Below are 41770 nucleotides of genomic sequence, written 5' to 3' on the forward strand. Positions count from 1 at the left end.
TCCGCGTGTGGACGTGCGACTGCGGCACCACACATGACCGCGACGTCAACGCTGCGCGCAACATTCTGGCCGCCGGACTGGCGGTTACAGCCTGTGGAGCGGGTGTAAGACCTCAACGGGAGTCCTCCCGGACGGGGCAACTTGCTGCGAAGCAGGAAACCCTCACTGCGAAGTGAGGAATCCCCCTCGTTCACGAGGGGGAGGATGTCAACCTCGACTGCGACACAGGTTCCGACGACGCGATCCGCCACGCACAGCGCGCCCCTGTCCGAAGCCGACTGCGACGAGTTCGAAAGGATCGGGACTCCCGCCGCCACGGGTGCCGCGAAGCTCGTTCGGCACCGCATCGCACACGATCCGGTGGCCGGCGAGGGGAAGGCGATGTGTCCTCACCCGTCCACGACCCCCTGTGCGTGGCCTGCCTCGTGCGGCCGGACGTCATCACGGAGAGCGTCGAGGCTTTCGTGCACGTGGAGACGACGGGCAGTCGCACTCTCGGTGAGCTCGTCGTGGACACGCGGCCCTGGTGTCGGGAACCGCCGACCGCGACAGTCGCGCTTCGAGCGTCGGCCGGCGTCTACCGCGACTTCCTTCGGACCGCCTTCCGTGCAGGGGCGGACGTTCCCCGGGCTGCGGGCCGGGACCATCCTGTCTGAGCCCGGGCCCCTCGGCGCAGCCGCCGGGTTCGGTCGGAAGAAGCTCAGCCGCGCTCGCGCAACCGGGCGTTCCGGTCTGACGTTTGCTGTGCCGTATCCGCCGGGCAGCCATGAGGAGCGGCGGAGGGAGGCGGCGGCATGGCCGAGCTGAGGGACGAGAAGGACCGCAACCGGGACTACCGGGCGGGGCAGTTGCACGCGGCGGTGGCCGCTCTGCAGAACATGGCGGGGGTCGGCAGCGGCCGGATGATGAGCCCCGGGTTCGTCTCCCTCGCCGCCACGTCGCCCGGCAGGAACGTGAGGGGCGCCCTGTTCGAGGTCGGCCAGTACCTCGTCAAGGCCGCCGAGCACTCGAACGGGCGGGGACAGGCCGCGGACGAGATCTTCGCTACCCTGCCGAAGCTGCTGCGCGGCTGCGGCGGGCTCGTGGACGGGCTCGGCGCGCAGGGGCAGGAGGAGTTCAAGGAGGGTTGCCGGGACCAGTTCGAGGTATACCGCGAGAAGTACGGTTCCGTGGTCGGCTGAGCGCAGCGCTCAACTCGCCTCCGGCGCGAGCCTTCTGGCGTAGCGGACCTCGGGCACCGGGGTGCCGTCGACCTCGTACGGCTCCTCCACCCCGTCCGGCGCGAACCCCGCCCGCTCGTAGAACCGGCGGGCCCGCGCGTTCTCCTCCAGCACCCACAGCCGGAGCGCGGAGTGGCCGAGTCGGGGGGCCTCCTCCAGCACGCGTTCCATCAGGGCCCGCCCGGTGCCCGTGGACAACTGGTCGGGGTGGACGTAGAGCGCGTACAGCTCCCCGTCGCCCGGGCCGGAGTCCTCGTCGCGGCACGGTCCGAACGACGCCCAGCCCACCACGCGCCCGTCCAGCTCGGCGACGAGGTTCACTCCTCGGCCACGGCCGAAGAACTCCCGACGCCGGGCCGCGTCCTCCGCGACGCTCATGGCGTCCAGATGGGGCTGCGGCATCAGACCCGCATAGGCGAACTGCCATCCCCGCACCCGGACGGTGGAGACCGCTTCGATGTCGTTCTCGGTCATGGGGCGTATCCGTGCACGCATGACCGGCAGCGTAGGGCTCGGGGAGACAGGCAGCACCTGGATAAGAAGACGGACAGCAGTGCCTCACATCAGCATCAGCTGGGTGGCCCCGTCCGCTTCCGGCTCCTGTGCGGGCGGTTCGGGAATGCGTCGCGCGGTACCGGAACGAGACGGCCCGATGCCGAACTCCGTCGCGCACTCGTGGACCTGGCGGGTGATCATCCGCTGGTACCAGTGCGGGGCGTACGCGCCGCGGCCGTACATCGTCTCGTAGCGGGACACCAGGTGCGGGTGGTACCGGGCCAGCCAGGACATGAACCACTCGCGGGCCCCCGGCCGCAGATGCAGCACCAGGGGCGTCACCGAAGTCGCCCCGGCCTCGGCGACAGCGCGCACGGTGGCCCGCAGTTGCTCCGGGGAGTCGCTGAGGAACGGGATGACCGGCGCCATCAGGACAGCGCACGGGACGCCGTTCTCGTTGAGGGTGCGGCACACCTCCAGCCGTCGCTCGGGGGACGGGGTGCCGGGTTCGACCGTGCGCCACAGTTCCCGGTCCGTGAAGCCCACCGACACCGAGGTGCCGACCTGTGCCACCTCGGCGGCCTGCCGGAGCAGGTCGAGGTCGCGCAGGATCAGAGTGCCCTTGGTCAGGATCGAGAAAGGGTTGGCGTAGTCGCGCAGCGCCTCGATGATGCCCGGCATCAGCCGGTAGCGGCCCTCGGCCCGCTGGTAGCAGTCGACGTTGGTGCCCATTGCGATGTGCTCGCCGGTCCAGCTGCGGGAGGCCAGGCGTCGGCGGACCAGCTCCGGGGCGTTGATCTTGACGATGATCCGGGAGTCGAAGTCCCGTCCGGTGTCCAGATCGAGGTAGCTGTGGGTCTTGCGCGCGAAGCAGTAGACGCAGGCGTGGGTGCAGCCGCGGTACGGGTTCACCGTCCATTCGAACGGCATCCGGGAGGCGCCCGGCACGCGGTTCACGATCGACCGGGCGCGGATCTCGTGGAACGTGATGCCGCGGAATTCCGGGGTGTCGAACGTGCGGGTGACCGCCTCGGTGTCGAAGAGCGCGGGCTCCCCCGTGGTGGCGGTGTCGTCGCTCAGACCGTCCCAGCGCATGGACGTCTCCTTTCCTCGCACTCCTTTCAAGTTAGAACAGATATTCGAATGACGCCACCGGGTTTCGGCGAGGCGCCCTGACCTCGATTTGGGCGTCTCCGCCGCCGGTGATTGGCTTGCGACCGGCACGCACGCATGCCCGGAGAGCCCGGAGTGCCGTCAGAACACGGAGGAACTTCCATGGCGCAGGTCGAGGCCACGACGGAGCGGATCATCGCGGCGGACCCGGAGGCGGTCTTCGCGGCGCTCGCCGACTACGAGGGGACCCGCGTGTCGCTGCTGCCGGAGCACTTCAGCGAGTACGAGGTGCGCGAGGGCGGCAAGGGCGAGGGCACCGTCGTGCACTGGAAGCTCCAGGCGACCAGCAAGCGCGTGCGCGACTGCCTGCTCGACGTGACCGAGCCGAGCCCCGGCCGCCTCGTCGAGACGGACCGCAACTCCTCGATGGTCACCACCTGGACCGTCACCCCGGCCGGCGAGGGCCGTTCGAACGTCGTCGTCTCCACGGTGTGGAACGGGGCCGGCGGCATCGGAGGCTTCTTCGAGCGCACCTTCGCCCCCAAGGGCCTCGGCCGCATCCACGACGCCGTCCTCGAGCGGCTCGCCGCCGCCACCGAGGCGAAGTAGATCGGATCGGGCGGTCCCGCACGCTGCGGTGACCGTCACCGGATCGAGTGGTTTCACCTCCGGTGCCACGATGCACCGGAGGTGCGCGGCCGGGCGTCGAATGCGCTGATGGGCGCCTGTGAGCGCCCCTCCGGGAAGCCGCCGCTCCGGCTTCCGCCAACTCCCCCGCCCGCCTGCCGAGTTGCTCAGCTCTGTCGCGTAATGCGAGAAATGAGCACGGGTGCAGGCCGGCTGAGGGGAAACGGTTCGTGGGCGGGATCGGCGTAGACCTGACCGGCGCGGCCGGAGCGGAGAGCGCACTCGACGCGCCCGGACACATCCCGCCGGCTCATACCCCCTCCGGACCGTCCGTCACGGAACCGGACCCGGGAACGTCGGCCGACCGCCGCCGCATCCGCCTGGTCTTCGTCGGCCTGATGCTCAGTCTGCTGCTCGCGGCCCTCGACCAGACGATCGTCGCCACCGCACTGCCGAAGATCGTCGGAGAACTCCACGGCCTGGAACGGATGTCCTGGGCGGTCACCTCCTACCTGCTGGCCTCCACCGTCGGACTGCCGCTGTACGGCAAACTCGGCGACCTCCACGGCCGCAAGCGCATCTTCCTGCTCGCCATCGCCGTGTTCGTCATCGGCTCCGCCCTCGCCGGCCAGTCGCGCACGATGAACGAACTCATCGCCTTCCGCGCCGTTCAGGGCATCGGCGGCGGCGGTCTCATGATCGGAATCCAGGCGATCATGGCCGACCTGGTCCCGGCCCGGGAACGCGGCCGCTACATGGGCCTCATCGGCGCGGTCTTCGGGCTGGCCTCCGTCGCCGGTCCGTTGCTCGGGGGCTTCTTCACCGACCACGCGTCCTGGCGCTGGTGCTTCTACATCAACGTGCCCTTCGGCCTGGTCACCTTCGCCGTCGTTGCGCTCGTGCTCAAGCTGCCCCGGCCCGCGGTCCGCGCCCGGCTCGACGTGCTCGGTTCGGTGCTCCTCGCCGCCTGCTCCACCTGCCTCGTGCTGATCACCAGTTGGGGCGGCACGGAGTACGCCTGGGACTCGCGCGTCGTCCTCGGGCTCGGCGCCGGTGCCGGCGGAACCGCGCTGCTCTTCCTCGTCGCCGAACGCTTCGCCCGCGAACCGGTCATCCCCCTCCGGCTGTTCCGGGACTCCGTCTTCACGATCACCGGCCTCGTCGGTGCGGTGGCCGGGGTCGCCCTGTTCGGCGCGGCAGCCTACCTGCCGACGTTCCTGCAGATGGTCGACGGCGCCACCGCCACCGAGTCCGGACTGCTGATGCTCCCCATGATGGGCGGCATCGTCGTCACGTCGATCGTCTCCGGCCGGCTCATCAGCCGGACCGGCCGCTACAAGGTCTATCCGATCGCCGGCTGCGCCGCGGCCGCGGCCGGAATGGGACTGCTCTCCCGGCTCGACGTGGACACCTCGCGTCTCGAGTACAGCGTGTGGATGGCAGTGCTCGGTGCAGGACTGGGACTCGTGATGCCGGTGCTCATCCTCGCCGTGCAGAACTCGGTGCCGCCGGCCGACCTGGGGGTCGCCACCAGCGCCAACAACTACTTCCGCCAAATCGGTGGTTCGGTCGGCGCCGCGGTCTTCGGGACGCTGTTCACCAACCGGCTGGCGGACCGCCTGATCACCGAGGTGCGGCCGCCGCCCGGCGTCGTCCTGCCGGATCCGGAGTCGATCACGCCGCAGCTGGTGCACGCCCTGGACGCCCCGCTCCGCGACGGCTACATCCGCGCGTACGCCGAGTCGATGCCCCGCATCTTCCTCTACCTGGTTCCGGTTCTCGTCGTCGGCTTCCTGCTCGCCTGCCTGCTCAAGGAGAAACCCCTGGTGTCCCACCACTTCCCGGCCGAAGCCGTGCTTCCCGCCGAAGCCGTCGAGCCCGTCACCGTGCCCCCCGCCCGCGAGGCCGCGGCATACCCGCACCCGCGGCGGGAGAGCGCCGCGGCCGCGGGGCTGCCGGTGTGCGGGGCCGTGCGGCACCACGACGGAACGACCGTCCCGCAGGCGGCGTTGACCCTCATCGACGTCGGCGGCCGGCAGATCGGCCGCGGCGCCTCCGGGCAGGACGGACGGTACGCCCTGAGCACGCCGGGTACCGGTTCGTACGTGCTGATCGCCTCCGCCGGCGGACACCAGCCGCACGCGGTGACGGTGACCGTGGGCGACCGGCCCGTCGAACTGGACGTCGTCCTCGGCGGGGCCGGGCGGCTCGCCGGAAGCGTCACCACGGCCGACGGCACGCCCGTGCGGGACGCGGCCGTGACCCTCACCGACGTGCGCGGCGAGGTCGTGGCCTCCACCCGCAGCGGCCGCGAAGGGGCTTATGTCATCGGCGAGTTGGTAGCGGGGGAGTACACCCTCGCAGCGAGCGCTCCCGCCTACCGGCCGGCCGCCCTGCCGGTCACCGTGCAGGCCGCCCGCGAGACCCGCCAGGACATCGAACTCGCGGGCGGCGCAGTGCTCCGCGGGACCGTGCGCTCGCACGGAGGACGAGCCGTGGAGGACGCCCGGGTCACCCTGCTGGACGCGGCCGGCAACGTCGTCGACTCGCTGACCACCGGCGTGGACGGCGCCTTCCGGTTCGTCGACCTGTCGGCGGGGGAGTACACGGTCGTTGCCGCCGGATACCCGCCCGTGGCCACCGTGCTCCAGGTGGCGGGCGGCGGGCGCACCGAACGGGACCTGCAACTCGGCCACAAGGACTGAGAGCGGGGAGTCGCCCCGGGATCCCGCTGCCCGGTGCCGGCCGGCTCCCCGCATGCCGGCGCCGCCGCCGGTCCTGCGGGAGAATCCCGATTCCGCCGCAGACCGGCGTGCCGATGCCCGCTGCGATAGAACTGATGCCATGCCGAAGATCCTCATCTCGGCGGACATGGAAGGCGCCACCGGCGTCACCTGGCCCGCCGACGTACTCCCGGGCAGCGAGCAGTGGCAGCGCTGCCGCCACATGTTCACCTCCGACGTCAACGCGGCCGTCGCCGGGCTCTTCGAGGGCGGCGCGGACGAGGTCCTCGTCAACGAAGCCCACTGGACGATGCGGAACCTGCTGCTCGAGCAGCTGGACGACCGGGCGCAGATGCTCACCGGCCGGCACAAGTCGCTCAGCATGGTCGAGGGCGTGCAGCACGGCGACGTGGACGGCATCGCCTTCGTCGGCTACCACACCGGCGCCGGCACCGAGGGCGTTCTGGCCCACACCTACCTCGCCAACTCCATCACCGGCGTGTGGGTCGACGGCCGCCGGGCGAGCGAGGGCCTGCTCAACGCCCTGGTGGTGGCGGAGTACGGGGTTCCGGTGATCCTGGTGACCGGAGACGACCGCACCGTCCTGGACGCCGGGACCTACGCCCCGCAGGCCCGCGGCGTGGCGGTCAAGGACTACGTCTCCCGTTACGCGGCCGTGTGCCGGACCCCGGCATGCACGGCGGCTGACATCCGCTCCGCCGCCAAGGAGGCGGTCGCGCTGGCCGTCCGGCACGAACCCGCCGAGGACGGGCCCTTCACCGTCGAGATCGAGTTCGACGCGGAGCACCTGGCGGGAGCCGCAACCGTGGTTCCGGGGGTGGAGCACACCGGCGAACGGCGCGTCGCCTACAGTTCGGCCACCATGTACGACGGTATCCGCTGCTTCAAGGCGGTCACCACCGTCGTCTCATCCGCGGTGGAGGAGCAGTATGGCTGAGCGGGTCGACGAGCAGGCGCTGGACGAGGTGGTCCGGTTCACCTCCGACCTCATCCGGATCGACACGACCAACCGCGGCGGTGGGGACTGCGTCGAGCGCCCGGCCGCCGAGTACGTCGCGGAACGGCTCGCCGAAGCGGGCCTGGAGCCGACACTGCTCGAGCGGACGCCCGGCCGCACCAACGTCGTGGCCCGCATCGAGGGCAGTGACCCGTCGGCCGATGCGATGCTCGTGCACGGGCACCTCGACGTGGTCCCCGCCGAACCGGACGACTGGACCGTCCACCCCTTCTCGGGTGAGATCCGCGACGGAGTCGTCTGGGGCCGCGGGGCCATCGACATGAAGAACATGGATGCGATGATCCTCGCCATGGTGCGCGCCTGGGCGCGCGCCGGGGTGCGGCCCCGCAGGGACATCGTCCTGGCGTTCACCGCCGACGAGGAGGACAGCGCCGACGACGGTTCCGGCTTCCTCGCCGACCACCACCCCGCGCTGTTCGAGGGTTGCACCGAGGGCATCAGCGAGTCCGGGGCGTTCACCTTCCACACCGGCTCCGGCCTGCGGCTCTACCCGATCGCCGCGGGGGAGCGGGGCACCGGCTGGCTGAAGCTCACCGCTCACGGCAGGGCCGGTCACGGTTCCAAGGTCAACAAGACCAACGCGGTCAGCCGGCTCGCAGCCGCTGTCACCCGGATCGGGGAACACGAGTGGCCGGTGCGGCTCACCCCGACCGTCCGGGCGGCGATCACCGAACTGGCCGGCCTGCACGACCTCGAGGCCGATCTGTCGGCCACCGACCCGGACGAACTCGCCCGCGAGGTCGACGCGCTGCTCGGCAAGCTCGGTCCGGCCGCCTCCCTGATCGCCCCCACGGTCCGCAACAGCTCCAACCCGACGATGCTGGACGCCGGTTACAAGGTCAATGTCATTCCGGGCAGCGCCACCGCGTTCGTCGACGGCCGGATGCTGCCGGGCGCCGAGGACGAGTTCCAGGAGACGCTGGACCGGCTCACCGGACCCGACGTGGACTGGGAGTTCCACCACCGCGAGGTGGCCTTGGAGGCCCCCGTCGACTCGCCGACGTTCGCGGCCATGCGGGAGGCCGTCGAGCACTTCGACCCGGACGCCCGCGCCGTGCCGTACTGCATGTCCGGCGGCACGGACGCCAAGCAGTTCTCCCGGCTCGGCATCACCGGTTACGGCTTCTCCCCGCTGAAGCTGCCGGAGGGCTTCGACTACCAGGCGCTCTTCCACGGGGTCGACGAGCGGGTCCCGGTCGAGGCCCTGCATTTCGGAGTCCGGGTGCTCGACAGGTTCCTGATGCACGACACGGTCTGAGCGCATCCGGCGCGCCGGCCGCCGGCCCCGACCACACGTCGACAGCAGTTCGCAGGAGGCAGGAAACATGGTGTCCACGGCCCCGTACGGGACCTGGGAGTCGCCGATCACCGCCGAGATCGCCGCGGCCCACGACGGACGGCCCGAGTACGTGGGCGCGGTCGGCGAGGAGGTGTGGTGGACCGAGCCGCGGCCGGCCGAAGGCGGCCGCCGCGCGCTGGTCCGCCGCCGCGCGAACGGCGAGCAGTCGGTGCTCCCCGCACCGTGGAACGCCCGCACCCGGGTCATCGAGTACGGCGGCCGGCCCTGGGACGGCTGCCCCCGCCCGGACGGCGGCCCTCTCGTGGTCTTCACCGACTTCGCCGACCAGCGGCTCTACGCCTGTGAACCGGATCTCCCCGGCTCCCCCGAGCCGCGGCCGCTGACCCCGCTCTCCCCGGTCGGCGGCGGACTGCGCTGGGCCGACCCGCTGATCGTTCCCGGCCGGGGCGAAGTGTGGTGCGTACTCGAGGAGTTCACCGGTCCGGAACCGACCGATGTCCGACGGGGCGTCGCCGCCGTGCCGCTCGACGGCTCCGCCGCCGACGACCGAGCCCTGGTGCGTGAACTCAGCGACGGCGCCCACCGGTTCGTCACCGGGCCGCGGCTCTCCCACGACGGCAGGCGGGCCGCCTGGATCGCCTGGGACCATCCGCGCATGCCGTGGGACGGAACCGAGGTCCAGGTCGCCGAGGTCACGGAGGACGGAGCGTTCACCGGCATTCGCACCCTGGCCGGCGGACCGCGGGAGTCCGTCGCCCAGATCGAGTGGGCGGCCGACGGAACGCTCGTCGCCGCCACCGACCGCTCCGGGTGGTGGAACCTCCACCGCGTCGACCCCGGCACCGGAGCTTCGACCGAACTCTGCCCGCGCGAGGAGGAGTTCGGCGGCCCGATGTGGAAGGTCGGCCTGCGCTGGTTCGCGATACTGCCCACCGGGCTGATCGCCGTCCTGCACGGCCGGGGCGACGCGGTCCTCGGCATTCTCGACCCCGAGACCGGCGAACTCGTCGACGCCCCCGGCCCGTGGACCGCATGGGCCCCCGCCCTGGCCGTCCAGGACACCTGCGTGGTCGGCGTCGCCGCCGGCCACCACCGGGGATACGAGGTCGTCGAACTCGACACGGCCACCGGCCACACCCGCGTCATCGGCTCGCCGCACGTGGACGCCGTCGACCCCGCCTACCAGCCCTCGCCGCAGCTGCGCACCTTCACCGGACCGGACGGCCGCGACATCCACGCCCACATCCACCCGCCGCGCAACCCCGACTGGACCGCCCCGGAGGGTGAACTGCCGCCGTTCGTCGTCTGGGTGCACGGCGGGCCCACCGGCCACAGCCCCTGTGTCCTGGACCTGGAGATCGCGTACTTCACGTCGCGCGGCATCGGCGTCGCCGAGGTCAACTACGGCGGCTCCACCGGCTACGGCCGTGAGTACCGCAACCGGCTGCGCGGCACGTGGGGCGTGGTGGACGTCGAGGACTGCGCGGCAGTCGCCGAAGCCCTCGCCGACGAGGGAACGGCCGACCGCGCCCGGCTCGCCATCCGGGGCGGCAGCGCCGGAGGCTGGACGGCCGCCGCTTCCCTGGCCGGCACCGACCTGTACGCCTGCGGCACCGTCATCTACCCGGTGCTGGACCTCGAGAGCTGGGCCGGCGAGACCCACGACTTCGAATCCCGCTACCTCGAGAGCCTGATCGGCGACCGGGCCGAACACGCCGAACGGTACGCCTCGCGTTCGCCGCTGAGCCGGGCCGAGGGCATCAGCGCTCCGTTCCTGCTGCTCCAGGGGCTCGACGACGTCATCTGCCGGCCCGAGCAGTGCGAACGCCTGCTGTCGAAGGTGGCCGGGCGGGGCGTCCCGCACGCCTACCTCGCCTTCGAGGGCGAGAGCCACGGCTTCCGGAGGAAGGACACCATGGTCCGCGCGCTGGAGGCAGAACTCTCCCTGTACGCACAGGCCATGGGCTTCCGGACGTCCGGCGTTGCGACGCTGGAGCTGACCACATGAGCGCCCCCGCCGTCCCGCTCGGGATCACCCCGCTGACCCGCCCGCGGGCCCTGCGTGCCGGCGACCGCGTCGCCGTCGTCGCCCCGAGCGGACCGGTACCCCGCGAACGCCTCGACGCGGGCCTGGACTTTTTGCGCGGCTGGGGCCTGGTGCCGGTTGCCGCAACCCACACCCTCGACCGGCACCCGCGGTTCGGCTACCTCGCCGGAACCGACGAGGCGCGCGCCCGCGACCTGCAGGACGCCTGGTGCGATCCGTCGGTCGCCGCCGTGCTGTGCGCCCGGGGTGGCTACGGCGCGCAGCGCATCGTCGACCTGCTCGACTGGGACGCCCTGCGTGCCGCGGGCCCCAAGGCCTTCGTCGGCTACAGCGACGTCACCGCCCTGCACGAGGCATGGGCCACCCGCCTGGGCCTCGTGACGCTGCACGGGCCGATGCCCGCGTCCGTCTCCTTCCTCGAGGACACCCCGAGCCGCGAGCAACTGCGGCAGGCCCTCTTCGAACCGTTGGAGCCCCGCGTGCTGACCTCGCCCGAGGCCCGCACAATGGTTCCCGGCCGGGCGAGCGGCATCACCCTCGGCGGATGTCTGAGCCTGCTCGCCGCCGAACTCGGCACCCCGCACGCCCGGCCCGGCGCGGCCGGGGGCATCCTGCTGCTGGAGGACGTCGGGGACCGGCCGTACGCGCTCGACCGCATGCTCACCCAACTGCTGCGCGCCGGCTGGCTGGACGGCGTGGCGGGTGTCGCACTCGGCTCCTGGGAGGACTGCGGCCCCTACGAGGAGGTGCGCTCCGTGCTGCTCGACCGGCTCGGCGGGCTCGGCGTGCCGGTCGTCGAGCAGATCGGGTTCGGGCACTGCGCCTCGACCGCCACCGTGCCGCTCGGCGTCCCGGCGGTCCTGGACGCCGAGGCGGGCACCCTCACCGTCAACGCCCCCGGCGCCTGAGAACGATGAGCCCACGGATGAGCCACGACCTCGCGGGCGGTTCCTTACCGCCGCCGTTCCGGCAACTCCGCGCAGTCGGGGCGCCGTTCCCCGAGCAGCCGCAGCTGTGGGCGCTCAGTGTTTCCGCGTACCCGCTGCGGCCGGTGGACGACGGCATACTCGACCCGGCGGAGCGGCAGCGTGCCGCGCGCTTCGTCCGCCCCGCCGACCGCGACCGCTACCGGGTCGCCCACGTGGGGCTGCGGCGACTGCTCGGCGCGTATCTCGCCGCCGCTCCTGAACGGATCGAGCTGACCCGCGAACCGTGCCCGGGCTGCGGACGGGGGCACGGCCGGCCGGCGGTGGCGGGAGCTCCGCTGCACTTCTCGCTCAGTCACGCCGGGGACCTCGTCGTGTTCGCGGTCGCGGACGCTCCGGTCGGCGTCGACGTGGAGGAAGTTCCGTCCCCCGAGGCCCTGTCCGGGCTCACCGGCGCGCTCCACCCGGTGGAGAGCGCCGAACTCGACGCGCTGCCCGCTGACGCGCGGCCGGGTGCCTTCGCCCGATGCTGGACGCGCAAGGAGGCGTTCCTCAAGGGCACGGGCCTGGGGCTCGGCGGCGAACCGGCCGGGGTGTGCGTCGGCGCGGGCCCGGAGCCGCTGGCGCCCGCGGGCTGGCACCTGACCGACGTCGCCGTCGCGGAGGGTTACGCGGCGGCCTGCGCCGTCCGGCATCCGGATTCCTGACATTCCCCCGACGCCGCCTGGCACTCGGTGCCACACTCGGGGCATGACGCGATCAACAGCCGGCACGACCACCGCCTGGACGGCCCTCGGCGGAGACCCGGAACTGCCGGAGCGGATCGTCCACGACGGGCCGCGGAACGTCCTGCCGAGCCGGCTGCCGGTCGCCGAACTCGCCCGATCGTGCGTGGCCGTGTGCGCGCTGGCCGCCGCGGAGGCGAGTGCCCACCGCACCGGCTGCCCGGTTCCGTCGGTCACCGTGGACGACGGCGCCGTCGCCGCCGCCTTCGTCAGCGAGCGTCTGCTGCGGATCGACGGCCGTGCCCCCGAGACCTTCGCGCCGCTGTCACGTTTCTGGCACACCGCCGACGGCACGCTGCGCACCCACGCCAACTACCCCCACCACCGGGAACGGCTGCTCGCCGCCCTCGGCGTCCCCGACGGCCCGGGCACCGCGGAGCGGGTGGCGGCCGAACTGGCCGCGCTCCCGGTCCGCGAGGCGGAACAGCGGATCCACGCGGCCGACGGGCTGGCCGTCGCCGTCCGCACCCCGCAGCAGTGGTCTGCCTCCGCCGAGGGCCGGGCGGCGGCCTCCGGCCCCCTCGTCCGCATCGAACGCACCGAGGACGGCAGGGCCGGCACCGCACCCGCCCCGGCCGGTGTCGCGGCCGACCCGGGCCGGCCGGCCGCGGGCCTGAGGGTGCTCGACCTCACCCGTGTCCTGGCCGGCCCGGTCGCCACGCGCACCCTCGCGCTGTACGGCGCCGACGTGCTGCGCATCGACAGCCCCCGCCTGCCCGAGTCCGCCGACCTGCACGCCGACACCGGGTTCGGCAAGCGCTCGGCCGTACTCGACCTCGGCAGCCGCTCGGGGCGTGCCACGTTCGACGAACTGCTCGCCGCTGCCGACGTCGTGGTCACCGGCTACCGGCCCGGCGCCCTCGACCGGCACGGCCTGGCACCGCAGGAACTCGCCGAGCGCCGGCCGGGCCTGGTCATCGCTCAGCTCAGCGCCTGGGGCAGCGAGGGCCCCTGGGCCGGGCGACGAGGTTTCGACAGCCTCGTCCAGGCCGCCTGCGGCATCGCGGTGGTCGAGCGGAAACCCGACGGCAGCCCCGGCGCCCTGCCCGCCCAGGCCCTCGACCACGGCACCGGATACCTCATCGCCGCCGCCGTGCTGCGTATGCTCACCGAACGCACTGACTTCGCCGGCACCCTGACCGCGCGCTTCGCCCTGGCCCGTACCGCCGCCTGGCTCACGGACGAACTCGCACCCGGAACCGGACCCGTCGAGGGCGACTCCCCGGATCCCGTGCACTGGACCGCCGAGACCCCCGGTCCGCTCGGCACGGTCCGGCACGCCCTGCCGCCCGCCCGCTTCGACGGATCGCCACAGGACTGGGCCACGCCGCCCGTGCCCTGGGGAACGTCGGAAACGACGTGGAGGAGTTGACGGGGCTTCGCATAGGATCTCGCGGTGTCCGAAACCGAGTACCTGGCCATCGGCAACCGCGTGGCCATCCGGCCCCTCGACCGAGCGGACCGCGAGGAGTACCTCTCCCTGGTGCGCGAGAGCGCGGAGCTGCACCACCCCTGGATCGCGCCGCCGGCCACGCCCGAGGAGTTCGAGGCGTACGCGGCCCGGTTCCACGGGCCCGACCGCGAGGGCTTCGTCGTCTGTGAGCGGACGACCGGCGCCATCGTGGGCGGGATCAACATCAACAACATCGTCCGCGGCGCCTTCCGGTGCGGCGCCCTCGGCTACGCCGCGTTCGGGCCGTCCGCCGGGCGCGGCTACCTGACCGACGGCCTTGCCCTGGTGATCCGCCACGCCTTCGGACCGCTGGGGCTGCACCGCCTCGAGGCCAACATCCAGCCCGGCAACCAGGCGTCCCGCCGCCTCGTCCAGCGACTCGGGTTCCGGCTGGAGGGGCTGTCACCCGACTTCCTGTTCGTCGACGGTGCCTGGCGGGACCACGAACGCTGGGCGTTCACCGCGGAGATGGCCGGCTCACTGCCCTGACGTGAGCCCGACGCCCGCTCGCAGCCGAGCCAAGCTGTGACCATGGGCTCCGCCCTTCCCCCGTGCCTCGGATCGGGCTCCCGGCTCGTGAAGTCGTCCATCGGTGGAACCGGCGACCGATGATCACCATGGGCGGACCGTACGCGGGGACACCGGATGGTGGCAGGGCGAGGCCGCCCCGAGGTTCCCGGACGCCGCACCGGCCGGATCAGCCGCTCATGGGATACGGCCTCGCCCCGGCGGGCCGACGGCCAGCGGGAAAACCGTGGCGCTCCGGACCGGGACGCGGTCCAATGTCCCCATGCGCCGCACCGTAGTCATCGATGCCCCGTCGAACCTCGGCCTGCGCCCGCCCGCCCCCGGGACCGTTCCCGGCTGCTACAAGCTGCCCGGGGCGCTGCGCGACCGGCGGCTGCTGCAGCGCATCGGAGCGCTCGACGGCGGGGTGGTCGTCCCGCCCCGCTACGACCGCGGCGACTGGCAGCCCGGGGAGGGGGTCTTCAACGCCGCCGGGATCGCCGCGTACACCCCCCGACTCGCCGACCGCGTCGAACAGCACGTGCGGTCAGGTGACTTCCCCCTCGTCCTGGGCGGCGACTGCGGCATCGCCCTCGGCTCCGCCCTGGCCTTCCGCCGCACCGGCCGGTACGGGCTCGTCTACCTCGACGGGCACGACGACTTCCGTCACCCGGGCAACGCGCCCCATGTGGGAGCCGCGGGCGGAGAGGCGCTCGCGCTGGTCACCGGACGCGGCCAGGCGGACCTGACCGACGTCGAGGGGCTGCGCCCGTACGTCCGCGACGAGGACGCCTTCGCGTTCGGCATGCGCGACGGGGAGATCGAGCGCGACGAACTCGCCCGGCTGGGCATACGCCACGCATCCGTGTCCGACCTTCGCGGACGCGGCCCCGGCGCGTACGCGCGCGACGTCCTGCGCCACGTCCACGAGGCCCACCTCGACGGATTCTGGATCCACCTGGATGCCGACGTCCTGGACCCGTCCGTCATGCCCGCCGTGGACTGCCCGGACCCCGACGGCCTCACCGTCGCCGAACTCAGCGCCCTCCTGCGGCCCTTGACGGCCTCACCGCGATGCGCCGGCTTCCAGCTCACCATCTACGATCCGGACCTGGACCTCAAAGGCGTCTGCGCCGAGCTCCTCGCCGGTCTGCTCCAGGACCTTTTCGCCCGCGGCTGAAGCACCAGGCGCCCTGTTCAGACGGGCCGCGACCGTGTTCCATGGTCGCCGGGGACGCCGATGAGGGCGGCCCGTGCGAGTGCGAGTGAGCGAGGTTGCCGTGCCCACGACCGTGCGACGGACCGTACTGACCCTGCCGGGCGTGCCCCTCGGGCCCGGCAACCCGCTGCCCGCGCTGCGTCCGCGGGACGAAGCGCACCGGATCGACGACCGTGAACGGGCCGCGCTGCCCTCCGACATGCGGCGCCAGGTCGGCTGGGAACCGCTGCGTTCCCTCCTGCCCGTCCGGATCCGGGACGGCTACGACCGCGACCGCCACCTGACCGACCTCGAAGCCATCGTCATCGAGAACGACCGCCTTCGGGCCACCGTCCTGCCCGGGCTCGGCGGCCGGGTGCACTCCCTGCACCACAAGCCCAGCGGCCGTGAACTCCTCTACCGCAACCCGGTGTTCCAGCCCGCGAACTTCGCCCTCAACGGTGCCTGGTTCTCCGGCGGCATCGAGTGGAACATCGGCGCCACCGGACACACCGTCCTGTCATGCGCCCCGCTGCACGCCGCCCGCGTGCACGCCCCCGACGGCGGCGAGATGCTGCGCCTGTGGGAGTGGGAGCGGCTGCGCGACACCCCGTTCCAGGTCGACCTGTGGCTCCCCGAGGGCTCGGACTTCCTCCATGTCGGAGTCCGGATCCGCAACCCGCACGACCGGCCCGTCCCGGTGTACTGGTGGTCGAACACCGCCGTCCCGGAAGGGCCGTCCTCCCCGGGCACCCGCATCCTGGCCCCCGCCGACGAGGCATGGCAGTTCGGCTACGAGCGCAGTCTGCGTCGGGTCCCGGTGCCCGAGTGGGACGGGGCCGACCGCACGTACCCGCTGCGCAGCGAGTACCCGGCCGACTTCTTCTACGAGGTCGCCGCCGCAGACCGCCGCTGGATCGCCGCGCTGGACGCCGACGGCCAGGGCCTGGTCCAGACGTCCACCGGCCGGCTGCGCGGCCGCAAGCTGTTCGTCTGGGGATCCGGCCGCGGCGGACGCCGGTGGCAGGAGTGGCTGACCGAGCCCGGAACAGGCGGCTACGCGGAGATGCAGGCCGGCCTCGCCCGCACCCAGCTGGAGCACGTACGCCTCGACGCGGAAGCCGAGTTCAGCTGGCTCGAGGCGTACGGCCCGCTGTCCGCCGACCCCGTGGCCGTGCACGGCGACGACTGGGGCACTGCCCGCGCCGCGGCCGGATCGCAGCTCGAAGCGGCCCTGCCCGCACGGGCGGTGGAGGACGCCTACGCTCTCTGGCTGCCGTACGCCGACCACGAGCCGAAGGAGACCCTGGCCACCGGATCGGGCTGGGGCGCACTCGAGGTGGCGCGCGCCGGATACGAGCTGCCCGGCACCCCGTTCGACGCGTCCACGCTCGGCGAGGAGCAGCGCCCCTGGATGGAGTTGCTGCGTACCGGCATCTACCGCGGAGTGCAGGGCGACCTTCCGCCCGCTCCCGGGCCCGTCTCACCGGAGTGGCGCGACATGCTGGAGACGGCCGAGGCCGCCCCCTCGGAGCGGCACGAACTCGAACACCGCCTGGGGGTCGCCCAGTGGGCCGCGGGCGACCGTGCCCAGGCGGTGCTCAGCTGGGAGCGATCGGTCCAGCGCGGCCCGAAGTGGCCGTCCTTGTACTGCCTGGCCGTCGCCGACCAGGAGTCGGACCACACCGAACGAGCCGCGGAGCGCTACCTCTCCGCCTTCGAGGACGCACGGACGGGCGAACCCGACAGCGCAGCCTGGACCGCGGTGACGACGGCGCTGGCCCGCGAGACGGTTCCGCTGCTGCTCGAGGCGGGCCGTCCGGGAGACGCCCGTCGCGTGCTGGAAGCGTTGCGCCCGGCCGTCCGGCACACCGGCCGCTTCCGGCTGCTGGAGGCGCAGACGCTGCTCGCCGAGGGCGATTCCGGAGCTGCCCGTGCCGTCCTCGACGAGGGGTTCGCGGTCCCCGACCTGCGCGAAGGCGAGGAGACGCTGGAGAACACCTGGTGCGCGGTGGCGGAGCGTCTGACGGCCGGTGACGGCCCGGTCACCGAGGAGGCTCGTGCACGCGCCCGGGCGGAGCACCCGCTGCCCGGCCGGTACGACTTCAGGATGCGGCCACACGGCTGAGTCGGAACCGATCCGGGTGACACAGGAATGCGCCGGCCGGGTCCGCTCGTTGTGCGGGGCATGAAGGCAGTGACGATCAACGCATACGGCGAGACGCCGCAGATCACCGAACAGCCCGACCCGAAGGTCGGTCCCGACACCGTGCTCGTGCGCACCCGGGCCGCCGGGGTCAACCCCGTGGACTGGAAGGTCACGGCGGGATACCTCGACCAGATCATGTACGTGCACTTCCCCCTCGTCCCGGGCTGGGACGTCGCGGGCGTGGTGGAGCGGGTCGGTCCGTCCGTCACCGAGTTCGCGCCCGGCGACGAGGTGATCGGTTACAACCGTCAGGACCACGTCCAGAACGGCACCTATGCCGAGCTGGTCCCCGTCCCGGTGCGCGCGCTGGCGCGCAAGCCAGCCTCCCTGAGCTGGCAGCAGGCGGCCGGACTGCCGCTGGCCGGCCTCACCGCCTACCAGTCGCTGCGCGCGGCCGGGGCCGGCAAGGGCGACACGGTACTCGTGCACGCCGCGGCCGGCGGAGTGGGGTCGTTCGCCGTGCAGATCGCGAAGGCGCAGGGCGCCCGCGTCATCGGCACCGCGAGTGAGCGCAACCACGACTACCTGCGCTCGCTGGGGGCGGAGCCGGTGGCCCACGGGGACGGGCTCGTCGAACGGGTGCGCGCCCTGGCGCCCGAAGGCGTCGACGCCGCACTCGACTTCGTCGGCGGGGACGCGATCGCGGCCTCGCTGGACCTGGTGAAGGACCCCGCCGGTGCGGTCTCGATCGTCGACCCCGCCATCGCCTCCTCCGGCGGCCGGTACGTCTTCGTCCGGCCGAGCGCCGAGGACCTCGCAGCACTCGGCGAACTCGCCGACACGGGCCGGCTGACCGTCAACATCGACCGGGAGCTGTCGCTGGCAGAGGCGGCGGAGGCGTTCAGGGTCAGCCAGGAGGGGCGTACCCGCGGCAAGATCGTGCTGACCGTCTCCCCCTGAACCCGAGGGGCGTCAGTCTCCGGGCCCGCCGCGGTCGACGTACTCGAAGATCGAGCCGTCGGGGTGGCGGGCCAGGAGGTTGCGGCCGACCGGGGTGGGCACCGGGCCTGCGATGACCTGCGCGCCCACCTCGGTCAGCACGGTGTACGCCTCGGTCACGTCCTTCACCGCAATGGTGGCCGTGACCTTGCGCAGCACCTCCAGTTCCGCTTCCGGGCCGCTCATGAGCAGGAAGGCGCCCACGGCGGCGACGGACACACCGCCGCGTTCGAACCGCAGCGCCTGCGTACCCGTGAGGCGCTCGTAGACACCGACGTGCGCCTCGAGGTCGTCGACGCACACCCGCAGTGAAGTTCCCAGGATTTCCATGGGACTTGAGACTAGGCGGAGGCAGTCCGCTCCTCCACCGGTACGCGGCAGAGCACTTCGCCGTGCAGGACCGTGAACCAGCCGTCGTCCGACGCGCCCCAGTCCCGCCAGGCGCGGGCGATCCCGTGCAGATCGTCGTCGGTGGCGTGACCGGTGCCGACTGCCCGCTGGGCGTAGCGCGGTTCCTCGGTCCGGTCCGCCCACATGCCGCTCCACCAGGCGCGTTCTCCGGCCGTGGCGAAGCACCAGGTGCCCGCGGAGGCGGTGACGTCGTCGAACCCCGCTTCGTGCGCCCAGGCGAGGAGGCGCCGACCGGCATCCGGCTCGCCACCGTTGGCGCGGGCCACCCGGCGGTAGAGGGCGAGCCATTCGTCCAGTCCGGGGACGGCCGGATACCAGGTCATCGCCGCGTAGTCGCTGTCGCGCGCCGCCACCACACCGCCCGGGCGGCACACCCGGTGCATCTCGCGCAGGGCCCCCACCGGGTCCGCGACGTGCTGGAGCACCTGGTGCGCGTGGACGACGTCGAACGAGTCGTCGGGGAAAAACAGTCCGTGCACATCGCCCACGCCGAAGTGCACGTTCTCCAGGCCCCGTTCGGCTGTGACGGCGCGGGCCTGCTCGACCACCGTGGGTTCCGAGTCGACCGCGGTGACCGTTCCGGGCGCGACCAGGGCGGCGAGGTCGGCGGTGATGGTTCCCGGCCCGCAGCCCACGTCCAGGACGGACATGCCCGGCCGGAGTTCGCCGAGGAGGTACTCGGCCGAGTTGTCGGCGGTGCGCCAACGGTGCGACCTGAGCACCGACTCGTGATGGCCGTGGGTGTAGACAGCGGGTTTCTTCGGCACGGCGGATCTCCCTGGGTGACGGGGCGTCGGGTTTCCGCAGCCTAGACCTCGACTCACATGGTGAGAAGATCTGTCTCGCCATGTGAGTCGACGTGGTCAGTCGAGAACGGGGCGGTAGACCGTCAGCGCCTCCTTCTCCTTGTCGATCAGGAACGAACCCGGCGCCGGCCTGACCTCCCCGTCGAAGGCCATGTGGGCGCCCTCGGGCACCCCGGAGATGTGCACGCGCTCCGGCCGCGCCGCCGCGTAGACCGGCGAGCGTTTGAGCACGCCGGTGAGCGCCGCCGCGAGCAGGCGGATACGGGCGAACCGCCCACCGTGCGCGATCCGCAGGTCGAGCAGCCCGTCGGCCAGGTCGTAACGGCGCACCGGGGCGATGCCGACGCTGCGGTAGGACCCGTTGCCGGCGAACAGCAGCCACATCGCGCGGCGACGCCCGTTGACCTCGGCCTCGACCGGACGAGCGGTGTGCAGGACGTGCAGGACGCCCAGCAGGCTCGCTGCGGGGCCGCCGATCCGTGGCGACCAGCGCTCCCGCAGCCGCACCAGATCGGGGTACGAGCCGATGCTGAAGGTGTTGAGGAAGTACGTCGGCTCGCGCGAGGTGCCGATACCCGCGTCGGGGCGGACCCGCCCCACGTCGACCCGGACGGCGCTCCCGCTCGCCACGGCCGCGCAGGTGTCCTGGACGGTCTCCGCACCCAGGTCCACGGCGAAGTGGTTGAACGTCCCCCCGGGCAGGACGGCCAGCGGCACGCGGTGGTGCAGGGCCGCGGTCGCGGCCGCGTTCACCGTGCCGTCGCCCCCGCAGACCCCCAGGGCCCCGCCGGTCTCGGCCGCGTTGCGGGCGGCCTCCGCGAGCACGTCGGAGAGCGGCCCCGCCTCCGGCTCGTACAGGATGACCTCGGCGTCCGGCAGGATCGCCCTGAGCTGCCGGATCGGGTCGGTCAGCTGCGGCTGGACCCCCGACCCCGGGTTGACCACCACGAACAGGCCCTTGCCGTCCGGAAGAGCCGGGGCGCCCGTCCGCGGCCGGGCCGGCGGCGGCAGTTGGATGCGGGAGGGCACCAGGCCGCGGACCGCATACGCCGCTCCGGCGCCCAGGGCGGCACCCACGAGGACGTCGCTCGGATAGTGGACGCCGGTGTAGACGCGGGAGAACGCAACCGAGGCGGCGACGGGTGCCAGCGCCGCTCCCCAGCGGCGGGACTCGAGCGCGGCGCCGACCGCGAAGGCTGCGGCGGAGGCGGCGTGGCCGGACGGGAACGACGTCGTGATCGGCTGCCGGGCCAACCGTCGCATGACCGGCACGGCGTCGAGGACGGGGCGCTGCCGGCGCACCGACCGCTTGGCCAGCGTGTTGACGGTGGCCGAGGCCAGAGCCAGGGAGGCGACCCCGCGAGCGGCGGCGCGCCGTGCCCGGGGGCTGCCGAGGGCCCACATCCCGGCCGCCGTGCCGAACCAGAGGAGGCCGTGGTTGGCGCTGCGGCTCAGCCGGGGCAGTACCCGGTCGGCGGCGGGCCAGTGGCGCTCGGCCACGCGCAGGAAGAGCAGATGGTCGGGCCGGGTCAGCCGCGACGGGAAGCGGCGGCTCGGTGTCTGTTTCATGTTGGCCCTCATACCCCTTGACGGCCCGAGCACCGGAAAGCGCGGGAAGCACCCACCGGTCGGCGGTGGCCTTCCCGGAGGAACCCCCCGCGGGGAGGAGGGGACGATTCCCCCCCGGGGCCCGAAGGGAGGCCCCCCGAATCGGCGGTGCCGGCCTCCCGGGCCGGTGGGCGCTGCGCGAGGGTCCCGTCGGCAATCGTGTGGTGTAAATCCGGCGAAAGGGGTACTCGGGACGAGGCCCCGAATGTGCCGGGTGCTGTCAGGCGCGTGTCCGAGGAGGGAGTGCCCCATGGAGAACGTGGCCGAATCCGGGCGGCGCGGCATGGGCATCGACCCGTCCGGTCTCGACGAGTCGCAGCTGATCAAGGAGCTGGAGACGATCCACCGGACGCGTCACGAAACGCTCCTGTTCGGATCCGCCGACGCTCTCGACACCCACAACTCCCGCATGGCGCAGCTCGAGGGCGAGTACCTGCGCCGACATCCACGCAGACAGGTCGCGCCCGGGCGGACCAGGGCGGGGGCCCGCGCCCGCGCATGCTGAACGGTCACCGGCCCCGGCCCTGCGCCGGGCCCCGGCCCGCGTGACGGTCGGCCCGGCGGCGGCAGAGGGGGCGAACAGCAGGGGCGAAGAGTGAGAGGCGAACAGAGCAGGGCCCGAGCGCCCGTCAGGGTGCTCCGCGTTCCGGGAGGAGGGACTGGGCCATGGCGGTTCTCGCCGTATTGCTACCCGTGGTCATGCTCGGGTTCGTGCTGGCGCTCGGCCGCTACGAGGACGTGATGCTGCGTCCGCCGTCCGCCCGCCGGACGCCCCAGCCGCCCGGCAGCGCCCCCGTCGCGCCCCGTTCGCAGTCGGGCGACGTGCAGAGCGGCTGTGAGCACTAGGCATGCCCGACGGGCGCCGGCGCGGTACGGGCTCCACCGGTGAACCCGCTCGGGACCGCAGCACCTGGTCCCGGCCCGTACCGGCGACGCGCACCGGTGGCTCCGCCGTCAGCTGCGCCCCGCACAGCGGCCGGAGGTGAGCCATGGAGCGGACCCGACCGGACAGCCGCGGCCCGGCGCCCTTCGGTCCTCCGGTAACCGACGCCGGACTTCCCGTCCTGCCCGAACTCGCCGGCCGGGCGGCCGCTGCCGCCGGGGACGTCCGGGCGCAGCCCGCCGGCGGGGGCGCCGAGGTGCTGGAGGCCGCGTGCGGCTACTGGCGCCGGCGCAGCCTGCCGACCGGCGTCGACCGGGCCGCCGCCGCGCCCGGCGCCCAGCCGCTGCTTCTCGCGCTCCTCGCGGCCATCGGCGGCGAGGTGCTGCTGACCCGGCCGTGCGCCCCCTGGTACCCCTCGCAGGCACGGCTGCTCGGGCTGCCCGCCTACCACGCACCCGCTCCCGCGGAGTGCGGCGGAGTGCCCGACCCGTTCGCCTTCCTGGAGACCGTGCGGCGGGTCCGCGCGGAGGGCGGCGACCCGCGGGTGCTGTTGACGGCGGTGGTCGACGACCCGACGGGCACCTTCGCTCCGCCAGAACTCATGCACGAGGTGTGCGAGGCTGCCGTCGACGAGGGGTTGCTGATCATCAGCGACGAGACCTACCGGGAAACCCTCCACCGGGAGTGGCCCGGGCGCGAGGGCGTTCCCGTCGGCCTCCTGAGTCCGGCCGAGATGCAGCCCGACCACGTCGTGGTACTCGCCGACCTCGGTGCGGATCTCGTACCGGCCGCCTGGCCCGCGGCGATCGCGCGGTTCCCGGACACGCCTCGCGGAGCGCAGCTGCACGCAGCGACCCTCGACGCCCTCTCCACGCTGCACGCCGTGCTGCCCTCGCCGGTCGCTGCCGCGGTCGCGCACGCGCTGACCGAGCCGCAGGCCGTCACCGAGCGCCGGTCCGAGGCCGCCCGCCTCCACGGGGCGATCGCCGCCGCTCTGTACAGCGCCGTCACAGCCGCGGGTGCGTTCTGCCGGCCGCCGCGCGCGGGCGGTCACCTCTATCCCGACCTGGAGCCGCTGCGTCCCGCTCTCGACGCCCGGGGCATCACCGACTCGGTGGATCTGGAGGATCGGCTCAGCGCCGACCTCGGCGTGCCGGTGCCCGGCGGACATCGCTTCGGGGACGCCCCCGATCTCCTGCGGGTCCGGCTGTCCACGGGGCCACTGCTGGGGGCCGACGACGATCAGGGGCTCGAAGTGCTCGTCGCCGACGATCCGCTGACGGTGCCGCATGTCGCTGGTTTCCTGGAGCGGTTCGCCGCCTGGTTCGACGACCTGGCGGGCGGCTGAGCCCGGAGAGGCCGGTTGCTCCGGTTGCCTTTTTCCACGAGCCCCGAACCGCCGCAGCCGGGTGAGGTTTCTGCCCCGGTCGGTCAGTCCTCCGGCCGAAGTCGTCGACGAGTGGCCTCAAGGCGCTGGTCACAGTCGGGTGCGAGCAGTCCGGGAAGCGTCTTGTCCAGCGTTACGTGGTTCCTGTTCTCCCTGTTCTTCGAGGTCACCGAGATGGCCGGGCAGCAGAGGAGCGGGGGAAAGGCACCCACGGCATCCAAGCCCTCGGGGAAGGCCACGGCGGCCGCACGCCGATCCGGCCACGGGCCGTACCTCCGGGACACGTTGCCCCGGGCTGCCGCCGCCGGTGCCGGGATCAGCCCGGCTCCGCCCGGCGGCCCCCGCCCCGCACCCGTTGCCACAGCGCCGGGGCCGTGCTGACGAGCAGTGCCAGCCCCACGGCGGCCACGACGCCCTCCCACGGCTCGGGGAACAACGAACCTCCCAGGACCCCGATCAACTGGTACGCCGCCGCCCACGCCAGGCACGCCAGAAGATCGCCGCGCAGGAAGCGGCGCACCGGCATGCCGCCGAGGAGGCAGGCCAGCATCACCGGGATCCGCCCGGCCGGGACCAGGCGTGACACGACGAGCACGGCCACCCCGTGCTGGTCCAGCCTCTCCCGAGCCCGCTCCAGCCGGTCCGGGGACACACGATCGCGCAGCCGGGACAGCCACCGCGAACCGCCCCGCGAACCGGCACCGCGGCTCCCCAGCCAGTACAGCACCGCGTCCCCGACGAACGCCGCCGACGCCGCCACCACGAAAACGGTCAGCATGGACAACGGTGCCGCCCGGTGCAGCGCGACCACGGCGGCCGAACTCACCAGCGCCCCCGTCGGGACCACGGGAACCAGTGAACCCAACACCACCAGCAGGAACAACGACGGGTATCCGACAGCGTCCTGCGTCGCGTGCGGCGGCACCGAGCCCACGGACCGCACCAGTTCACCGAGCACCTGCGGTGTCATCGGGCGGCCTCCGGGCACACCCGCTGGCCGTGCGCGGGCCGGAACACGGTCACATCCGGGGCGAGACGGGCCGCATGGCGGGCGAACTCGTCGCCCGGGGAATGGAACTCGTGCGGGCGGACCGCGTCCATGCCGAACGGCCAGAACGTCCCGTAGTGCACCGGGAACGCGCAGGCCGGGGCGAGGGAGGCCAGTGCCTGCGCCGCCCGGGCCGCATTCAGGTGCCCCGGGCCCAGGTAGGGACCCCAGCCGCCCACCGGCAGCAGCGCCACGTCACAGGGACCGACCGCCCGGGCCATCCCGTCGAACAGACCGGTGTCCCCGGCGAAGTAGGTGGTGGACTGCCCCTGCACCACATAGCCGAGGGCGGGGGTGCGCCGCGGGCCGTACGGCAGCCGGCGGCCGTCGTGAGCCGCCGGTACCGCCCGGACGACCACGCCGCCGGCCTCCGTGCGCTCGCCCGCGGCCAGTTCCACGATCCGCAGTCCCTTCATGGTCAGCCGCCACAGCCCCGGCACCACGGCCGGCGCTCCGCGCGGCACGACCACGAGCGTGCCGGGTGCGAGCCGGGAGAGCGACGGCAGATGCAGGTGGTCGGCGTGCAGATGCGAGACCAGCGCGACATCGGCGACCGCCGCCTCCGGCGGAGGCACCGGCCCCCGGCGCCTGCGCAGATGGGCCAGCCGGGCCACGAACACCGGGTCGGTCACCACACGGACCCCGGAATCCGCCACGGTCACCGTCGCGTGGCCCCACCAGGTGATCTCCACGGCCACGGCACGACCTCCCAGTTCGCTCACCGACGAGCCTACGGGTCCGTTGCCGTCCGGCGGATCCTTTCGGGCCACGGAACCGGGCACGCGCAAGCCGGTCCGGGTCCGCAGGCCGCACCCCGGCCGAGGCCCGCAGGCCGCAGCCCGGTCCGGGCCCGCACCCCGGAACCGGGCCGTCGGCTCACCGGCGCGGCACTCCCGGCCACTGCACGGCGCCGGCCCCGGCGCCCGGAGGTCACGCCACCACGTCGGATTCCGCCCGGTTCGTTTCGCTCCGGGCGAAGCTCCTGACCGCCCCGTGCGCCTGTGCCACGCTGGAATGCAGCACCGCACGTCCGGTGCGGAACGTGGACCCGGGACGGGGTGGCGCGTGGTCGAGAGCAGATGGCGGGCCGCCGGCCGTGCAGTGCTGCGGGTGCTCGCGGTGTGGGCCGTGAGTGCCCTCACGATGCTGGTGCTCGCCGCGATCCTCCCCGACTTCCGGCTCCAGTCGGCGGGCGGCGACAGCGTGACCCGCACCGCCCTCTCCGCCGCCTGGGGCGCCGGTGCGTTCGGCCTGCTCAGCGTCCTGGTCTGGCCGCTGATCGTGCGCGCGCTGCTGCTCGTCCCCGCGATCGTGCTCGGCCTGCTCGTCTTCGTCCTCAACGGCGGCGTCCTGCTGACCGCGTTGTGGCTGGTCCCCGACGGGCGCGGCGAGGCGGCCCCCGAGACGGCGGTGGTCGTCGCCGCAGTGATGTCGGCGGTCGCCTCTGCCACGAACACCGCCCTCGTGGTCGGGGACGACACCGCCTACCGCCGTCGCCTGCGCAGGCTCGCCGCCCGCCGACGCGGCTCGGCACCCCCCGACACCCGGACGGCGGGCACGGTCTTCCTCCAGCTCGACGGCGTCGGCCACGACGTGTTCCGCCGCGCGGTCGCCGCCCACCGGCCGCTCATGGAGACAGTCGCCCGCTGGTACGACGGCGGGAACGGTTCCGGAACCCACCGGCTCACACCCTGGCGCACCGACTGGTCGAGCCAGACCGGCGCCAGCCAGCTCGGCATCCTGCACGGCAGCAACGAGGACGTCCCCGCCTTCCGCTGGTACGAGAAGGAGACCGGCGAGGTCATGGTGTGCAACCGGCCCTCCAGCGCCGCCGAACTGCAACGCCGGGCCGTGGCCCGCACCGGCTACGGCGGCCTGCTCGCGGGGGACGGCGCCGGCCGCGGCAACCTCTTCAGCGGCGGCGCCGGGCAGCTCGCGCTCGTGCTGTCCGTCGCCGGCCGCCGCGACCGGCACACCCGTTCCCGGGCCGGCTACTTCGCGTACTTCTCCGACCCGGCCAATGCCACCCGCACCTTCGTGTCCTTCGTCGCCGAGGTTCTCCGCGAGACCGGTCAGTCGCTGCGGGCCCGGGTGCGTGACGACCGCCCGCGGGTCAAACGGGGCGGCCTCTACCCGTTCGTGCGGGCCTTCGCGACGGTCGTCGAGCGGGACGTCGTCGTCGCCGCGGTCATGGGGGACGTGCTGGCGGGGCGCGCGGCCGTCTACGCCGACCTGGTCGGGTACGACGAGGTCGCCCACCACTCGGGGCCCCACAGCAGGGACAGCGCCCAGGTCCTCACCCGCCTGGACCGCAGTATCAAGCTGATATCCGAGGTCGTCGCCCACGCCCCGCGCCCGTACCGCATCGTCCTGCTCTCCGACCACGGCCAGAGTCCGGGACCCGCGTTCGCGGACCTGTACGGCATCAGCCTCCAGGACCTCGTCCGCGCCGGATGCGGACTGCCCCTGCGCAGGAGACGGCGGTCCGGGATCCTTCCTGCGGACGACGCGCAGGACGAGGCGGCTCCGGTCGGTGCCGAGGCCCGCGGGGCGGCCCGGGCAGCCCTCGGCCGACGGGAGAAGCAGCCGCGCCCCGGACGGCGCAGCCGGCGCTCCGAGCCGGTCGTCCTGGCCTCGGGCAACCTCGGACTGGTCAGCTTCCCCGACGTACCGGGACGGATGAGCCGGGAGGAGATCGACCGCCGGCACCCGGCGCTGCTGCGTACGCTGGCCGAGCATCCCGGGGTGGGCTTCGTGCTCGTGCACAGCGAGCGGCACGGGGCCGTGGTGCTCGGTGCGGGACGGGCCGAACACCGGCTGGAGCAGGGGGAGTCGACCGGCCGCGATCCGCTCGCTCCCTTCGGTCCGGGCGCTGCCGCAGCGGTGCTGCGCACGTCCCGCTTCACCAACGCCGCCGACATCATGATCAATTCGGCCTGTGATCCGGAGACCGGTGAAGTGCACGCCTTCGAGGCGCAGATCGGCTCGCACGGCGGGCTCGGCGGTGAGCAGAACCGTGCCTTCCTCTTCGCTCCGCTGGAGCTTCCCGCGCCGGTCCGTGACGGGCAGGAACTCGTCGGGGCGGAGCAGGTGCACCGGGTGCTGCGCGGCTGGCTGCGGCGCACGGACGGTCCGCAGGTACCGCTGCCCGGCCCGGGTGCGCCCGCCGAACGCGTCGGCTGAGCGGGCCGGCCCCGCGCGGGACCCGGGCGGGCATGACCTCATGGGTAATCGACGCTCCCCGCGCAGGACGGCAGGGTTGCTGCATCCGCTGCCGGCCGACTTCCGGCCGGAGATCGGCGGAGTCCGTCCTGCTCGTCCACCGGAGGAGAACGTCATGACCGGAACCACCCGCTACACCATCGCTGTCGCACGGTACTTCGAGGCCTGGAACAGCACCGACCCGGCGGCCCGGACGAAGGCCGTCGCCGCCGCCTGGACCGAGGACGGCGGGTACACCGACCCGCTCGCCGAGGCCACCGGCCACGACGCGCTCGCGGCCGTGATCGCAGGCGTCCGGGAGCTGTTTCCCGGCTTCGCCTTCCGGCAGACCGGGACCGTGGACGGGCACCACGACACAGCACGCTTCTCCTGGGAGCTGGTCGCGGACGCGGACGGAAGCGCGCCGGTCGCGGGATCCGACGTGATCGTCCTCGCGGACGACGGCAGGATCCGCAGCGTCATCGGCTTCCTGGACCGTGTCCCTACGGCGTGAGCGACCGCAGATGGGCGACCGTCTCCGGATCGGCCGGGAGGAACGTCTCCACGGCCAGTTCGGAGACGGTCACGTCCAACGGAGTGTTGAACGTGGCGATCGAGGAGACGAAGGACAGGACGTGCCCGGCGTGCTCGACCCGCAAGGGCAGCGCGAACGGGAGCAGTCCGGACGCGGCGTCGCTCCGCTCGTGCTCCCGCTCCGGCACGGGGTAGCCGCGGACTTCGTCGTGGAGCTCGCGCAGCACCTCCGACCCGGCCAGCGTGATCCGCCGTTCCAGTTGCTCCAGCAGGTGCGCGCGCCACTCCGGAAGGTTGCGGATCCGGGGCGCCAGTCCCTCGGGGTGCAGCACGATCCGCATCGCGTTCAGCGGCGGCTCCAGCAGATGTCCCGCGACCCCCTCCAGCAGCAGGCCGATCCCCCGGTTGGCCGCGACGACGTCGTACCGGCCGTCCAGGACCAGAGCCGGAAAGGGTTCGTAGCCGGCGAGCAGCCGCTCCAGGCCCGAGCGCACGACTTCCATCGCCGCGTCGTTGAGGGGCGTCTCGGGGAACCGGGGTGCGTAACCGGCGGCGAGCAGCAGAGCGTTGCGCTCCCGTACCGGCACGTCGAGGTGCTCGGCCAGCCGCAGCACCATCTCCGGGCTGGGCTTCGCCCGGCCCGTCTCGACGAAACTGATGTGCCGGGCGGAGGAACCCGCCAGCAGAGCCAGCTCCAGTTGGGTGACCCGGCGTCGCTCGCGCCAGCCGCGCAGCAGTGTGCCCACCCCGGAGCCGTCCGCGAGTGCTGTCATGGGTGTGACCGTATCCCGCTCGCCGCCGGCACCGGGCCGCGGGCCGCCCTCCCGGGTGGCAGCGGCCCCGGCGGATGGCACGCTGGGAGAAGCAGACGACAGCACCGGCGGGCGTTCACCACCGTCACCACCCGTCCGGGTGCGTCCCGGGCGTCCGAGGAGGGCAGCGAGATGGCAGCCGAACCCCTGTCGCAGCAGGAGATCGAGGAAGCTCTGGCCGAGCTTCCCGGCTGGACGTTCGGCGACGACCGGATCAGCCGGGCGTACGCCTGCGAGGGGCACCTGGCGGCCGCCGCCATGGTCGGCCAGATCGCGCGGGTGCAGGAGTCGCTGGGTCATCATGCCGATCTGACCGTCAGCTACGACAAGCTGAAGGTCTCGGTGAACACCCACAGCGCCGGCGGCAAGGTGACCGAGCTGGACACCGAACTGGCCCACCGCATCGAGAAGGTTGCCTCCGAACACGGTGTGAGCTGAAAATGCCCCGCGGGCGCAGGCCCCGGACGTCTCCACCGTCCGGGGCCTACGTTCATGCGGGATGCATACCGGCCGTGCGAACACGCCGCCGGATGTGCCCTACTTCGGCATCAGCACCGTGTCGACGATGTAGACGGTGGCGTTGGCCGTCTGCACGTTGCCGCAGACCACCTTCGAATCGTCGTTCACGGTGTACGACTCACCGGAGCCGGACGTGGTGAGCTGCGTCTTCGCCAGCGTGTCGTAGGTGCCGTTCTCCAGCTTCTTCGGGGTGAGGTTCTCGCCGACCACGTGGTTGGTGAGCACCTTCGTGAGCATCTTCTTGTCGTTCAGCACCTTGTCCAGGTCGGCCTTCGGGATCTTGGCGAAGGCCTCGTTGGTCGGTGCGAACACCGTGATGTTCTCGGCGTTGTTGAGCGTGTCGACCAGGCCGGCCTTCTTCACCGCGGTGACCAGGGTCGACAGGGCCGGATTGTTCGACGCGGCGGTGGCCACCGGGTCCTCGGCCATGCCGTCGAAGCTGCCTGCACCGTCCTTCGGCACGGCCGTGCAGCCGGGACCGAACGGCTTGTCCGTCATCGCCGTGTCGTCCTTCGAGGCCTGCGACTCCTTCTCCTTGGTCGCGGAGGGCTTCTTCGCGGCCGAGTCGTCCATGCCGCTGTCCGAGGAACAGGCGCTGACGGCCAGCGGGAGGACGGCGGCGGTGGCGACGGCGAGCGCGACGCGACGGATGCGGATGCTGCTCTTCATGGAGTTCTCCTCAATCGGGTGGTGCGGGATCGATCGGAACGACCGGGGGCCGGACCGGTGGCTTCGGGGGAGTGGGCGCGATGCGGTCCGTGGAGCGGCGCACCGCGCGGAGGTCAGGGCACTTGGACCACCACCGAGTGCCAGCCGGTCGCGCCGTCCGGAACGGTGCCGACGCGCTTGCCGGTCTGGGTGCGGTCCTCCCGGTCGGTGGCCCGGACCTCGAGCGTGTGGGAGCCGGAGGTGGCCGGCCACTCCCACACCCACTGGCGCCAGGTGTCCTCGCTGTCCTCGGCGCCGAGCCGCGCGGTGTGCCACTCGCCGCCGTCGACGCGGACCTCGACGCGGGATATCCCCTTGTGCTGGGCCCATGCCACGCCCGCCACGGGTACCGTGCCGCGCTCGACCTCGGCGAAGGGCTTCGGGGTGTCGATGCGGGACTGGGTCTTGATGGGGGCCTCGCGTGCCCAGTCCCGCTTCACCCAGTAGACGTCGTAGTCGTCGAACGTGGTCAGTTCGATGTCCTGGATCCACTTGCAGGCGGAGACGTATCCGTACAGGCCCGGAACGAGCATCCGGACGGGGAAGCCGTGGTCGAACGGCAGCGGTTCGCCGTTCATGCCGACCGCGAGCATGGCATCCCGGCCGTCCATCACGGTCTCGACGGGGGAGCCGATCGTCATGCCGTCCACCGACCGGGCCACGAGCTGGTCGGACGGCCCGCCCTTCGACGGCGGACGGACCCCCGCCTCCCGGAGCAGGTCGGCCAGGCGCACCCCGATCCAGCGGGCGTTGCCGACGTACGGGCCGCCCACCTCGTTCGAGACGCAGGTCAACGTCACGTCCCGCTCGATCAGTTCACGCGAGAGCAGGTCGTCGAACGTGACGGTCAGTGGCCGGGAGACCCCCTTGCCGTGGATGCGCAACCGCCAGCGAGTGGCATCCACCCGCGGCACCACCAGGGCGGTGTCCACGCGGTAGAACTTCGCGTTGGGGGTGACGAAGGGGCGCATACCCGGCACCTTGAGATCGGCGCCCCGAGGCACCGGCCGTGCCGGTGACGCCGGCGGCGGAAGCCTCACCGCCCGACGGGACGCCACAGCCTCGGCCCCGCCCGCCGCGTTCAGACGCTGCCCGGTGACGCCCGCGGCAGCCGAGGCGGCCGCTGCGGCCGTGGCCGCGAGGACGAACCGGCGCCGGTCGAACGACCCCTGCGGCGGTGCCTGTTCGGAATCCGACGGGACCGGCGTGGCCAGGAAACCCGAGAGCAGATACAGCACTCCGGCGCCCACCACCGCCCCGAGCAGGGACGGCAGCGCGTCCAGGGGACCGCCGTCCGGCCGTCCGGCCGCGGCGAGGGCTCCGATCACTCCGAACACCATCACGCCCGCGGAACCGACGGCCTGCCGGCGCAGTGCCAGCAGCCCGAGCCCGATGGCGAACAGGCCGAGGATCGTGACGATGCCGACCTGCAGCGCCAGTTTGTCGTTGCTGCCGAAGGTGCGGATCGCGAAGTCCTTGACCGCCGCCGGTGTGCGGTCGATGACCGCACCGCCCACCGCGGTGACGGGTCCCGCCTCGCGCCGCACCGGAACCGAGGCCAGTTCGGCCGTCGCCAGCGCCGCGAATCCGGCGAGCAGCCCACTCAGCGCACCCAGCCCCGGACGGAGCAGGGCGAGCGGCGAGCGGCGCCGTCCCGGGCCGGCCGGCGCTTCGGTCGCTGTTGCTTCTCGATCTTCGCTCACATCCGGGATTCGTTGTTATGCGCCCGGCGGATTGGTCGTTCACCCGATCGAGTTGCGACTTCTCACGGTGTCCCAGGTCACAGCGGTTCGGACCAATCCACGGACCGGTCTGCGCCGAATGGAACACCGAAGGGGCACGACCGCCGCCCCTCCGGTGTCGACAAGGGAGTTGGGTGACGATGCAACGGCGTCGAACGGCCGTCATAGGAAGCGGCGTGGCCGGCCTGACCGCGGCCCACGTACTGCGACGCGCACACGAGGTCACGCTGTTCGAGGCGGACTCCCGGCTCGGCGGCCATGCGCACACGCACGACCTCACCGCCGCCGACGGCACGGTGCGGTCCGTCGACTCGGGTTTCATCGTCCACAACGAGCGCACCTATCCGAACCTGCTCAGGCTGTTCCGCGAACTCGGGGTGAGCACCCAGGAGTCCGAGATGAGCATGTCCGTGCGGTGCGAGGGCTGCGGCCTGGAGTACGCGGGCGCGCTCGGCCCGCGCGGCCTCTTCGCCCAGCCGCGCAACGCGGTTCGCGGCCGCTACCTCCGCATGCTCGGCGAAGTGACCCGCTTCCACCGCCGCGCCCGTGCCCTGCTGGCCCGGGACGGACGCACCGACCGGACCCTGGGCGAGTTCCTGGCGGAAGGTTCCTTCTCCCCCTACTTCGTCGCCCACTTCATGACCCCGGTGGTCTCCGCGGTCTGGTCCTGCGACGGCGAGACCGCCCTGCGCTACCCGGCCCGCTACCTCTTCCGGTTCCTCGAGCACCACGGAATGCTCGGGGTCACCGGTTCACCGACCTGGCGCACCGTGACCGGCGGCTCCCGCGAGTACGTGGAGCGGGTCGGCAAACAGCTCGACGCCGTCCGCACGGACACCCCCGTGCGTGCCGTCCGGCGCGTCACCGGAGGGGTCGAGATCACGACCGAGGACGGCGGAACCGACCGATTCGACTCGTTGGTCGTCGCCACCCACCCCGACCGGGCGCTGCGCCTGCTCGAATCCCCCACCGACGACGAACAGCGCGTCCTCGGCGCCTTCCGCTACTCCCGCAACCCCACGCAACTGCACACCGACACCTCGCTGCTGCCGCACAGCCGGGGAGCCCGCGCCTCGTGGAACTACCTCATGCCGTCCTGCCGGGCCACCGCCGACAGCGTGCTCGTCAGCTACGACATGAACCGGCTCCAGCGTCTCGAGGCCCCCGAGACCTACGTCGTCACCCTCAACGGAGCCGACCGCGTCGACCGCCGGCGGGTCCTGGCCGGGATGGTGTACGAACACCCCGTCTACACCCCCGAGTCGGTCGCCGCCCAGCGCGAACTGCCCGCCCTGAGCGGGCCCGTCGTCGCGTATGCCGGGGCCTACCACGGCTGGGGATTCCACGAGGACGGCTGTCGCTCCGGAGCGGAGGCGGCCGCCGCCCTGGGGGTGACGTGGTGACCGCCGAACCGGCCCTCTACACCTGCACCGTCGGACACGTGCGCAAGAAGCCGCAGAAGTACGCGCTGCGGCACCGCACCTACATGTGGCTGACCGATCTCGACCGGCCGCTCCGGCTGCCCCGACACCTGAGGCCGCTGGCGGGCTTCGACGCACGCGACCACTTCGGTGGCGACACCCCCACCATCCGTGCGGGGCTCGAGCGGTACCTGGAGAGCCAGGGAATCCGGCTGAACGGCGGCCGGGTCCTGATGCTCGCGCACGCCCGGGTGCTCGGGTACGTGTTCAACCCGCTGACGCTGTACTGGTGCCGGAACCGCCACGGCGATCCGCTGTGCGTCGTCGCCGAGGTCCACAACACCTACGGCGAGCGCCACTGCTACCTGCTGCGCACCGACGACCAGGACCGGGCGAGCACGGAGAAGGAGTTCTACGTCTCGCCGTTCTTCCCGGTGGACGGCCGCTACCTGATGCGGCTGCCCGAGCCGGATGAGCATCTGGACGTCACCGTCCACCTCGAGCGCGACGGCGTCCGGCCGTTCACCGCCGTTCTCCGCGGGCGCCGCGGCCCGGCGAGCACCGGCGCCCTGCTGCGCGCCGCCGTGCGCCACCCGCTGTCCACCCTCGCTGTGTCCGCAGGAATCCGCTTCCACGGTATCCGGCTGTTCCTGCGCGGACTGCCCGTCCAGCCCCGCCCCCGTCACCAACCCCAGGAGGGTATGAAGTGAGTCTGTCCACGTCCTTGCCGTCGACCACGGTGGACCCGCAGATCTGGCCCGACGTGGCCGCCGTGCCGTCCTGCTCCCCGGCCAGGGCAAAGGTCACCGAACTGATCGTGCGGCGCGCCCTGGCCCGACTGCCGCTCCACGCCCGCATGGGCCGCGATGGCGAACTCCTCGGAACCGGCGGGCCGTTGATGGAGGTCGACGACCCCGACGCGTTCGTTCACCGCATCGCCACCGACGGTCTCATCGGCTTCGGCGAGTCCTACATGGCCGGTGAGTGGACGGCGCGGGACCTCGTCGGGGTGCTGACCGTCCTCGCCGGGAACGTCGCCACCCTCGTACCGTCCACGCTCCAGCGCCTGCGCAGCTCATGGGCCCGGCGGCAGCCGGAAGGCCAGCGCAACACCGTCGAGAACACCCGGAGCAACATCCACCGGCACTACGACCTGTCGAACGACCTCTTCGCGCTGTTCCTCGACGAGACCATGTCGTACTCCTCGGCGGACTTCCGCACCTTCCCCGGTGACCGGAACCTGCTGGCCGCCGCCCAGCACCGCAAGATCGACCGCCTTCTCGACCTCGCCGGCGTCGGCTCCGGGACGCGGCTGCTCGAGATCGGCACCGGCTGGGGCGAGCTGGCCCTGCGGGCGGCCGAACGCGGCGCTGAGGTGCTCACCGTCACCCTTTCCGAGGAGCAACGCGACCTCGCCGAAAGCCGCATCGCCGAGGCGGGCCACGCCGACCGGGTGGAGGTGCGCCTGTGCGACTACCGGCAGGTCACCGGCCAGTTCGACGCGGTGGTGAGCGTCGAGATGATCGAAGCCGTCGGCATCGAGTTCCTGCCCGTCTACTTCTCCACGATCGACGCCCTGCTCGCCCCGGACGGCAAGGCCGCCATCCAGGCCATCACCATGCCGCACGACCGCATGCTGGCCTCCCGCGACACCTACACCTGGATCCAGAAGTACATCTTCCCCGGCGGCATGCTGCCGTCCGTGGAAGCCATCGAGCAGGCCACCGCCGAGCACACCGCGCTGCGCGTCGCCGGCTGCGCGTCCTACGGCGCCCACTACGCCGAGACCCTCCGGCTCTGGCGGGAACGCTTCACCGCGCGCGCAGACGACGTCACGGCACTCGGGTTCGACGACGTGTTCCAGCGCATGTGGACGTTCTACCTCGCCTATTCGGAAGCCGGCTTCATATCCCGCTACCTGAACGTGCAGCAGCTCATGCTGCGGAAGGAGGCCACCGCGTGACCCGCGAGCACGGTGCCGCACAGCAACTGACCACGCTTCTCGAGCAGTTCCTCGGCGGTCCGCTGCCGGTACGGCTGTGCGCCTGGGACGGCAGCGAAGCCGGACCGCAGGACGCGCCGCTGGTCGTCCTGCGCTCCCGGCGGGCGCTGAGGCGCCTGCTGTGGCAGCCGGGCGAACTCGGCCTGGCCCAGGCGTACATCACCGGCGAGATCGACCTCGAGGGCGACCTCGGCGATGCTCTGCGCACCATGTGGGGCGCAGCGCGTGAACGCGGTCTGCACGCCCCGAAGCCGAGCACGGCCGACCGGCTCAGGGCGGCCGGTTCAGCCGTGCGACTCGGCGCGATCGGCCCGCGCCCGCCGGCCCCTGCATCCGAGGCCCGCCTCGGCGGGAAGCTGCACAGCAAGTCCCGTGACCGGGCGGCGATCAGCCACCACTACGACCTGTCGAACGACTTCTACCGGCTGCTCCTCGACGAGACCATGGCCTACTCGTGCGGCTACTGGACCAGCGAGGAAGAGTCGTACGGCCCGGCGGACTCCCAGCGCGACAAGCTGGAGCTGATCTGCCGCAAGCTGGGACTCGAACCCGGCATGCGGCTGCTCGACGTGGGCTGCGGCTGGGGCTCGCTGAGCCTGTACGCCGCCGAACACCACAAGGTGCAGGTGACCGGGGTGACCCTCTCCCGCGAGCAGCGGGACTTCGTCCGGACACGCATCCGCGAGCGCGGCCTGGAGGACCTCGTCACCGTCGAGCTGAGCGACTACCGAGACCTGGCGGACGGCGGCTACGACGCGGTCTCCACCGTCGAGATGGGCGAGCACGTCGGCGACGCCGAGTACCCGGCCTTCGCCGCCACCCTGCACCGCATGCTGCGCCCCGGCGGACGGGTGCTCGTCCAGCAGATGTCGCGCGGGAGCAACGCCCCGGGCGGCGGCGCCTTCATCGAGTCCTACATCGCCCCCGACATGCACATGCGGCCCCTCGGTGACACGGTTTCCCTGCTGGAGCGCGCGGGCCTCGAGGTCCGCGGGGTGGAGGCCATGCGGGAGCACTACGTGCGCACGATCCGCGCCTGGCACCGCACCCTGGAGGACCATTGGGACGAGTTCATTGCCATGGTCGGTGAGGAGACCGCGCGGGTCTGGCGGCTCTACCTCGTCGGCGGTGCGCTCGCCTTCGAGGAAAGCCGGATGGGTGTCGACCAGATCGTGGCCGTCCGGCCCTCCGACGCGGGCATGAGCAACATGCCCGCCACGCCGCGGGCCTGGTACCGGGAGGAAGCATGACCGGATTTCCCTGGGCGGCGTTCGGGATCAACCTGGCCGTCGCGGCGGGAGCGGCGCTCGCCGTCATGCTGGCCACGTTCGCCGTGGCGGTCGCCAAGGGCATGCACCGGGTGGTGGACGCCGCCTGGGGCATCGGCTTCGCGGCCGTGGCCCTCGCCTCGTACGGGATGTCGGCCGGGCACGGGGACGACGGGCGGCGGCTGCTGGTCACCGCGCTGACCGCCGTCTGGGGGCTGCGGCTGGCCGGGCACATCGCCCGGCGCGGCCGTGGTCACGGTGAGGACCCGCGCTACGACCGGATGCTCGCCAAGGCGCCCGGCAGCCGCAATGCCTACGCGTTCCGCATGGTCTACCTGTTGCAGGGGGCCCTGGTCTGGCTGATCTCGCTTCCCGTCCAGGCAGCCGACTACGTACCCGGGCCGATGAGCGCGCTCGCCGTCACCGGGGCCGCGCTGTGGCTGCTGGGCCTGGTGTTCGAGGCGGTCGGCGACTTCCAGCTCGCCCGGTTCAAGGCCGACCCGGCCAACAAGGGAAGGATCATGGACCGGGGCCTGTGGAGCTGGACCCGGCACCCCAACTACTTCGGCGACTTCTGCGTCTGGTGGGGCCTGTTCCTGATCGTCTGCGAATCCCCGGTGGCGGCCGCCGCCACCGTCGTGGCGCCGCTCGTCATGACCTTCCTGCTCACCGGCGGCAGCGGCAAGCGACTGCTGGAGCAGCACATGAAGGATCGTCCCGGGTACCGCGAGTACGTCGCTCGGACCAGCGGCTTCTTCCCGCTCCCGCCGCGCCGGGGCTGAGCCGGGCGGTGCCCCGTCCCCGTCGGTGCAGGGGGGACGGGGCACGGACGTGCCGGTCGGGGGCGGGCCCCGACCGGCACGTCGAGATCGCTCACGGCTCCCTGTCAGCCGAGGTGCCGGGCGAAGAACCGCAGCGCGCTGTCCAGTTCGAACGCCGGGATCTCCGCGTGCTTGCCGGGGTTGGCGTGCAGCGTCTTCTCGGCCGACGCCAGGGCGTCGAACAGCGCCAGGCACTGGTGCCGCGGTACCCGCTCGTCGTCCCACTGCACCAGGAACTCCACCGGGACGGTGATCCGCGCGGCGGCTTCGGCCGATGCCAGAGCCCCGCCCAGACCCAGCACCGCCGCGCGGACTCGGGGTTCGGCGGCAACGAACGGCACGCCGAGTCCGCACCCCAGCGAGACGCCCCAGTAGCCCACCGGTCCGGCGCCGACGTGCTCCAGTTGCTGGACCGCGTCCAGCACCGCCCGCCATTCCGGGACGGTCCGGCGGGAAACGAGCGCCTGGAAGCCGGCGATCAGCGGAGCGAGCTCCGCTCCGGCTTCGGCACGTGCCTGGTTCTCGGTCGCGATCCGGTCGAGCTCCTCGTCCTTCGGCCGGTCGCCGTGGCCGGGCACGTCGACCGCGGCTACCGCAAAACCGCACTCGGCCACGAAGCGGTGTGCCCGGGTCGCGATGCCGGGAGCCTGCTTGTGCTGACCGCCGCCGTGGCCCATCAGGACGAGGGGTCGGGTGCCGACGGCACCTTCCGGCGTCCACAGGACCCCGGGAACCCCGTCGAGGGTGAAGAGCTGTTCGGAGATGCCGTCAAAGGATGTATCAGAGATGAAGCGCAAAGCTTTTCAAGCCCTTCGGGATGCCTACTGCGGGCACTCCCCAGGCCATGCGAGCGAGGGAGTCCCGACCTGTCACAGCGTTGATCGGTCTCACCTCCTCGGTTCGCAACAGAGCACAGCGACGCCGAAGTTATCGGCTTCACCGCCTTGCGGCAAGCGGCAGCCGCGACGGGCACCGTCCGGTCCGATGCAGGGCGGCCGGTGCTGTGACCGGAAAGGTCCGGCGGTGAACTTTCCGGCCACTCACTGGTCCAGGCCGCGGGCCGCGCGGAACCGGGCGAGGCCGTCGTCGAGATCCACGACCGGTTCGGGATAGTCCAGCCGGTCGCGGACCTCGGCGGGCAGCCGCCACGGCCGGTGCACGGCAGCACCTTCCACGTCTGCGAGTTCCGGCACCCAGCGGCGCACGTAGTCACCCTGCGGGTCGAAGCGCTTGGCCTGGGCGAGCGGGTTGAGCACCCGGTTGGGCCGGGTGTCCGTGCCGGTGCCCGCCACCCACTGCCAGTTGAGCTGGTTGTTCGCCACATCCCCGTCGACGAGCAGGTCGAGGAAATGCCGGGCGCCGACCCGCCAGTCGACGTAGAGCGTCTTCGTCAGAAAGCTCGCGGCCAGCAGCCGCGCCCGGTTGTGCATCCAGCCCTCGTGGCTCAGCTGGCGCATGGCCGCATCGATGACCGGATAGCCGGTGCGGCCCTCGCGCCAGGCCGCGATCTCGTCCGGGTCCCCGCGCCACCGATCACCCTTGGTCCGGTAGTCAGCCTGGGACGCGTGCGGGCGGGCGGCCAGGACCTGGTGGTGGAAGTCCCGCCAGGCCAGCTGCCGTACGAAGGCATCCGCTCCCTCCCCGCCCTGCTTCCTCGCCCGTTGGACGAGTTCGACGGCCGACAGGCAACCGAAGTGCAGATGGGGCGAGAGCCGTGAGGTGGCGTCACCCGGCAGATCGTCGTGGCGTTCGGCGTAGTCCTGCATCCCCGACGACTCCCAGCGCCGCATCAGCCGCCGCCCCTCGGACTCGCCGCCGCGGCACAGCCCCGGCGAGACCTGCCCGGCCGCCTCCCGCGACGGCAATGCGTCCGAGCGGATGCCGCGCGGCACCTTCACCGTGCGCGGGGCGGCGAGGACGTCCCGTTGCGCGACCCGCTCCCACTGCCGGAAATACGGCGTGAAGACGGCGAAGTGGTCCTTGCCGGCGGGTGTCACGGCCCCCGGTTCGACGGCCGTCACCACCGTCTCATGGACGTCCAGGGACAGGCCGTCCTGCTCCAGCGCCCTGCGCAGCCGCTCTTCACGCCGCCGCGGATAGCCGCCCGCTCCGGCGGCGACATGGACACTGCCCGCGTCCGACTCCTCGGCGACCCGGCACACCTCCTCGGTCACGTCACCCGACCGGACGACGAGCCGGCCCCCCCGCTCGCACAGCGAGGCGTCCAGATCGGCCAGGCAGTCGGCCAGGAAGGCGAGCCGGTTGGGTGCGTCGAAGCCGGCCTCGCGCACTCCGGAATCGAGCACGAAGAGCGGCACGACCTGGTCAGCGCCGTTCAGGGCCGACCGCAGCACCGGATTGTCGTGCAGGCGCAGATCCCCGGTGAACAGGGCGACAGTGGTGGTCACGCTTCCCTTCCTACGCGGGGAATTCCATGAGTGCCAGCGGGTCGCTCGTCGGCTGCTTCGAGCCCCCGGACGGCTCCACCGTGATACCCATGCCCGTCGCCCCGCCGACCCGGCCCTCCATCAGCATCGATGCGTCACCGGACGAACCGTCCAGGATGCCGGCCGAGCGCATCGTCCCGTGGTCGTCGAACCAGAGCTGGTACACCTTCCCCGAGGGGGCGGCGGGCAGCCCGGAGGCGAGGAACGCCGCCTTGTCCCGGCGCTCGGAGACCACGACCGTGCCGGTGGCCCCGTCCGCAAGCCTGCCGGTCACCCGCCGGGCGTCGGGCGACGCGAGCACCCGGGCGATGCCCTGGGCACGCTGTTCGGCCACGGTTGCGCGCTCGCGAGCGTCCTGCGCCTCCTGGTGCTGCCACACCGCGATTCCGCCGAGTCCGGCCGCGGCGGCCAGGCAGGCGGCGAGCACGAAACGGGGCAGGGCGCGGGCGCGCAGCGGACCGGAGATGCCGTCCGTGGCGGGCAGTCTCGGCGGCTCCTGGCGCACCGCCGAGATCCGGCGCAGCACCTGGGTGCGCATCCGAGGCGGGGCGACGAACGCCGATGCGGCTCCCAACCGCTCGGCGGTGGCGCACAGTTCACGCACCTCCTGGGCGCACTGGTCACAGTCGGCCAGATGCCGTTCGAACTCCGCACGTTCGTCGTCCGGCAGGGCGTGAACGGCGTACGCGCCGGTCAGCGTGTGCAGTTCCGCGGTGTTCATGCAGTCACCCCCAGGCAGTCTCGCAGGCGGATCAGACCGTCGCGCAGGCGCGTCTTGACGGTTCCCAGCGGCAGGCCCAGCAGTTCGGCGACCTCACGGTAGGTCAGGCCGCGGTAGTAGGCCAGGGTCACGGACTGGTGCTGGAGTTCGGTGAGTCCGCGCATGCAGCGGCGGACCTGTTCGCGCTCCAGGCGTGCCTCCACCTGTTCGGTGACCTCGTCGAAGGCAGGCGTCCGGTCGAGCAGGGCGGCCTTGTGCTCGCGGTCGTTGGAGGCCTGGGTCGAGCGCACCCGGTCGACGGCGCGACGGTGGGCGAGCGTCATGATCCACGTCATCCCGCTGCCGCGCTCGGGCCGGAAGCGTGCGGCGGTGCGCCACACCTCCACGAGCACCTCCTGCGCCACCTCCTCCGACTGGGCGGGGTCGCGCAGCACGCTGCGCACCAGGCCGAGGACGGGGCCTGCCACGGTGTCGTAGACGCGGGCGAAGGCGTCCTGGTCGCCGCGGGCCACCCGTGCCAGCAGTTCCTGCAGGTCGGGGGCGGCTTCCGGGCTTCCGCTCCCGACGATGTGTGCGGCCTCCCTCACGCCGGGCCACCTCCTGCCCGGCCCGCGGGCCGGCATCGTGGGCGGGGGTGACGGGCTGGCGCCATGCGTTCCTCCAGGTACCGGGCGGCCGGCCGGTGTCCCGCTGCGGTCCCGCGGGGCGCCCGTCCGACGTCGTGAGCATGCTTCACCAGGGAATTCGTTGCCGCTCCGGGTACGGATTGGTCCCCGTTCCGCGAAATCGGCCGGACGGTCGGCCGATTCCGGTGCGCCCGTCCCGGAAGGGCTACCGGGTCTATTCGCAG

40 protein-coding genes are annotated in these 41770 nt (G+C 72.6%); 26 read left to right on the forward strand and 14 right to left on the reverse strand.

The window, feature by feature from the left end; genetic code table 11:
* The 3 genes from M1E25_RS23040 to M1E25_RS23045 all read left to right on the forward strand — a co-directional run.
* On the forward strand, nucleotides 1-176 hold a 176-nt coding region (locus tag M1E25_RS23040; protein ID WP_251410352.1), incomplete at its 5' end, for a zinc ribbon domain-containing protein.
* 207 nt (nucleotides 177-383) lie between these two features.
* Nucleotides 384-656: a nucleoside hydrolase gene (locus tag M1E25_RS25965; protein WP_372501335.1), complete on the forward strand. Its 273-nt coding sequence runs from the start codon at nucleotides 384-386 to the stop codon at nucleotides 654-656.
* A gap of 138 nt (nucleotides 657-794) precedes the next feature.
* A complete protein-coding gene (locus tag M1E25_RS23045) occupies nucleotides 795-1181 on the forward strand; it encodes a hypothetical protein (protein ID WP_251418772.1) in 387 nt (128 codons plus the stop codon).
* Between the two features lie 9 nt (nucleotides 1182-1190).
* Here M1E25_RS23045 and M1E25_RS23050 read toward each other — a convergent pair whose 3' ends face one another.
* Nucleotides 1191-1715, reverse strand: a complete 525-nt coding sequence (locus tag M1E25_RS23050) for a GNAT family N-acetyltransferase (RefSeq protein WP_251418774.1) — start codon at nucleotides 1713-1715, stop codon at nucleotides 1191-1193.
* Nucleotides 1716-1778: 63 nt separating this feature from the next.
* Entirely contained in the window at nucleotides 1779-2810 is a 1032-nt protein-coding gene (locus M1E25_RS23055; RefSeq protein WP_251418776.1) for an Rv2578c family radical SAM protein, read from the reverse strand.
* A gap of 180 nt (nucleotides 2811-2990) precedes the next feature.
* On the opposite strand from M1E25_RS23055, the gene M1E25_RS23060 reads away from it, so the two are divergent.
* The 12 genes from M1E25_RS23060 (at nucleotide 2991) to M1E25_RS23115 (ending at nucleotide 18542) form a co-directional block, all read left to right on the forward strand.
* A complete protein-coding gene (locus M1E25_RS23060) occupies nucleotides 2991-3437 on the forward strand; it encodes an SRPBCC family protein (RefSeq protein WP_251418778.1) in 447 nt (148 codons plus the stop codon).
* A 248-nt stretch (nucleotides 3438-3685) separates the two neighbouring features.
* The gene (locus tag M1E25_RS23065; protein WP_372501338.1) at nucleotides 3686-6160 is read left to right on the forward strand and encodes an MFS transporter; all 2475 of its coding nucleotides are present in this window, start codon (nucleotides 3686-3688) and stop codon (nucleotides 6158-6160) included.
* 139 nt (nucleotides 6161-6299) lie between these two features.
* Complete coding sequence (locus M1E25_RS23070) at nucleotides 6300-7136, forward strand: M55 family metallopeptidase (protein ID WP_251418780.1); 837 nt, start codon at nucleotides 6300-6302, stop codon at nucleotides 7134-7136.
* Entirely contained in the window at nucleotides 7129-8475 is a 1347-nt protein-coding gene (locus M1E25_RS23075) for a M20/M25/M40 family metallo-hydrolase (protein ID WP_251418782.1), read from the forward strand. The genes M1E25_RS23070 and M1E25_RS23075 overlap by 8 nt, the downstream gene beginning before the upstream one ends.
* A gap of 67 nt (nucleotides 8476-8542) precedes the next feature.
* Nucleotides 8543-10525 carry a S9 family peptidase gene (locus M1E25_RS23080; RefSeq protein ID WP_251418784.1) on the forward strand — a complete coding sequence of 661 codons (1983 nt, stop codon included), beginning with the start codon at nucleotides 8543-8545 and terminating at the stop codon, nucleotides 10523-10525.
* The gene (locus tag M1E25_RS23085) at nucleotides 10522-11472 is read left to right on the forward strand and encodes a S66 peptidase family protein (RefSeq protein ID WP_251418786.1); all 951 of its coding nucleotides are present in this window, start codon (nucleotides 10522-10524) and stop codon (nucleotides 11470-11472) included. The genes M1E25_RS23080 and M1E25_RS23085 overlap by 4 nt, the downstream gene beginning before the upstream one ends.
* A gap of 17 nt (nucleotides 11473-11489) precedes the next feature.
* On the forward strand, nucleotides 11490-12197 hold the full coding sequence (locus M1E25_RS23090) for a 4'-phosphopantetheinyl transferase family protein (RefSeq protein WP_251418788.1): 708 nt from the start codon (nucleotides 11490-11492) through the stop codon (nucleotides 12195-12197).
* 43 nt (nucleotides 12198-12240) lie between these two features.
* Nucleotides 12241-13647, forward strand: a complete 1407-nt coding sequence (locus M1E25_RS23095; RefSeq protein ID WP_251418790.1) for a CoA transferase — start codon at nucleotides 12241-12243, stop codon at nucleotides 13645-13647.
* A gap of 24 nt (nucleotides 13648-13671) precedes the next feature.
* Entirely contained in the window at nucleotides 13672-14217 is a 546-nt protein-coding gene (locus tag M1E25_RS23100) for a GNAT family N-acetyltransferase (protein ID WP_251418792.1), read from the forward strand.
* Nucleotides 14218-14518: 301 nt separating this feature from the next.
* Nucleotides 14519-15415 carry an arginase family protein gene (locus M1E25_RS23105; protein ID WP_251418794.1) on the forward strand — a complete coding sequence of 299 codons (897 nt, stop codon included), beginning with the start codon at nucleotides 14519-14521 and terminating at the stop codon, nucleotides 15413-15415.
* Nucleotides 15416-15515: 100 nt separating this feature from the next.
* A complete protein-coding gene (locus M1E25_RS23110; protein ID WP_251418841.1) occupies nucleotides 15516-17561 on the forward strand; it encodes a DUF5107 domain-containing protein in 2046 nt (681 codons plus the stop codon).
* A 60-nt stretch (nucleotides 17562-17621) separates the two neighbouring features.
* Nucleotides 17622-18542 (forward strand): NADP-dependent oxidoreductase, encoded by a 921-nt coding sequence (locus M1E25_RS23115; RefSeq protein ID WP_251418796.1) that lies wholly within the window; start codon nucleotides 17622-17624, stop codon nucleotides 18540-18542.
* Between the two features lie 12 nt (nucleotides 18543-18554).
* Here M1E25_RS23115 and M1E25_RS23120 read toward each other — a convergent pair whose 3' ends face one another.
* The 3 genes from M1E25_RS23120 to M1E25_RS23130 all read right to left on the reverse strand — a co-directional run bounded on the left by M1E25_RS23120 (nucleotide 18555) and on the right by M1E25_RS23130 (nucleotide 21367).
* A complete protein-coding gene (locus M1E25_RS23120; RefSeq protein ID WP_251418798.1) occupies nucleotides 18555-18911 on the reverse strand; it encodes a VOC family protein in 357 nt (118 codons plus the stop codon).
* An 11-nt stretch (nucleotides 18912-18922) separates the two neighbouring features.
* Nucleotides 18923-19759, reverse strand: coding sequence for a methyltransferase domain-containing protein (locus M1E25_RS23125; protein WP_251418800.1), 837 nt, complete (start codon nucleotides 19757-19759; stop codon nucleotides 18923-18925).
* A 96-nt stretch (nucleotides 19760-19855) separates the two neighbouring features.
* Nucleotides 19856-21367 carry a bifunctional phosphatase PAP2/diacylglycerol kinase family protein gene (locus tag M1E25_RS23130; protein WP_251418802.1) on the reverse strand — a complete coding sequence of 504 codons (1512 nt, stop codon included), beginning with the start codon at nucleotides 21365-21367 and terminating at the stop codon, nucleotides 19856-19858.
* Nucleotides 21368-21656: 289 nt separating this feature from the next.
* Here M1E25_RS23130 and M1E25_RS23135 point away from each other — a divergent pair, with 289 nt between their 5' ends.
* The 3 genes from M1E25_RS23135 to M1E25_RS23145 all read left to right on the forward strand — a co-directional run bounded on the left by M1E25_RS23135 (nucleotide 21657) and on the right by M1E25_RS23145 (nucleotide 23637).
* A complete protein-coding gene (locus tag M1E25_RS23135; RefSeq protein ID WP_251418805.1) occupies nucleotides 21657-21911 on the forward strand; it encodes a DUF6158 family protein in 255 nt (84 codons plus the stop codon).
* A 161-nt stretch (nucleotides 21912-22072) separates the two neighbouring features.
* Entirely contained in the window at nucleotides 22073-22252 is a 180-nt protein-coding gene (locus M1E25_RS23140) for a hypothetical protein (protein ID WP_251418807.1), read from the forward strand.
* Between the two features lie 143 nt (nucleotides 22253-22395).
* Complete coding sequence (locus M1E25_RS23145; protein WP_251418809.1) at nucleotides 22396-23637, forward strand: aminotransferase class I/II-fold pyridoxal phosphate-dependent enzyme; 1242 nt, start codon at nucleotides 22396-22398, stop codon at nucleotides 23635-23637.
* Between the two features lie 355 nt (nucleotides 23638-23992).
* Here the strand turns inward: M1E25_RS23145 and M1E25_RS23150 are convergent, their stop codons facing one another.
* Nucleotides 23993-24646 carry a DedA family protein gene (locus M1E25_RS23150; protein ID WP_251418811.1) on the reverse strand — a complete coding sequence of 218 codons (654 nt, stop codon included), beginning with the start codon at nucleotides 24644-24646 and terminating at the stop codon, nucleotides 23993-23995.
* On the reverse strand, nucleotides 24643-25422 hold the full coding sequence (locus tag M1E25_RS23155; RefSeq protein ID WP_251418843.1) for an MBL fold metallo-hydrolase: 780 nt from the start codon (nucleotides 25420-25422) through the stop codon (nucleotides 24643-24645). The genes M1E25_RS23150 and M1E25_RS23155 overlap by 4 nt, the downstream gene beginning before the upstream one ends.
* 367 nt (nucleotides 25423-25789) lie before the next feature.
* On the opposite strand from M1E25_RS23155, the gene M1E25_RS23160 reads away from it, so the two are divergent.
* On the forward strand, nucleotides 25790-27907 hold the full coding sequence (locus M1E25_RS23160) for a phage holin family protein (protein ID WP_308290469.1): 2118 nt from the start codon (nucleotides 25790-25792) through the stop codon (nucleotides 27905-27907).
* A 154-nt stretch (nucleotides 27908-28061) separates the two neighbouring features.
* A complete protein-coding gene (locus M1E25_RS23165; RefSeq protein ID WP_251418813.1) occupies nucleotides 28062-28439 on the forward strand; it encodes a nuclear transport factor 2 family protein in 378 nt (125 codons plus the stop codon).
* On the opposite strand, the gene M1E25_RS23170 is transcribed toward M1E25_RS23165, so the two are convergent.
* Nucleotides 28429-29232, reverse strand: coding sequence for a helix-turn-helix domain-containing protein (locus M1E25_RS23170; RefSeq protein ID WP_251418815.1), 804 nt, complete (start codon nucleotides 29230-29232; stop codon nucleotides 28429-28431). The genes M1E25_RS23165 and M1E25_RS23170 overlap by 11 nt on opposite strands.
* Before the next feature lie 171 nt (nucleotides 29233-29403).
* On the opposite strand from M1E25_RS23170, the gene M1E25_RS23175 reads away from it, so the two are divergent.
* On the forward strand, nucleotides 29404-29709 hold the full coding sequence (locus M1E25_RS23175; RefSeq protein WP_251418817.1) for a 4a-hydroxytetrahydrobiopterin dehydratase: 306 nt from the start codon (nucleotides 29404-29406) through the stop codon (nucleotides 29707-29709).
* Nucleotides 29710-29808: 99 nt separating this feature from the next.
* Here M1E25_RS23175 and M1E25_RS23180 read toward each other — a convergent pair whose 3' ends face one another.
* Nucleotides 29809-30459 carry a fasciclin domain-containing protein gene (locus tag M1E25_RS23180; protein WP_251418819.1) on the reverse strand — a complete coding sequence of 217 codons (651 nt, stop codon included), beginning with the start codon at nucleotides 30457-30459 and terminating at the stop codon, nucleotides 29809-29811.
* Between the two features lie 113 nt (nucleotides 30460-30572).
* Complete coding sequence (locus M1E25_RS23185) at nucleotides 30573-32096, reverse strand: molybdopterin-dependent oxidoreductase (protein ID WP_372501344.1); 1524 nt, start codon at nucleotides 32094-32096, stop codon at nucleotides 30573-30575.
* Between the two features lie 278 nt (nucleotides 32097-32374).
* Between M1E25_RS23185 and M1E25_RS23190 the strand changes: the two genes are divergently transcribed.
* From M1E25_RS23190 to M1E25_RS23210, 5 genes are read left to right on the forward strand one after another with little or no spacing between them, the layout of a single operon-like run.
* Nucleotides 32375-33643, forward strand: a complete 1269-nt coding sequence (locus M1E25_RS23190) for an NAD(P)/FAD-dependent oxidoreductase (protein ID WP_251418821.1) — start codon at nucleotides 32375-32377, stop codon at nucleotides 33641-33643.
* Nucleotides 33640-34371 carry a DUF1365 domain-containing protein gene (locus M1E25_RS23195; RefSeq protein ID WP_251418823.1) on the forward strand — a complete coding sequence of 244 codons (732 nt, stop codon included), beginning with the start codon at nucleotides 33640-33642 and terminating at the stop codon, nucleotides 34369-34371. Before M1E25_RS23190 ends, M1E25_RS23195 begins: the two co-directional genes overlap by 4 nt.
* Nucleotides 34368-35624, forward strand: coding sequence for a class I SAM-dependent methyltransferase (locus tag M1E25_RS23200; protein ID WP_251418825.1), 1257 nt, complete (start codon nucleotides 34368-34370; stop codon nucleotides 35622-35624). Before M1E25_RS23195 ends, M1E25_RS23200 begins: the two co-directional genes overlap by 4 nt.
* Nucleotides 35621-36913 (forward strand): class I SAM-dependent methyltransferase, encoded by a 1293-nt coding sequence (locus M1E25_RS23205; RefSeq protein WP_251418827.1) that lies wholly within the window; start codon nucleotides 35621-35623, stop codon nucleotides 36911-36913. Before M1E25_RS23200 ends, M1E25_RS23205 begins: the two co-directional genes overlap by 4 nt.
* A complete protein-coding gene (locus M1E25_RS23210; protein ID WP_251418829.1) occupies nucleotides 36910-37713 on the forward strand; it encodes a DUF1295 domain-containing protein in 804 nt (267 codons plus the stop codon). Before M1E25_RS23205 ends, M1E25_RS23210 begins: the two co-directional genes overlap by 4 nt.
* Before the next feature lie 104 nt (nucleotides 37714-37817).
* On the opposite strand, the gene M1E25_RS23215 is transcribed toward M1E25_RS23210, so the two are convergent.
* The 4 genes from M1E25_RS23215 to M1E25_RS23230 form a co-directional block, all read right to left on the reverse strand.
* Entirely contained in the window at nucleotides 37818-38549 is a 732-nt protein-coding gene (locus M1E25_RS23215; protein ID WP_251418831.1) for a dienelactone hydrolase family protein, read from the reverse strand.
* A 243-nt stretch (nucleotides 38550-38792) separates the two neighbouring features.
* Nucleotides 38793-40160 carry a cryptochrome/photolyase family protein gene (locus M1E25_RS23220; protein WP_251418833.1) on the reverse strand — a complete coding sequence of 456 codons (1368 nt, stop codon included), beginning with the start codon at nucleotides 40158-40160 and terminating at the stop codon, nucleotides 38793-38795.
* A 10-nt stretch (nucleotides 40161-40170) separates the two neighbouring features.
* The gene (locus tag M1E25_RS23225; protein WP_251418835.1) at nucleotides 40171-40920 is read right to left on the reverse strand and encodes an anti-sigma factor; all 750 of its coding nucleotides are present in this window, start codon (nucleotides 40918-40920) and stop codon (nucleotides 40171-40173) included.
* Complete coding sequence (locus tag M1E25_RS23230; RefSeq protein WP_251418837.1) at nucleotides 40917-41507, reverse strand: sigma-70 family RNA polymerase sigma factor; 591 nt, start codon at nucleotides 41505-41507, stop codon at nucleotides 40917-40919. The genes M1E25_RS23225 and M1E25_RS23230 overlap by 4 nt, the downstream gene beginning before the upstream one ends.
* Nucleotides 41508-41770: the final 263 nt, after the last annotated feature.

This window comes from Streptomyces meridianus, assembly GCF_023703325.1.
In the GTDB taxonomy this organism is placed as follows: domain Bacteria; phylum Actinomycetota; class Actinomycetes; order Streptomycetales; family Streptomycetaceae; genus Streptomyces; species Streptomyces meridianus.

What these genes read in the sequence shown, in the direction of transcription:
- M1E25_RS23045 (WP_251418772.1), top strand. Translation starts at nt 795, where the DNA reads ATGGCCGAGCTGAGGGACGAGAAGGACCGCAACCGGGACTACCGGGCG.
- M1E25_RS23050 (WP_251418774.1), bottom strand. Translation starts at nt 1,715, where the DNA reads ATGCGTGCACGGATACGCCCCATGACCGAGAACGACATCGAAGCGGTC.
- M1E25_RS23055 (WP_251418776.1), bottom strand. Translation starts at nt 2,810, where the DNA reads ATGCGCTGGGACGGTCTGAGCGACGACACCGCCACCACGGGGGAGCCC.
- M1E25_RS23060 (WP_251418778.1), top strand. Translation starts at nt 2,991, where the DNA reads ATGGCGCAGGTCGAGGCCACGACGGAGCGGATCATCGCGGCGGACCCG.
- M1E25_RS23070 (WP_251418780.1), top strand. Translation starts at nt 6,300, where the DNA reads ATGCCGAAGATCCTCATCTCGGCGGACATGGAAGGCGCCACCGGCGTC.
- M1E25_RS23075 (WP_251418782.1), top strand. Translation starts at nt 7,129, where the DNA reads ATGGCTGAGCGGGTCGACGAGCAGGCGCTGGACGAGGTGGTCCGGTTC.
- M1E25_RS23080 (WP_251418784.1), top strand. Translation starts at nt 8,543, where the DNA reads ATGGTGTCCACGGCCCCGTACGGGACCTGGGAGTCGCCGATCACCGCC.
- M1E25_RS23085 (WP_251418786.1), top strand. Translation starts at nt 10,522, where the DNA reads ATGAGCGCCCCCGCCGTCCCGCTCGGGATCACCCCGCTGACCCGCCCG.
- M1E25_RS23090 (WP_251418788.1), top strand. Translation starts at nt 11,490, where the DNA reads ATGAGCCACGACCTCGCGGGCGGTTCCTTACCGCCGCCGTTCCGGCAA.
- M1E25_RS23095 (WP_251418790.1), top strand. Translation starts at nt 12,241, where the DNA reads ATGACGCGATCAACAGCCGGCACGACCACCGCCTGGACGGCCCTCGGC.
- M1E25_RS23105 (WP_251418794.1), top strand. Translation starts at nt 14,519, where the DNA reads ATGCGCCGCACCGTAGTCATCGATGCCCCGTCGAACCTCGGCCTGCGC.
- M1E25_RS23115 (WP_251418796.1), top strand. Translation starts at nt 17,622, where the DNA reads ATGAAGGCAGTGACGATCAACGCATACGGCGAGACGCCGCAGATCACC.
- M1E25_RS23120 (WP_251418798.1), bottom strand. Translation starts at nt 18,911, where the DNA reads ATGGAAATCCTGGGAACTTCACTGCGGGTGTGCGTCGACGACCTCGAG.
- M1E25_RS23130 (WP_251418802.1), bottom strand. Translation starts at nt 21,367, where the DNA reads ATGAAACAGACACCGAGCCGCCGCTTCCCGTCGCGGCTGACCCGGCCC.
- M1E25_RS23135 (WP_251418805.1), top strand. Translation starts at nt 21,657, where the DNA reads ATGGAGAACGTGGCCGAATCCGGGCGGCGCGGCATGGGCATCGACCCG.
- M1E25_RS23140 (WP_251418807.1), top strand. Translation starts at nt 22,073, where the DNA reads ATGGCGGTTCTCGCCGTATTGCTACCCGTGGTCATGCTCGGGTTCGTG.
- M1E25_RS23145 (WP_251418809.1), top strand. Translation starts at nt 22,396, where the DNA reads ATGGAGCGGACCCGACCGGACAGCCGCGGCCCGGCGCCCTTCGGTCCT.
- M1E25_RS23150 (WP_251418811.1), bottom strand. Translation starts at nt 24,646, where the DNA reads ATGACACCGCAGGTGCTCGGTGAACTGGTGCGGTCCGTGGGCTCGGTG.
- M1E25_RS23165 (WP_251418813.1), top strand. Translation starts at nt 28,062, where the DNA reads ATGACCGGAACCACCCGCTACACCATCGCTGTCGCACGGTACTTCGAG.
- M1E25_RS23170 (WP_251418815.1), bottom strand. Translation starts at nt 29,232, where the DNA reads ATGACAGCACTCGCGGACGGCTCCGGGGTGGGCACACTGCTGCGCGGC.
- M1E25_RS23175 (WP_251418817.1), top strand. Translation starts at nt 29,404, where the DNA reads ATGGCAGCCGAACCCCTGTCGCAGCAGGAGATCGAGGAAGCTCTGGCC.
- M1E25_RS23180 (WP_251418819.1), bottom strand. Translation starts at nt 30,459, where the DNA reads ATGAAGAGCAGCATCCGCATCCGTCGCGTCGCGCTCGCCGTCGCCACC.
- M1E25_RS23210 (WP_251418829.1), top strand. Translation starts at nt 36,910, where the DNA reads ATGACCGGATTTCCCTGGGCGGCGTTCGGGATCAACCTGGCCGTCGCG.
- M1E25_RS23225 (WP_251418835.1), bottom strand. Translation starts at nt 40,920, where the DNA reads ATGAACACCGCGGAACTGCACACGCTGACCGGCGCGTACGCCGTTCAC.